The organism is Candidatus Pelagibacter sp. HIMB109, from assembly GCF_052048155.1.
Taxonomy (GTDB): domain Bacteria; phylum Pseudomonadota; class Alphaproteobacteria; order Pelagibacterales; family Pelagibacteraceae; genus HIMB114.
Window position 1 is genome coordinate 57,672 of record NZ_JBNAIK010000005.1, and the last position, 47,448, is coordinate 105,119.

Annotated in this window: 50 protein-coding genes (1 of these 50 cut by a window edge); 28 read left to right on the forward strand and 22 right to left on the reverse strand. The window is 27.0% G+C overall.

Annotation, left to right across the window (positions count from 1 at the left end; translation table 11 throughout):
• Positions 1-653, reverse strand: the 5' end (the start) of a protein-coding gene (locus tag ACTTAQ_RS04275; RefSeq protein ID WP_440695845.1) for a propionyl-CoA synthetase. 1,234 nt of this gene lie to the left of the window's left edge; the window shows 653 of its 1,887 coding nt (coding positions 1-653); the start codon lies at positions 651-653; the stop codon falls past the left edge of the window.
• An 81-nt stretch (positions 654-734) separates the two neighbouring features.
• Positions 735-1,688 carry an enolase C-terminal domain-like protein gene (locus ACTTAQ_RS04280; protein WP_440695847.1) on the reverse strand — a complete coding sequence of 318 codons (954 nt, stop codon included), beginning with the start codon at positions 1,686-1,688 and terminating at the stop codon, positions 735-737.
• A gap of 36 nt (positions 1,689-1,724) precedes the next feature.
• Here ACTTAQ_RS04280 and ACTTAQ_RS04285 point away from each other — a divergent pair, with 36 nt between their 5' ends.
• From ACTTAQ_RS04285 to ACTTAQ_RS04305, 5 genes are all read left to right on the forward strand, one after another.
• The gene (locus tag ACTTAQ_RS04285) at positions 1,725-2,045 is read left to right on the forward strand and encodes a 2Fe-2S iron-sulfur cluster-binding protein (RefSeq protein ID WP_440695849.1); all 321 of its coding nucleotides are present in this window, start codon (positions 1,725-1,727) and stop codon (positions 2,043-2,045) included.
• Positions 2,046-3,065: an NAD(P)/FAD-dependent oxidoreductase gene (locus tag ACTTAQ_RS04290; protein ID WP_440695851.1), complete on the forward strand. Its 1,020-nt coding sequence runs from the start codon at positions 2,046-2,048 to the stop codon at positions 3,063-3,065.
• On the forward strand, positions 3,062-3,430 hold the full coding sequence (locus ACTTAQ_RS04295) for a bactofilin family protein (RefSeq protein ID WP_440695853.1): 369 nt from the start codon (positions 3,062-3,064) through the stop codon (positions 3,428-3,430). Before ACTTAQ_RS04290 ends, ACTTAQ_RS04295 begins: the two co-directional genes overlap by 4 nt.
• 131 nt (positions 3,431-3,561) lie before the next feature.
• Positions 3,562-3,966: a LexA family protein gene (locus ACTTAQ_RS04300; protein WP_440695854.1), complete on the forward strand. Its 405-nt coding sequence runs from the start codon at positions 3,562-3,564 to the stop codon at positions 3,964-3,966.
• Complete coding sequence (locus ACTTAQ_RS04305; RefSeq protein WP_440695856.1) at positions 3,941-5,242, forward strand: Y-family DNA polymerase; 1,302 nt, start codon at positions 3,941-3,943, stop codon at positions 5,240-5,242. The genes ACTTAQ_RS04300 and ACTTAQ_RS04305 overlap by 26 nt, the downstream gene beginning before the upstream one ends.
• On the opposite strand, the gene ACTTAQ_RS04310 is transcribed toward ACTTAQ_RS04305, so the two are convergent.
• Together ACTTAQ_RS04310 and ACTTAQ_RS04315 are read right to left on the reverse strand one after the other, a co-directional pair.
• Entirely contained in the window at positions 5,219-6,088 is an 870-nt protein-coding gene (locus ACTTAQ_RS04310) for a glycosyltransferase family 2 protein (RefSeq protein ID WP_440695858.1), read from the reverse strand. The two genes, ACTTAQ_RS04305 and ACTTAQ_RS04310, sit on opposite strands and share 24 nt — an antisense overlap.
• Positions 6,085-7,404 (reverse strand): glycosyltransferase family 39 protein, encoded by a 1,320-nt coding sequence (locus tag ACTTAQ_RS04315; protein ID WP_440695860.1) that lies wholly within the window; start codon positions 7,402-7,404, stop codon positions 6,085-6,087. The genes ACTTAQ_RS04310 and ACTTAQ_RS04315 overlap by 4 nt, the downstream gene beginning before the upstream one ends.
• 75 nt (positions 7,405-7,479) lie before the next feature.
• Between ACTTAQ_RS04315 and dksA the strand changes: the two genes are divergently transcribed.
• On the forward strand, positions 7,480-7,896 hold the full coding sequence (gene dksA / locus ACTTAQ_RS04320; RefSeq protein ID WP_009360427.1) for an RNA polymerase-binding protein DksA: 417 nt from the start codon (positions 7,480-7,482) through the stop codon (positions 7,894-7,896).
• On the opposite strand, the gene ACTTAQ_RS04325 is transcribed toward dksA, so the two are convergent.
• Positions 7,893-8,519 carry a glutathione S-transferase family protein gene (locus ACTTAQ_RS04325; protein WP_440695862.1) on the reverse strand — a complete coding sequence of 209 codons (627 nt, stop codon included), beginning with the start codon at positions 8,517-8,519 and terminating at the stop codon, positions 7,893-7,895. The two genes, dksA and ACTTAQ_RS04325, sit on opposite strands and share 4 nt — an antisense overlap.
• Before the next feature lie 48 nt (positions 8,520-8,567).
• On the opposite strand from ACTTAQ_RS04325, the gene ACTTAQ_RS04330 reads away from it, so the two are divergent.
• The 4 genes from ACTTAQ_RS04330 (at position 8,568) to alaS (ending at position 14,499) form a co-directional block, all read left to right on the forward strand.
• The gene (locus ACTTAQ_RS04330) at positions 8,568-9,158 is read left to right on the forward strand and encodes a 2-hydroxychromene-2-carboxylate isomerase (RefSeq protein WP_440695864.1); all 591 of its coding nucleotides are present in this window, start codon (positions 8,568-8,570) and stop codon (positions 9,156-9,158) included.
• Complete coding sequence (locus ACTTAQ_RS04335; protein ID WP_440695866.1) at positions 9,155-10,489, forward strand: TolC family protein; 1,335 nt, start codon at positions 9,155-9,157, stop codon at positions 10,487-10,489. The genes ACTTAQ_RS04330 and ACTTAQ_RS04335 overlap by 4 nt, the downstream gene beginning before the upstream one ends.
• A gap of 108 nt (positions 10,490-10,597) precedes the next feature.
• The gene (recA, locus tag ACTTAQ_RS04340; RefSeq protein ID WP_440695868.1) at positions 10,598-11,728 is read left to right on the forward strand and encodes a recombinase RecA; all 1,131 of its coding nucleotides are present in this window, start codon (positions 10,598-10,600) and stop codon (positions 11,726-11,728) included.
• Positions 11,729-11,820: 92 nt separating this feature from the next.
• Positions 11,821-14,499, forward strand: a complete 2,679-nt coding sequence (gene alaS / locus ACTTAQ_RS04345) for an alanine--tRNA ligase (RefSeq protein ID WP_440695869.1) — start codon at positions 11,821-11,823, stop codon at positions 14,497-14,499.
• Here alaS and ACTTAQ_RS04350 read toward each other — a convergent pair.
• Positions 14,496-15,710: an NADP-dependent isocitrate dehydrogenase gene (locus ACTTAQ_RS04350; RefSeq protein ID WP_009360421.1), complete on the reverse strand. Its 1,215-nt coding sequence runs from the start codon at positions 15,708-15,710 to the stop codon at positions 14,496-14,498. The genes alaS and ACTTAQ_RS04350 overlap by 4 nt on opposite strands.
• A 52-nt stretch (positions 15,711-15,762) precedes the next feature.
• Here ACTTAQ_RS04350 and ACTTAQ_RS04355 point away from each other — a divergent pair, with 52 nt between their 5' ends.
• From ACTTAQ_RS04355 to ACTTAQ_RS04405, 11 genes are read left to right on the forward strand one after another with little or no spacing between them, the layout of a single operon-like run.
• Positions 15,763-16,437 carry a phosphatidylserine decarboxylase gene (locus ACTTAQ_RS04355; RefSeq protein WP_440695871.1) on the forward strand — a complete coding sequence of 225 codons (675 nt, stop codon included), beginning with the start codon at positions 15,763-15,765 and terminating at the stop codon, positions 16,435-16,437.
• On the forward strand, positions 16,438-17,178 hold the full coding sequence (gene pssA, locus ACTTAQ_RS04360; RefSeq protein WP_440695873.1) for a CDP-diacylglycerol--serine O-phosphatidyltransferase: 741 nt from the start codon (positions 16,438-16,440) through the stop codon (positions 17,176-17,178).
• Positions 17,168-18,091: a glycosyltransferase gene (locus ACTTAQ_RS04365; protein WP_440695875.1), complete on the forward strand. Its 924-nt coding sequence runs from the start codon at positions 17,168-17,170 to the stop codon at positions 18,089-18,091. The genes pssA and ACTTAQ_RS04365 overlap by 11 nt, the downstream gene beginning before the upstream one ends.
• Positions 18,084-18,701, forward strand: a complete 618-nt coding sequence (locus ACTTAQ_RS04370; RefSeq protein WP_440695877.1) for an SAM-dependent methyltransferase — start codon at positions 18,084-18,086, stop codon at positions 18,699-18,701. Before ACTTAQ_RS04365 ends, ACTTAQ_RS04370 begins: the two co-directional genes overlap by 8 nt.
• 48 nt (positions 18,702-18,749) lie before the next feature.
• Positions 18,750-20,210 (forward strand): IMP dehydrogenase, encoded by a 1,461-nt coding sequence (gene guaB / locus ACTTAQ_RS04375; protein WP_440695879.1) that lies wholly within the window; start codon positions 18,750-18,752, stop codon positions 20,208-20,210.
• Entirely contained in the window at positions 20,203-20,631 is a 429-nt protein-coding gene (locus ACTTAQ_RS04380; protein WP_440695881.1) for a tetratricopeptide repeat protein, read from the forward strand. Before guaB ends, ACTTAQ_RS04380 begins: the two co-directional genes overlap by 8 nt.
• A complete protein-coding gene (gene guaA, locus ACTTAQ_RS04385) occupies positions 20,628-22,193 on the forward strand; it encodes a glutamine-hydrolyzing GMP synthase (protein WP_440695883.1) in 1,566 nt (521 codons plus the stop codon). Before ACTTAQ_RS04380 ends, guaA begins: the two co-directional genes overlap by 4 nt.
• Positions 22,194-22,195: 2 nt before the next feature.
• Positions 22,196-22,966 carry a 3-methyl-2-oxobutanoate hydroxymethyltransferase gene (panB, locus tag ACTTAQ_RS04390; protein ID WP_440695885.1) on the forward strand — a complete coding sequence of 257 codons (771 nt, stop codon included), beginning with the start codon at positions 22,196-22,198 and terminating at the stop codon, positions 22,964-22,966.
• Between the two features lie 6 nt (positions 22,967-22,972).
• On the forward strand, positions 22,973-23,545 hold the full coding sequence (locus ACTTAQ_RS04395) for a hypothetical protein (RefSeq protein WP_440695887.1): 573 nt from the start codon (positions 22,973-22,975) through the stop codon (positions 23,543-23,545).
• Positions 23,542-24,801, forward strand: coding sequence for a PQQ-binding-like beta-propeller repeat protein (locus tag ACTTAQ_RS04400; protein WP_440695889.1), 1,260 nt, complete (start codon positions 23,542-23,544; stop codon positions 24,799-24,801). The genes ACTTAQ_RS04395 and ACTTAQ_RS04400 overlap by 4 nt, the downstream gene beginning before the upstream one ends.
• The gene (locus ACTTAQ_RS04405) at positions 24,798-25,613 is read left to right on the forward strand and encodes a GTPase (RefSeq protein ID WP_440695891.1); all 816 of its coding nucleotides are present in this window, start codon (positions 24,798-24,800) and stop codon (positions 25,611-25,613) included. The genes ACTTAQ_RS04400 and ACTTAQ_RS04405 overlap by 4 nt, the downstream gene beginning before the upstream one ends.
• A 1-nt stretch (position 25,614) precedes the next feature.
• Here the strand turns inward: ACTTAQ_RS04405 and purF are convergent, their stop codons facing one another.
• The 8 genes from purF to rpsF form a co-directional block, all read right to left on the reverse strand.
• Complete coding sequence (gene purF, locus ACTTAQ_RS04410; RefSeq protein ID WP_440695893.1) at positions 25,615-27,054, reverse strand: amidophosphoribosyltransferase; 1,440 nt, start codon at positions 27,052-27,054, stop codon at positions 25,615-25,617.
• Between the two features lie 51 nt (positions 27,055-27,105).
• A complete protein-coding gene (locus ACTTAQ_RS04415; RefSeq protein WP_440695895.1) occupies positions 27,106-27,657 on the reverse strand; it encodes a CvpA family protein in 552 nt (183 codons plus the stop codon).
• On the reverse strand, positions 27,657-30,122 hold the full coding sequence (locus tag ACTTAQ_RS04420; protein ID WP_440695897.1) for an efflux RND transporter permease subunit: 2,466 nt from the start codon (positions 30,120-30,122) through the stop codon (positions 27,657-27,659). The genes ACTTAQ_RS04415 and ACTTAQ_RS04420 overlap by 1 nt, the downstream gene beginning before the upstream one ends.
• Entirely contained in the window at positions 30,122-31,201 is a 1,080-nt protein-coding gene (gene alr / locus ACTTAQ_RS04425; protein ID WP_440695899.1) for an alanine racemase, read from the reverse strand. Before alr ends, ACTTAQ_RS04420 begins: the two co-directional genes overlap by 1 nt.
• 51 nt (positions 31,202-31,252) lie before the next feature.
• A complete protein-coding gene (locus tag ACTTAQ_RS04430; RefSeq protein WP_440695901.1) occupies positions 31,253-32,674 on the reverse strand; it encodes a replicative DNA helicase in 1,422 nt (473 codons plus the stop codon).
• Positions 32,675-32,745: 71 nt separating this feature from the next.
• Complete coding sequence (rplI, locus tag ACTTAQ_RS04435) at positions 32,746-33,195, reverse strand: 50S ribosomal protein L9 (protein WP_440695903.1); 450 nt, start codon at positions 33,193-33,195, stop codon at positions 32,746-32,748.
• A 2-nt stretch (positions 33,196-33,197) separates the two neighbouring features.
• Positions 33,198-33,464: a 30S ribosomal protein S18 gene (rpsR, locus tag ACTTAQ_RS04440; protein WP_440695905.1), complete on the reverse strand. Its 267-nt coding sequence runs from the start codon at positions 33,462-33,464 to the stop codon at positions 33,198-33,200.
• Positions 33,465-33,791: a 30S ribosomal protein S6 gene (gene rpsF, locus ACTTAQ_RS04445; protein WP_440695907.1), complete on the reverse strand. Its 327-nt coding sequence runs from the start codon at positions 33,789-33,791 to the stop codon at positions 33,465-33,467.
• 79 nt (positions 33,792-33,870) lie between these two features.
• On the opposite strand from rpsF, the gene fabD reads away from it, so the two are divergent.
• Genes fabD through gmk form a run of 4 tightly spaced genes read left to right on the forward strand, consistent with a single transcriptional unit; the run spans position 33,871 to position 36,434 of the window.
• A complete protein-coding gene (gene fabD / locus ACTTAQ_RS04450; protein WP_440695908.1) occupies positions 33,871-34,797 on the forward strand; it encodes an ACP S-malonyltransferase in 927 nt (308 codons plus the stop codon).
• The gene (fabG, locus tag ACTTAQ_RS04455; protein ID WP_440695910.1) at positions 34,790-35,524 is read left to right on the forward strand and encodes a 3-oxoacyl-[acyl-carrier-protein] reductase; all 735 of its coding nucleotides are present in this window, start codon (positions 34,790-34,792) and stop codon (positions 35,522-35,524) included. The genes fabD and fabG overlap by 8 nt, the downstream gene beginning before the upstream one ends.
• A 51-nt stretch (positions 35,525-35,575) precedes the next feature.
• The gene (locus ACTTAQ_RS04460; protein ID WP_440680221.1) at positions 35,576-35,812 is read left to right on the forward strand and encodes an acyl carrier protein; all 237 of its coding nucleotides are present in this window, start codon (positions 35,576-35,578) and stop codon (positions 35,810-35,812) included.
• Between the two features lie 7 nt (positions 35,813-35,819).
• Complete coding sequence (gene gmk / locus ACTTAQ_RS04465; protein WP_440695912.1) at positions 35,820-36,434, forward strand: guanylate kinase; 615 nt, start codon at positions 35,820-35,822, stop codon at positions 36,432-36,434.
• Here gmk and rsmA read toward each other — a convergent pair.
• Genes rsmA through ACTTAQ_RS04495 form a run of 6 tightly spaced genes read right to left on the reverse strand, consistent with a single transcriptional unit; the run spans position 36,429 to position 43,151 of the window.
• On the reverse strand, positions 36,429-37,196 hold the full coding sequence (gene rsmA / locus ACTTAQ_RS04470; RefSeq protein ID WP_440695914.1) for a 16S rRNA (adenine(1518)-N(6)/adenine(1519)-N(6))-dimethyltransferase RsmA: 768 nt from the start codon (positions 37,194-37,196) through the stop codon (positions 36,429-36,431). The two genes, gmk and rsmA, sit on opposite strands and share 6 nt — an antisense overlap.
• Complete coding sequence (locus tag ACTTAQ_RS04475; RefSeq protein WP_440695916.1) at positions 37,189-38,088, reverse strand: 4-hydroxythreonine-4-phosphate dehydrogenase PdxA; 900 nt, start codon at positions 38,086-38,088, stop codon at positions 37,189-37,191. The genes rsmA and ACTTAQ_RS04475 overlap by 8 nt, the downstream gene beginning before the upstream one ends.
• Positions 38,088-38,648, reverse strand: coding sequence for a hypothetical protein (locus tag ACTTAQ_RS04480; RefSeq protein ID WP_440695918.1), 561 nt, complete (start codon positions 38,646-38,648; stop codon positions 38,088-38,090). Before ACTTAQ_RS04480 ends, ACTTAQ_RS04475 begins: the two co-directional genes overlap by 1 nt.
• A 3-nt stretch (positions 38,649-38,651) precedes the next feature.
• The gene (locus ACTTAQ_RS04485) at positions 38,652-40,985 is read right to left on the reverse strand and encodes an LPS-assembly protein LptD (RefSeq protein ID WP_440695920.1); all 2,334 of its coding nucleotides are present in this window, start codon (positions 40,983-40,985) and stop codon (positions 38,652-38,654) included.
• A complete protein-coding gene (locus ACTTAQ_RS04490) occupies positions 40,978-42,075 on the reverse strand; it encodes an LptF/LptG family permease (RefSeq protein WP_440695922.1) in 1,098 nt (365 codons plus the stop codon). The genes ACTTAQ_RS04485 and ACTTAQ_RS04490 overlap by 8 nt, the downstream gene beginning before the upstream one ends.
• Entirely contained in the window at positions 42,072-43,151 is a 1,080-nt protein-coding gene (locus ACTTAQ_RS04495) for an LptF/LptG family permease (RefSeq protein ID WP_440695924.1), read from the reverse strand. Before ACTTAQ_RS04495 ends, ACTTAQ_RS04490 begins: the two co-directional genes overlap by 4 nt.
• A gap of 28 nt (positions 43,152-43,179) precedes the next feature.
• On the opposite strand from ACTTAQ_RS04495, the gene ACTTAQ_RS04500 reads away from it, so the two are divergent.
• Entirely contained in the window at positions 43,180-44,640 is a 1,461-nt protein-coding gene (locus tag ACTTAQ_RS04500) for a leucyl aminopeptidase (protein WP_440695926.1), read from the forward strand.
• Complete coding sequence (gene ndk / locus ACTTAQ_RS04505; RefSeq protein ID WP_440695928.1) at positions 44,633-45,037, forward strand: nucleoside-diphosphate kinase; 405 nt, start codon at positions 44,633-44,635, stop codon at positions 45,035-45,037. Before ACTTAQ_RS04500 ends, ndk begins: the two co-directional genes overlap by 8 nt.
• On the opposite strand, the gene purN is transcribed toward ndk, so the two are convergent.
• Positions 45,034-45,600 carry a phosphoribosylglycinamide formyltransferase gene (gene purN / locus ACTTAQ_RS04510; protein WP_440695930.1) on the reverse strand — a complete coding sequence of 189 codons (567 nt, stop codon included), beginning with the start codon at positions 45,598-45,600 and terminating at the stop codon, positions 45,034-45,036. The genes ndk and purN overlap by 4 nt on opposite strands.
• Entirely contained in the window at positions 45,581-46,615 is a 1,035-nt protein-coding gene (gene purM / locus ACTTAQ_RS04515; protein WP_440695932.1) for a phosphoribosylformylglycinamidine cyclo-ligase, read from the reverse strand. The genes purN and purM overlap by 20 nt, the downstream gene beginning before the upstream one ends.
• On the opposite strand from purM, the gene ACTTAQ_RS04520 reads away from it, so the two are divergent.
• On the forward strand, positions 46,610-47,448 hold an 839-nt coding region (locus ACTTAQ_RS04520), incomplete at its 3' end, for a hypothetical protein (protein WP_440695934.1). The two genes, purM and ACTTAQ_RS04520, sit on opposite strands and share 6 nt — an antisense overlap.

The window sequence follows — 47,448 nt, forward strand, 5'->3', positions numbered from 1 at the left end:
CTTATAAATTCATTCCAGTCAACATCATCTTTTCCAATTTCACATTTGCTCTGTTCTCTTTGAAAAATAACTGTTTTTTCAACTTTGTGTTTTGCAATTTTTTTTGCGCCGTCTAGTAAAGGTTTATATTCAACTGTTCTTCCAGGCTCCAAACCACATGAAGCAGACAAAATCATTTTTGCTTTTGAGTCATCAATTCGACTTGCTAATTCACTTGAAGCAAAACCACCAAAAACTACAGAGTGAACCGCGCCAATTCTTCCACACGCTAGCATGGCCATGACTGCTTCTGGTATCATTGGCATATAAATAATTATTCGGTCGCCTTTTTGTATCCCAGATCTTTGAAGTGCACCGGCAAGTTCTGCGGTTTTATCTCTAAGTTCTAAATATGAAAATTTCTTTTTAGTATTTGTCATTGCACTATCATAAATTAGCGCAGTACGTTCTCCATTACCTTCATCGACATGACGATCTAAAGCATTGTAACAAGTATTAATTTTTCCGCCTTTAAACCATCTATAGAAAGGAGGCTTTTCACAGTGCACTACCTTGTCATATTTTTTTATCCATTTGACATCATCAGCAGCTTGTGACCAAAATTCTTCAGGATTTGATAACGAGTGATTAAAAGTTTCTTGATATTTGCTCAATTTATTTCCCCCAATATATTGTAGTAAAACTATATTTTAAAATCAAATAAAAGAGATCATTTTTTTTACATTGCAACATGATCAATACCCATAATTAAATGATTTATTGTAAATCAAATTATCTTTTTTATAGATTAATCCATTTTTATAATCTTTGGTTAAGAACATAGCCCCATCTAGATCAAGCAAATTAGAATACTTGGCAAATCTTAAGGACGGAATAATAGATAAAGAACTGCTTACCATGCATCCTAGAAATATTTTCAATTTATTTTTTTTTGCAAATTTAATGGCTTTTAAAACATTAGTTTCACTGCCAAATTTATCTGGTTTGATATTAACCCAGCTATAATTTTTTTTAATTTTTTTAAATTGTTTATTGAAATGAAAACTTTCATCAGCACATAAATGTAAACCAGTTTTTATTAAATGATCTTTTCCTGATTTAACTGGCTGTTCTATAAAAAGAATATTATATTTTTTTATCCTAAGTTCATTTTTTTTTAAAAAAGATAATGACCATCCTTCATTTGCATCGATGATGATTTTGCTTTTTGGTGAGTATTTTTTTATAATATCTAAATAATTAAAAATATTTTTTTCATTTAATTTAATTTTTAATATTTTGACATTTTTATATTTTTTGACTTCATTTATAAATTTTTTTTCTTTAAATATAGGTATTGTAACTGCAGTTTTGTATCTAGTTTTTTTTAAATATTGTTTAAAAGATATTTTTTTTTCTTTTAAATTTAAATCAAAGTAAGCATTAGATATGGCGTTGCTGAGTGATAATATTTTTACTGATTTTAAATTATTTACATTTTTTTTTTGTTTTAATAAATTTTTAATTTTTATTACATTATCCCCATATCTTTTGTAAGGAACACATTCTCCACGGCCTATTAAACCATTTTTTTTAATATTAATTTCTATTGTATTAATGGACGACTTGCTTCCTCTAGAAATCCTAAATTGGTTCTTAAGATCAAATTTTTTATCTTTGTATTCAATTAAGCAGTTTTTGTACTTCATTGTTGTTTTCTATTTATCAATGAATATAAGGTTCTTATGCCAAAAGTCACATATATAGAGCACAATGGAAAAGAGCATCAAGTAGACGTTGAAAATGGCCTTTCAATCATGGAAGGCGCCGTTCAAAACGGAATTCCTGGTATTGATGCAGATTGTGGGGGAGCGTGCGCATGTGCTACTTGCCATGTTTATGTTAAAGAAGAATGGTTAGATAAATTATCTGAACAAAGTGAAAGTGAAAAAGACATGTTAGATTTTGCTTTTGAAACAAAAAGTAATAGCAGACTAAGCTGTCAATTAATGTTGGAAGATAAACATGACGGAATTATTGTTAATCTTCCAGAGAAACAAGGTTAGATGATTAAAACAGATGCAGTCATTGTTGGTGCAGGACCAGTTGGACTATTTGCAGTCTTTGAATTAGGTATCCTTGGATTGAATGCTCATGTTATTGATAATTTAGATAGAGCAGGCGGTCAATGTATTGAGCTTTATCCTGACAAGCCAATTTATGATATCCCAGCTATGCCAGAATGCACTGGTGAAAGCTTAACGAAAAATTTATTAAAACAAATTAAACCCTTTAAAACAAATTTTCATTTAAATCAGAGAGTTGAAAAGTTAGAAAAGAAAACTAATCATTGGTTGGTAACCACAAGTGATCAAGTTCAATTTGAAACCCCGAATATTATTATAGCAGCAGGCGTTGGTTCGTTTGAGCCAAGAAAACCTCCTATAAAAAATATAGAAAAATTTGAAAAAACCAATTTATTTTATGCAGTTAAAGATAAAACTAAGTTTAAAGATCAAACAGTATGCATTTTTGGCGGAGGAGACTCTGCATTAGATTGGACTGTTGAACTTTCTAAAATTGCAAAAAAAATTATTTTAATTCATAGAAGAGAAGAATTTAGAGCAGCTCAACATACTGTTAATCTTGCTAAAGATCTTGAGAAAAAAGAAAAAGTTGAAATTTTAACTTGTTATCAGCCAATAGATTTTCAAGGTAATGAAAAGATAGAAAAAGTTATAATCAAGCATGACAATGGAGACCAAAAAGAATTAAACATAGATAGTGTTTTAGCTTTTTTTGGTTTAAAGATGGAACTTGGTCCAATTGCAAATTGGGGCCTTGATCTTGAAGCTAAATCTTTAAAAGTTAATACCAAAAATTTTGAAACTAATGAAAAAGGGATATTTGCTATTGGCGATATATGCACTTATCCAGGTAAATTAAAACTTATTTTAAGTGGTTTTCATGAAGGGGCGTTATGTGCTCAAGAATGTTTTAAAAGAGCAAAGCCTGATGAAAAATATGTTTTTAGGTTTACAACCTCATCAAGCGATATACAAAAGAGGTTAGGAGTTAAAGAGTGATCAACTTTATTAAATCTTTATTTTACTCAAAAGATACAAAAGAAGTTAATATTATTTTCCCCAACAAAGCTAATATTTTTAACTGTAATGCTGATGTTGAATTTGACGGTACTTTATTTTTTAACGGAACTGTAAATGGAAATTTAACATGCAAGTTTCTTAAGGTTGGACCAAACTCTTTAGTTGCTGGAAACATTAATTCAGACTGGGTTTTTGTTTTAGGTGAAGTTAAAGGTGATATTATTGCCAATAGAGTTGCAATAGGCCCATCCGCAAAGGTTCATGGTAAAATTTCTTATAACTCTATAAGTATTGAACCTGGCGCAACTATTCTTGGAAACTACTTCAAAAGAAAAGCTTCATAATTTTTATCCACATTTAGTTATTACTTGGGTTTAAATGTTCCCTATTTGATTCCGGTCTGATTCAGCTCTGGACTCAAAATACAACCTATAATTTAGTTGAAATATTTGTAAAAAAAGAACAAAATAAGAACATGAAAATTCATGAAAAGTTACCAATTATTCTTCAAAAAGTGTGCGCTGGATTTCCTTCTCCTGCAACAGACTACTTGGAGGATGAAATAAATCTTAATGAAGAGTTAATTTCAAACAAAGCATCAACTTTCTTAATAAGAGTTTCAGGCTATTCAATGGTTGAAGATCATATTTATGACGGAGATGTGTTAATCGTCGATAAAAGCCTTAATGTTAAACACAACTCAGTTGCAGTTCTTAATTATCAAGGGCAACTTGTAGTTAAAAAAATTGTTAAAAAAAATAATAAATTTTTTCTAATTTCTAAATTAGGTAATCATAGCCATTTTATTGAAATCACCGAAGATAATGAAACTCAAGTTTGGGGAATAGTAACTTATGTCATACATAAAGTTAAAAAATAAAAATTCAAAAAAAATAGCATTAGTTGATTGTAATTCATTTTATGTTTCTTGTGAAAGACTCTTTAATCCAAAAATAAATAAACTTCCTGTTGTTGTTTTATCTAATAATGATGGTTGTGTTATATCAAGATCAGTAGAGGCAAAAAAAATAGGAATAAAGATGGGAGAGCCTTATTTTAAAGTTAAGCATTTAATTAAATCTCATAAAGTCCAGGTATTTTCCTCTAACTATGCATTGTACGGAGATATTTCAAGAAGAGTAATGTATGTTCTAAAAAAGTTTTGCCCAACAATTGAAATATATTCGATTGATGAAGCTTTTTTAGATTTAAGTTTAATAAAAGATGAAGATCTAGAAAATTTTATTAGTGAATTAAGATCCGTGATATTAAAATGGACAGGTATCCCTGTAAGTATTGGTGTTGCAAAAACAAAAACATTATCAAAAGTTGCAAATCATATTGCAAAAAAAGAAAAAATAGGAATTAAAAGTTTTATTTTGAATAACGAAAAAGAAATTGATGACTTATTAAAAAATTTTCCAATTGAAGATATTTGGGGAGTGGGTAGAAAAATATCTAAATTGTATAAAAGTAATAATATTAAAAGCGCTTATGATTTAAAAGATGCAAGTAATGGATGGATAAAAAAAAATACAAATGTTCTCGGTTTGAAAACAGTTATGGAGTTAAGAGGGGTAAATTGTGTAGAATTCGAATCTAATTCAAATCCAAGAAAAAATTGTTGTGTATCAAGATCGTTTGGAAAAAAAGTATTAGATTACGACACATTAAAAGAGTCTATCGTTGCACATTGTTTAAATGCTGCAGAAAAAATTAGAGTTGATAGACAAGTTGTAAAATCAGTAGTTGTTTTTATAAGAAACAGTCCTTTTGATAAGAATGAGAAATTTTTTTCTAGATCTAAAAAAGTAGATTTACCAATACCAACTGATGATAGTATTTTGTTAACAAAAGTTTGTATTCAGTCTTTAAATGAAATTTTTTTAAAAGGTCCTCGTTATCAAAAAGCTGGTGTAATTTTTTCAGGATTATCAAGAAAAGGAAAATATGATGAAGGTTTATTTTCATATGAAAAGAAAGAAAAGTCCCTAAGTTTGATGAAAGCAATTGATAAAACAAATTTTAAATTTGGAAGAAATATGATTACAGTAGCGGATACTGGATTTTGTAACAACTGGAGAATGAGAAGGGGGCATTCTTCAAAAATTGATACTTCTAGTTATGATTTCTTACCGACTATAAATATCAGATAGGCTTTTAATATTATTAAGACAATTATTTAATTTTTTAATATCATCATCTAAAGCCAAACAAATAATAAAGAATAAGAATACCCAACCACCTAAAGATAGTATTAAAAAATAGTATGAATAATAATAAGCTAGTAAACCAAACATAAGAATTACAATCACAACACGAATAAAAATGGTTTCTCTAAAAACTGTCGAAATTCTTAAAGAATGCAAAATAAGCCCTAAAATACTCATTTTTGAAGGACCAAAATACCTTATGCCCCTGATAGAATCTATAGTTTCATAAGATGGGAAAATTTTAGCCAGAGCTCCAGAAAAACTTAACCATACAGATCCACTGGACAAAATTTTAGAAACAGCACTTTTAGATAAACATGTGTAGTTACCAAACTTAATTAACTTTCCAGTGATAAGATTTGTGAAAATTTTGTGAACAGAGTAAAAAAATTTAAATAGCAATCCTTCACTTCTTTTAATTCGGATAGCAGTAATAACTTCAGGTTGAGTGTCTTCAACTTTGTTAAAAAATTCTTTAAGCTCTACTGGTCGATCTTCCCCATCGCCATCCATAGGAATGATGTAATCATATTCTAAATTTTCTTGGCAGTATTTAAGTCCTGTTGCAATCGCTTTTCGGTGGCCGCTGTTTTTTATAAGATTAATTATTTTTATAGAATTGATTTTTAAAAAATTTTTCTCATTATTATCTAGATTTTCTGTTGAAGCATCGTTTACAATTAAAATATCAACTGTTTCATTATGAATTTGTAAATCAATATTATTAATTAACTTAAAAACAGACCGCCAATCATTAAAAACAGGAATTAAAATAATATATTTTTTCATTTATTAAAGAGATTATTATTTAAAGATCCAAATTTTATATCATTATTTTTTAATAGAACGTTAAATCTTATTCTGTCGGCACCTGCAATTACTATACATTTTGGTCTGGGTGTAAGTTGGTAACAAAGATTACCGGCAATCCATTCATTACCTGAAATAGATATAATTTTTTTATAATCTTTAAAATAATTATAAATCGATAAAGTCTTTTTAAAAATTTTTAAATTTTCCTTTCCTTGAAAATCAGTTCTTTTATTAGTTTGAGAAATTGAAATATATCCATACAAAAATGGAGAAAGCAAAAATAGGAAAAGGAAAGTATAATTGAAAGCTTTGAGATTATTAAAATTTATATTGTTTTGAAAAAGATAAATTAATAAAGTTCCAAGAAATAAGTAAAAAGGTGTCATCCACATTGTTCTAATTTTTGCACCCATTATAGCAGATGTTAATAATATAAAAAAAATTGGTATTATCGTAATAGAAAGTAAATATAAAAAGTTTTGATCTTTGAAAAAAAAGTTGGTTTTAAAACTTTTTGTTAAAATAAAAAGCATAATGAAAAAAGGAACTAAAATTCCAATTTGCTTACCTACAAATGTTAATGGTAAAATAATATGATCAAGGTAGCTTTTGATTTCTCCCGTTCTTTTTAAACCATATGTAATTGTAATATAATTATTTTCAGTAAGCCAAATTAGATGGGGGGTTAGAATTAATAAAAAAATAATTCCTGGAATGATATAATTAATTTTAAAATTATTCTTTCTTACATAAAAAATATAAAAGATTTTTACTCCAATTAATAAATAGATAAAAAGATATTTAGATAAAAAACCAAGCGCAGCAACAATTCCAAGAATAATGTAATCTTTTGCAAGGTTATCTTTTAGGCATTTATAAGCATAGTAACCGGTCATTGCCCAGAACGGCAACATACATATATTCACGTTGAATTCTGGAGTAGTAAAGTTATAAAAATAAATCCCCTCTAACAGCAAAACAGATAACAGCGCGTGTTTTTCAGTATTAAGAATTTCTTTTGATAATTTAAACACAAAGTAGAAAGCGGTTATCACGAATAATTGACTCAAAAGGTAATAAGCCCAATCTTGTGGTCCAAAAATTTGATAAAATATTTCAACTGCTAAAGCACTTAAAGGAGGGTGTTTGTTAAAACCCCAATCTAAATTACTTCCCCAAGCTAGTGCCTCAATTGTATCTAGAGGTAAATTGTGATTTGTAATACTTGGTATTAGCGTCCAAACTGCCAAATGTGTGAGTAAAAAATAGTGAAATAGTCTATTAATTGCCATTATTTAGTTTTTATAATTATTCATATTAATTGACACTAAAAATATGAAACATATATTCCTTCGATTAAATTAAATATGCCAACAAAAATTTCAAAAACTTACGTACCTTCAGCTAAAGAAAAGTATATGTGCGCTAAACATAAAGCTTTTTTTAGAAAAGCTCTTGCTGAATGGAAAAACGATTTAATAGAACAGAATAATAGAATTATTTTTGGCAACGATGATGACAATGCAGCTTCTGCAGATGTAGTGGATCAAGCAACATCTTTTACAAGCAAATCAGTTGAAATGAGAACTGTAAATCGTCATAAAAAACTTATGAAAAAAATAGATTCTGCTCTTCAGAAAATTGAAGATGGTACTTACGGATATTGTGAAGAGACAGGAGAAGAGATTGGTTTAAAAAGATTAATTGCCAGACCGATTGCAACAATGACGGTTGAGGCACAGGAAAGACACGAAAAACAAGAAAAAATTTTCGCTGACGATTAAGGTTTTGGAATAGTTTCACCTCTATTCATAAAATCATATCCTTTAATAACTGCTTTTCTTTTCGAAATTAATTCAAACCAACGTGTAAGATTTTTAAATTTTTTTAATCCAATATCATGAATTTCATGTCTAGCTACCCAAGGGAAAGTTGCAATATCAGCTATCGTATATTTTGAACATGCCAAATACTTTGATTTAGATAATCTTCTGTCTAGGTCTTTATATATCTGAGTTGAAATTCTTAAATATCTTTCTTCTCCAAATTTACTTTTTCCATGATTATAATGATGAAACTGGTGATGCTGCCCAAACATTGGACCTACGTATGCCATCTGAGCCATTAGCCATTGTAATATTTTTAACCTATCTTTTTTGTCGTAAAATTTTTTATATTTTTCTCCAAGATAAATAAGTATGGCACCAGATTCAAAAATTGTTTTTTTTGTTTTCAAATCTCTTAAAACTGGAATTTTGTTAAATGGACTAATTTTTGAAAATTTAGGACTAAATTGATCGCCTTTTAATATATTAATTTTAGTTACTTTATATTTTAGGTTTAATTCTTCTAATAAAATAGACACCTTTTTTCCATTGGGTGTATCGGCACTTAAGAGTTCAAACATAATTTTATATCCAATTTTAGTCAAAGGTATATATAGCAGAAAAATAATATGAAAATAAAATATTACTATAGTGTTGCTTCACCATTTTCTTTCTTAGCAATTGATAGGTTTATTAATTTAGTTAATAAAAAAAATATTGAAGTTGAAGAAATGCCTTTTGATCTTGTAGGTCAAGTTTTTCCAAATACTGGTGGAGTTCCAGTCCCAAAAAGACACCCATCAAGATTAAAATATCGTCTGGTTGAAATTGAAAGAATTGGAAAAAAATATGGAGTTAGCATTAATTCTCAACCAAAATTTTTTCCACCTTCTGATCCTCATTTACCTGCAAAATTTACAATAGCAGCAATTCAACTTGGAAATAAATTAAGCTTTGGAAAAGAATGTTTAAAATATTTATGGGCTAATGAAAAAGATATATCTGACAAAAAAGTTTTAGAAGAAATTTGTAATAATTTACAATTAAATTTTAACAAGGTTGAAGCATTAGCTAATAGTGAGAAAGTAGAAAAAATATATTCTGAAAATTCAAATAATGCGATTAAAGAAGATGTATTTGGCGCCCCCACCTATATCTATGAAGATGAGTTATACTGGGGTCAAGACAGGTTAGACTATTTAGAAGATAAAATTAAATGAAAATCTTAAAGCAGTTTTTAGTTTTTAATATAGTTTTTTTTATAATAGGTGGAGTTGCATCATCAGAGGATTTGTTTCAATCTTTAATTTCAACTTATATAAATAATAAAGAACTTAATTCTCAACGTGAAAAAGCCAAAGCAGTAAATGAAGAATTAATACAATCTTATGCAATATTAAAGCCTTCGATTACTGGAACTTTTTCTCAATCTGATGATTTAAATGAAGGGCAAAAAAATCAATCAGGCTCTTCGATTGCAGATAGCAATCTTCAAACAAAAAAGAAGGCAATAAAAGTTGAACAAAAAATATTACAAGGCATACCTAATATTTTAGCATCAAAAACTGATGTGAAGATATCAAGTAATGAACTTAAATTTGTTGAGCAAAATGTTCTACTCAAAGCTGTAACCGCTTATACTTCTGTTCTGGCCTCTAAGAAAAGATTAGATATCACCAGAGATAATCTCGATCTTGCTGACAAACAAGTCGAGTTAGATAAAAGTAGGTATGAAAGAGGTGCAATTAAATTATCTGATCTTGCACAATCTGAATCTTCTTTAGCAGATGCAAAAGCCAAATTTATTAGATCGGAAAATAATCTGGCAGTAGCTGAAAAAGACTATGAAAATATCATCGGATATTTACCAAAAAATTTAGAAACGATAAAAAATCTTGATTTAAATTTACCAAAAAGCTTAGAAGAAACTTTGGAATTGGCTTCTTTAAATAACCCTGAACTATTAATTTCAAAGCTTAACTTTGAAAAATCTAATTATTTATTAAAAGGGGCAGCAGAAAAATTTGCACCTAAAGCATCTGTTTCATTTGAAGTATCCGAGAATGAAGATGTTAGCTCTACTATAAGTGAGAGAGATCAATCTCAATTTGAAGCAAAAGTAGAAATCCCATTATATTCTGGAGGTAAAAATTACTCATTTTACCAGCAGAAAAAAGCTCTTAAAGTTAGTGCAGAGCTAGATTATCAAGATAAGCAAAATGAAACTAAAAAAAATGCAACTAATGTTTGGTCTGAATATCAGTTAAAAAAAAGCGAGTTAAATTTAGCTAAAGCACAATTGCAAGCAGCTGAGATTGCCTATGAGGGAATTGTTCAGGAGTATGAAAGTGGCACCAGAGACACTTTGGATGTGCTAAACTCTAGATCACTTTTATTAATAGCTAGACTTAATTTTATTGATGTTGAAAGAGATGAAATAACTTCAAGATTTAAACTGTTGCAAGTAACTGGGAATTTAACTTCTCTACATTTAAAACTTGAAACAAAACAAATTAATCCAAAAGCCAACTGGATTAGGCATATTTTTTAATTAAATATAATAAAATCAATAACTTATTTAAATTATTGTAAATGAGAACAAAATATGTACATTTTTTATATTGAGTCGTTTAAAAAAAATTAAACAAAAGGATGCACAATGACTAAAAGTAATTTGAAAGTGGTTAACAGCCCAAAAGAATTAGATAAAGATAAACAAAAAGCTCTAGAAGCAGCCATTGGTCAAATAGATCAAAATTTTGGAAAAGGTTCAGTAATGAAACTTGGTCAAAAAGACCAAGCATTAGATATTGAAGCTATTTCAACGGGTTCTTTAAGTTTAGATATTGCTTTGGGAATTGGCGGATTGCCAAAAAGTAGAATAGTGGAAATTTATGGTCCAGAATCATCTGGAAAAACTACTTTGGCTTTACAAGTAATTGCTGAGGCACAAAAGACAGGCGGAGTTTGTGCGTTTGTGGATGCTGAACATGCATTAGACCCAACATATGCAAGAAAATTGGGTGTAGATACTTCTGAATTATTAATATCTCAACCTGATACAGGGGAACAGGCGTTAGAAATTGCAGATACATTAGTTAGATCTGGCGCAGTATCAGTTTTAGTTGTTGATTCAGTTGCGGCCTTAACACCAAGAGCAGAATTAGAAGGTGACATGGGCGACACACATGTAGGTTTACAAGCAAGATTAATGAGTCAGGCTTTAAGAAAACTTACAGGTAGCATCTCTAAATCTAATACTATGGTTATCTTTATTAACCAAATTAGAATGAAGATTGGTGTAATGTTTGGAAGTCCAGAAACAACTGCAGGCGGTAATGCTCTTAAATTTTATTCATCTGTAAGAATGGATATAAGAAGAATTGGCGCCATTAAAGAAAAGGATGAGATTATTGGTAACCAAACAAGAGTAAAAGTTGTCAAAAATAAAGTTGCACCACCATTCAAAGTAGTAGAGTTCGATATAATGTATGGTGAAGGAATTAGTAAAATGGGTGAATTAATTGACCTAGGTGCTAAAGCAAATATTATCGAAAAAAGTGGTGCATGGTACTCTTATAAAGGAGAAAAGATTGGCCAAGGAAAAGAAAATGCAAAGCAGTATTTAAAAAACAATGTGAATATTGCAGCTGAAATTGAAATGGCAATTCGTGCAAATGCTGGCTTAATAAGTGAAAAGCTTGAAGGTAACCCTATTACTAAAGAAAAAACTGAAGAGGTTAGTGAAGTTACTGATAAAGCAAAATCAGCCGATAAGAAAAAAGATTAAATAATTAACCATCTCTTTAAGGCGCTATCTATAAATGATAGCGCCTTTTCCATTACTAGACATATACAGTAAAAGTTGTAATTATCTTAGAAATGAAAAAAACTCTAAGAGATACAAGAGAAACTTTTAAAAATTTTTTTGAAAAAAATGGTCACAAAGTAATAAGTTCTAGCCCACTTATTCCGCAAAATGATCCGACTTTAATGTTTTCAAACTCAGGTATGGTTCAATTTAAGAATGTTTTTACAGGTGTTGAAAAAAGAGATTATAATCGTGCTACTACTTCACAAAAATGCGTAAGGGCTGGTGGGAAACATAATGATCTTGAAAATGTCGGATATACACCAAGACACCACACTTTTTTCGAAATGTTAGGTAATTTTTCCTTTGGTGATTATTTTAAAGAACAAGCAATTGCATATGCTTGGGAACTAATAACTAAAGACTTTGCTCTACCAAAAAATAAATTATGTGTAACCGTGTTTTCAGAAGATCAGGAAGCATATGACTTATGGAAAAAAATTGCAGGTTTCAGTGAAGACAAAATAATTAAAATTCCTACATCTGATAATTTTTGGTCAATGGGAGAGACTGGACCGTGCGGACCATGTTCAGAAATTTTTTATGATCATGGTGAACATTTATTTGGAGGTCCTCCAGGTTCAAAAGATGAAGATGGTGATCGTTTTATTGAAATTTGGAATTTAGTTTTTATGCAATATGAGCAAATTTCAAAAGATAAACGAGTTAATTTACCAAAACCTTCTGTTGATACAGGTATGGGTTTAGAGAGGATGGCTGCAGTATTACAAGGAACTCACGATAATTATCAAATTGATTTGTTTAAAAAATTAGTTGATTTAAGTGCCGATATTACAAAAACACAAATTAACAACGATACCATTCCAAGTCATAGAGTAATTTCTGATCATTTAAGAGCTTCATGTTTTTTAATTGCAGATGGATTGATGCCATCAAACGAAGGTCGTGGGTATGTGCTACGAAGAATAATGAGAAGAGCAATGAGGCATGCAAATACTTTAGGTTCAAAAGATCATGTTCTGTCAAAAATGATAGATCATTTAATAAAAGAAATGTCTTCAGAGTATAACGAGTTAGATAGAGCTAAAGATTTAATCAAAGAAACTATTATAAATGAAGAAGAAAAATTTCAATCAATGCTATCGAATGGAATGAAAATTATACATGATGAAAAAAATAAAATTAAAAACAATACATTAAGTGGAGAGGTTGCGTTTAAATTATATGATACCTATGGCTTCCCATTAGATTTAACTGAAGATTATTTCAAACCTTTAAAAATAAAAGTTGATACGGAAAAGTTTAATCAATTAATGGAAAAACGAAAACAAGAAGCTAGAAAATCTTGGAAAGGTTCTGGTTCAGATTCAATTGATAAGATATGGTTTGATCTAAAAGATAGGTATGGCTCAACAGAATTTGTAGGTTATAGTTCAGAAAAAACTGAAGCAAAAGTTAATTCAATAGTAAATCAAGATGGAGAAGAAATTTTAAAAGCTAAAGAGAAAGAAAAAATAAACATAATAACAAATCAAACTTGTTTTTATGCAGAGTCTGGTGGTCAAGTTGGTGACAAGGGAGTAATTAAAACTGAAACAGGAATTGTTGAAGTAGAAGATACGCAAAAATTCTTCGGCTCATTGTTTATTCATATTGGTTTTGTAAAAGAAGGGTACATTGAGAAAAATCAAGACTCTTATTTAGAAATAAATCTTGAAAGAAGAGAAAATATTAAATCAAATCATTCGGCAACACATTTACTTCATGCAGCTTTGAGGGAAGAATTGGGTAACCATGTTGCTCAAAGAGGTTCTTATGTTGGTCCTGATCGTTTAAGATTTGATTTTAGTCATTCAAAACAAATAAACTCTGAACAACAAAAAAAAATAAATTCTAGAGTAAATCATTTTATAAATAAAAATAATAAAGTGGTTACAAGGTTAATGTCTCCAGAAAAAGCAATTAAAGAAGGAGCAATGGCACTATTCGGTGAAAAATATGGTGAAGAAGTTCGTGTTGTATCTATGGGGGAAGATAATGACAAAATATTTTCGCTAGAACTTTGTGGTGGCACTCATGTTGAAAATACTGGAAAAATTGGACAATTTTCAATTATAAATGAAAGTTCTATAGCCTCAGGTGTTAGACGTATTGAAGCTTTAAGAGGCGATGAATTAAAAACTTACTTGGAAAACAAAAATCAATCTCAACAAGAGAATTTAAAGAAAAATAAGTTAAAATTTGAGGAGATTATTAGTCAAATTAAAAATTTAAAAGGCGATTATAAAAATTTTTCAAAATACCAAAATGAAAAACAAATTAATGAAGCTATAAATTATTTAAATAAACTTAGAGCCAAAAACATATTAGATGATAAAAATAAAAATATCGTTACCTCAAGTTCTAAAAATGGAATTGAGGTAATTAATCAAATATTAATTGGACTATCTTCAAAAGATATAAGAGGTTTAGTTGACCAGGGAACAAAAACAAAAGATAATACAATTATATTTATTATTTCTCTGGAAGATCAAAAAACTTCAATTGGCGTAGGTATTTCTCAAAATTTAATAGACAGATATGATGCTGCAAATTTTGCAAAAAAAATATCTATTTATCTTGGTGGAAAAGGTGGCGGTGGAAGAAGAGATTTTGCGCAAGCAGGTGGTGGATCTTCTACGTTAGAAAAAGCTAAAGAAGCCTTAAATAAAATATCTGAGGAAATTTAATTTAATTTTTTTTGAAGGTTTTTATCTAATGCTTCAAGAAATTGATTTGTAGTTAAAAACTTTGAATTTTTGTCTATTAAAATTGCAAGATCTTTTGTCATCTCACCGTTTTCTACAGTCTCAATACAAACTTCTTCAAGTGCATTTGCAAATTTAGTTAATTCTTCATTTCCATCTAATTTACCTCTATGCAACAAACCTCGTGTCCAAGCAAAAATAGATGCAATTGGGTTAGTAGATGTTTCTTTACCTTGTTGATGCTGTCTATAGTGACGTGTTACTGTACCGTGAGCTGCTTCTGATTCTACTGTTTTACCATCTGGAGTCATCAAAACACTAGTCATTAATCCTAAAGAACCATAACCTTGAGCAACAGTATCACATTGAACATCGCCATCATAATTTTTACACGCCCAAACAAATTTTCCTGACCACTTTAATGCACACGCAACCATGTCGTCTATCAATCTATGTTCGTAAGTTAAATTATTTTTCTCAAATTCTGATTTAAATTCTTTATCAAATACTTCTTGGAATATATCCCTGAACCTTCCATCGTAAGCTTTTAAAATTGTATTTTTTGTCGACATATAAACCGGCCATTTTCTTTGGAGACCGTAATTCATCGAAGCTCTTGCAAAATCTTTAATTGAGTCATCAAGGTTGTACATTGAAAGTGCGATTCCAGATGAAGGGAAGTTAAATACTTCATGTTCAATATTTTGAGAGCCATCTTCTGATTCCCACTTTACGGTTAATTTTCCCTTTCCAGGTACTTTAAAATCTGTTGCCCTGTATTGATCGCCAAACGCGTGTCTTCCTATTACAATTGGACTTGTCCAATGTGGAACTAATCTTGGAACGTTTTTACAAATAATTGGCTCTCTAAAAATTGTACCACCTAAAATATTTCTTATCGTACCATTTGGAGACTTCCACATTTTTTTTAATTTGAATTCTTCAACTCTATCTTCATCTGGAGTAATAGTTGCACATTTTACACCTACATTATACTTTTGTATTGCTTTAGCGCAGTCAACTGTAATTTGATCATCTGTTTTATCCCTACTTTCCATTCCCAGGTCATAATATTTTAAATCTATATCTAGATACGGTAGAATTAATTTTTCCTTAATAAATGACCATATTATTCTAGTCATTTCGTCTCCATCTAACTCTACTACAGGATTTTTAACTTTGATTTTTGCCATTTTTGTTAATAAAAAGTGGCTTATATACAAATTAAAAAATCAATCAATCATAATGTTCGATATTTTATTACCAAAATTACATAAAGAAGGACAAAAATTTTTAACAATAAGTTTAGTAATTACATTTATATTTTTATTGTTTTCAAAGTTTTTAGGTTTGATTGGAATTGTAATATCAATCTGGGTATTTTATTTTTTTCGAGATCCAGAAAGATTTCCAATTCAAGATAACAATTTTTTATTAGCTTCGGCTGATGGTATGATTTGTCAGATCGAAGAAGGTGTGAACGGTCCAGTAGAATTTTCTTTAGAGAATGAAAAATTTACAAAAGTTAGTATTTTTATGAATGTTTTTAATTGTCATGTAAATAGATTTCCAATTGATTGCAAGGTAGATGAAGTATTTTATAAACCTGGTCAGTACTTAAATGCCTCATTTGATGATGCCAGTCTAAAAAATGAAAGAAATTTAATTAAAATAACCTCCACTAGTAATGATAATATTATCCTTGCACAAGTTGCAGGTTTAGTTGCCAGAAGGATAGTTTCTTATTGCAATAGTAATGATGAATATAAGCAAGGACAAAGTTTTGGTATTATTAGATTTGGAAGCAGAGTTGATATGTTCTTTTCTGATCAATTTAGAATTTTAGTTAAAAAAGGGCAAACAGTAGTTGGTGGAGAAACACTGATAGCTGGCAGAAAGACATTAACCGTTAAAGCTTAAATGAAAAAAATAGATTTTAGAGTAGCTTTGCCTAATCTAATTACTATTTTAGGTTTATGCTTAGGCTTAAATTCTTTAAAGCATGCTTTCGAAGGTGATTTTGAAAAAGCACTAATTTTTGTAGTGCTAGCATCTATTCTTGATGCATTAGACGGTAGAATTGCAAGATTAATAAAAGGTACTTCTAAATTTGGAGCTGAAATGGACTCTCTTACTGATTTTGTTAATTTTGGTGTTTGTCCAGGAATTATTCTGTATTTATGGATTTTGAGCAGTTTTGGATTCTATGGTTGGTTAGTTTCTTTAATCTTCGTAGTTGCCTGCTGTTTAAGACTTGCAAGATTTAATTTAGATATTAGTGAAAAAATTGAAAAAAATAACTGGAAAGTAAACTTTTTTACTGGAGTTCCAGCTCCAGCTGCAGCTGGTTTAGCTTTATTGCCAATGATAATTAGTTTCTCAAATTTTAAGCAGACTCTTCAAATGGAACCAATAGTAATTTTGGTTATTGTAATACTAGTATCTTTTTTAATGATTAGCAAAATACCAACTTATGCGGTTAAACAAATTAAAATTTCAAGGAGTGTTTTTATTTTGATTGCAATGAGTACCGTATTATTTTTTGGTTTTTTATTTAAAAATACTTTTGAGACACTTACTGTAATTGGGTTTATTTATTTATTTTCTATACCCGTAAGTTTAATTCACTATTTAAACCTCAATAAAAGATATGAAAAATAAAACAGTAATAATTAGTCTGTCTGATGAAAAATATTTTCACTTATTGAATGAACTAATAGACTCCATAAAAAGTTTTAATCAGAGTAGCGAAGTAGATATATGTATCTTGGATGCAGGAATGAATGATGGTCAGTTAGAAATATTAAAATCAAAGGTTATAGAAATAAAAAAAGCAGAATGGGATATAGCGGTACCAGATAGTAAAATAAAAAATAGAGAGTGGCTGAAAAGTCAAATAAGTAGAGCGTTTTTGCCAAAATATTTTCCTGATTATGAGAACTATATTTGGATAGATTCTGATGCTTGGGTTAATGATTGGGTTGCTATAGATTTATTAATCAGAGGGTGTGAACAAAAAAGTTTAGCTATTACTCAGACAATTGCACCAGGTTATAAAGATGTAGGTAAGGTAAAATGGTTTTTAGGTAGTTTTGCTATAGTTAAAACACAAAATTTTAAACACGCCATACGATCTGGTTTCGATTATAAAATTGCAAGAAAAATAGCGTTTGCACCTCATTTAAATATTGGTGTTTTTTCTATGAAAGGAAATAGTAAAGGTTGGAATTTATGGCAAAAAAATTTAAAAAAAGCTTTATCAAAAGGTCGGATTTTTGGCTCAGAAGGTCTAGCCATAAATATAAGCGTTTATGTTGATGGATTAGATACAGAATTTTTACCAAATTCTTGTAATTGGATTGCAAGTCACCTTTTGCCTAAGTATGATGAAAAGTATTCAGTATTTGTAGAGCCCAATTTACCAAATAATAAAATAGGAATTTTGCATTTAGCGGGTGGAATTTATAATGAAAAAAATATTGATTTAAGAGATGATAAAAATATCAAAATTAATATTTTAACAATAAATAATAAAACTTTATTAAAGAGTTTAAGGTTTTCATCTATTGGTTAAATTTAAAAAAAAAAGCTTAAGCGGAAGTTCAAAAAGATGGATACAAAGACATCATAATGACGATCTGGTCAATAAAGCAAGAAAATTAGGTTATAGATCAAGGGCAATATTCAAGCTTGAAGAAATAAATAACAAACTTCAATTTTTAAATAAAAATAAAAATATACTAGATCTTGGAGCTGCACCCGGTAGTTGGTCACAATATTTATCAAAACAAGGTTTTAAAAATATAGTAGCCGTTGATGTTTTGGAAATGAATAATGTATCTAATGTTAAATTTATTTTAGGAGATTTTACAAATGAGGATATAAAAAAAAAAATTTTTAGAGAATTTAAAAAAATAGATATTATAATTTCTGATATAGCAACAAACACTACAGGCAATAAAAAATTAGATTCTTTTAAAACAAATTCTATTTGTTTAGATGTTCTTGATTTTGCTACCAATAACCTTGGAAATGATGGATATGTACTTGCTAAATATTTTAACGGAGAGCTTGACAAAGATATAATTGAATTTTCTCGTAACAATTTTAGTAAAAATAAAATTATTAAACCTAAATCTAGTAGAAAAGACTCCAAAGAGATGTATGTTTTTGCTCAAAAATAGAAAGAAGTAAGTGTTTGACAAAAAAATTCAAATATCATAATTACTTCTATGGAAATATCCAAAGCCTATACGTTTGATGATGTCCTCTTAATTCCACAAAAAAGTAGCGTCCAACCTAGTGGATGCAGCACAACAACAAGCTTATCAAATAATATAAAACTAGAAGTACCAATTCTATCAGCAGCAATGGATACCGTTTCAGAGTCGAAACTTGCCATTGCCATGGCCCAATTGGGAGGTGCATCATGCTTGCACAAAAACATGTCTATAGATCAACAAGTAGAAGAGGTATTGAAAGTTAAAAAATATGAGTCTGGAATGGTTGTTAACCCAATAACTATTGGACCAGATAATTCTATTTCAGAAGTAAGATCAATAATCAAGGAGAAACATATTTCTGGTATACCTGTGGTCAATAATCAAAATAAAATTCTTGGTATAATTACCAATCGAGATCTTAGATTTAGTAGAAATGACAAAGCTAAAGTTAAAGATCTTATGACAAAAAATGTAATTACGATTAAACAGGGGTATTCAAGTAATGAAGCTAAAAAATTATTACATAAACACAGAATTGAAAAATTAATTGTAACTAATAATCAAAATCAGTGTTTGGGTTTGATAACGGTAAAAGACATTGAGAAGTCTGAAAAATTTCCTTTAGCCTCAAAAGATAAAAAAAAATCACTAATAGTAGGTGCTGCTGTTGGCGTAGGTGAAGATGGATTCAAAAGGGCCAAATCTTTAATTTCTGCAAATTGTGATTTTTTAGTTGTTGATACTGCGCATGGTCATAGCAAAGCAGTATTAGATATTGTTAAAAAAATAAGAAATTTAAGTAAGAAAATCACTTTAATTGCCGGAAATATTGCAACCGAGGAAGCCGCTATTGACCTTGCTAAATTAAAAGTTGATGCGGTAAAGGTTGGAATTGGACCGGGCTCAATTTGTACAACAAGAGTAGTTGCTGGTATTGGGTTCCCGCAATTTTCCGCAATCTTAAATGTTAAAAAAGCTTTAAAAAAATTTAAAGATGTAAAAGTAATAGCAGATGGTGGAATAAGATATTCAGGTGATATTGCTAAAGCCATTGGAGCTGGGGCTGATGCCGTTATGATAGGATCATTGCTAGCGGGAACAGATGAAACTCCTGGAGAAATATTTTTTTATCAAGGCAGATCATATAAATCTTATAGAGGCATGGGTTCTATTGCTGCAATGTCGAGAGGTTCAGCAGATAGATATTTTCAACAAGATGTAAAAGATCAATTAAAACTTGTTCCAGAAGGGATAGAAGGTCGAGTACCTTACAGAGGCCCAGTAAAAAATATTATAGATCAACTTGTAGGTGGTCTAAAATCTTCAATGGGATACCTTGGAGCAAAAAATATTAGCGTATTTAAAAAAAATGCCAAGTTTGTTGAAATATCAAATTCAGGAATTAAAGAGGGGCATGTACATGATGTTCAAATCACTAAACAATCACCCAATTATCCCGTAAATGAATAAAAAAATTATTATTTTATTAATCTTAATTTTTTTCAATAATAATATCAGAGTTAACTCTTTGGAAGATTTAAAATTCTTCAATCAAGGAAAACAAAATTTTGAAAAAGAAAAATATGATAAAGCCAAAATTAATTTTGAAAAGCATATAGTTAGAGATCCTAAAAATTCTAAGAGTTATTTATATTTATCTAAGATTTATAAAGTTAAAAAACTTAACGATGAGTATGAAAAAAATTTAAACACAACCTTACTATTGGATCCCAAAAATGAAGAGGCACTATATATGTTGATATCTAAAAAATTAAAGGATGGTGATTTTGACTTAGCAAAAAAAAAATTTGAAATCTTCAAAAGCTCTTGTAAAAAATTATGTGAAAAAAAAGTAGAATTAAGTAATTTAATCAAAAAATATAAAAATTGATGAGCAAAAATAATGTTCAAAAAATAATCATAGTTGATTTTGGATCTCAAGTTACACAACTAATAGCAAGACAAATAAGAGAGCTCGGAGTTTATTGTGAACTAATTAATTATAAATTATTTAATAAAAAAAAACTTATAGATCGTAACGTAAAAGGAATTATTTTATCAGGTGGACCAAAATCAACACTTCATAAATCCGCACCATCTATAAATAAAAATTTTATAAACGTGGATATTCCAATTCTAGGAATATGTTATGGTCATCAGTTAATTTCAAATTTATTTGGTGGCAAAACAAAATATTCTAAAAAAAAGGAATTTGGAAGCGCAGCATTATTTGAGAAAAAAAAATCTAAACTAACTTCTGGTTTTTTTAGTAATAAAAAAAATATAGTTTGGATGAGTCATTCCGATTCAGTGCAAAGTAAACCCAAAAATTTTAACGTAATAGCAAGCAGTTTAAATTCAAAATTTGCAATTTTGGAGCATAGTAAAAAAAATATATATTCTACTCAATTTCATCCAGAAGTTTTTCATACAAAAAATGGAAAAATTATATTTTCAAATTTTTTATTTAAAATATGCAAAGTAAAAAAAGAGTGGACTGACAAATATAAAATTTCAAGAATGATGAAATCTATAAGATCATCTGTTAAAAAAAATGAAAAAATTTTATGCGCCTTATCTGGAGGTGTTGATAGTAGTGTACTTGCTCATCTGCTCTTTAAATCAGTAAAAAAAGATCTTATATGTGTTTATGTTGATACGGGATTAATGCGTCTTGGTGAAACAGAAGAGATAAATAAAATTTTTAAAAAAAAATTTAAGAAAATTTTTCATAAAATTGATGCTAAAAGAATTTTTTTAAATAAATTGAAAAATATTCACGATCCTGAAAAAAAAAGAAAAATTATTGGAAATACATTTATAAAAATTTTTGAAAATTTTACGAAACGCAAAAGAAATATCAAGTTTTTAGCACAAGGGACGTTATACCCAGATTTAATTGAGAGCAAAAGTTTTTCAGGCAGCCCAACATCAGTGATAAAATCGCATCATAACGTTGGTGGCTTACCCAAAAAAATGAAACTTAAATTAATTGAGCCCTTTAACGAAATGTTCAAGGACGAAGTAAGAAAGATTGGCAAAACCTTGAAAGTAAATAAATATTTACTTGATAGGCATCCATTTCCAGGGCCTGGTTTAGCTATAAGAATACCAGGGAAAATTGATCAAAAAAAAATTGATATACTAAAAGCCGCTGATAAAATTTTTATTGATGAACTAAAAAAGAGAAATTTATATAATGATATTTGGCAAGCATTTGCAGTTTTAATACCTATAAAAACAGTGGGTGTAATGGGAGATAGCAGAACTTATGATTTTGTATGTGCATTAAGAGCAGTAACTTCTGTAGATGGCATGACTTCTGATTATTTTAATTTTAAATATAAAGATATAACTGAAATATCAAACAGGATAATAAATGAGGTTCCAGGAATTAATAGAGTTGTTTATGACGTAACTTCTAAACCTCCGGGTACTATAGAATGGGAGTAGAAATGATAAGAAAAATTAAATTATCAAAACGACCTTTAGTTTGTTTAACAGCTTATAATAAATTTTCAGCGCAAATAATTGATAATTATTGTGATTTAATACTTGTAGGAGATTCACTGGGGATGGCATATTATGGCGATAGCTCTACTCGATCTGTAAAGTTAGAAGAAATTATCAGACATGCAAAATCAGTCAGAAAAGGGGTAAAAAAATCTGTTTTAATTGTTGATATGCCCTACGGAACATACAATACAAAATCAAATGCCAAAAAAAATGCTCTAAAAATTATTAAAGAAACTAATTGTGATGGAATAAAGTTAGAAGGTGGAAAAAGTAAAGCTAAAATAATAAGTTTTTTAGTAAAAAATAAAATTAATGTTATGGGTCATATAGGATTATTGCCACAAAATATTAAAAATAAAAAAAGTTTTAAAATTGTTGGACAAAATTTAAAAGAAGAAAGAAAAGTTCTTGAGGATCTAAATGCAGTGGAAAAATCAGGTGCCTTTGCAGTTGTTTTAGAAGGTGTAAAAGAAAAAGTAGCAAAAAAAATTATTAAAGTTTCAAAGACGCCCATCATTGGCATTGGAGCAGCTAAAGGATGTGATGGTCAAATATTAGTTTTAGAAGATATACTTGGATTTTTTGAAAAAGTTCCAAAATTTGTTAAAAAATATTTAAATATTAAAAATCAAATTGAAAAGGCTGTAAAAAAATATTCTTATGAAGTAAGAAAAAATAAATTTCCAACAGTAAAAAATGTTTATAAGTAAAAAATAATGGTAAATGAATTTGAAAATGAAATTAGGAATGAAGTTTTTAGTGATAAACTTAATAATTTTTTTAAAAAATATAAAAAAGTAGTTATATTAGTCAGTATACTTATAATATCTATTCCAGTATGTTTACAATCTTACTTATTTTTTCAAAATCAAAAAAAACAAACACTTTTGTCAGAATATTTAAAAGCAGAAGTAATGATAGACACAAATGAAGATCAAGAAAATGCAATTAAAATATTAAAAAAACTTGCTAAAGAAAATAATGATACCATTTCTGCATTATCATTAGGAAAACTTATTAATTACTATTTAGAAAAAGGAGATAGAAAGGCAGTTCTAGAATTTATAAGATCTGATAAATTAAATTCTAATAAAGAAATTTTTAAAGAAATTAAGATTATTAAAGAAGTTATATTAAATTTTGAAACTCTCAATGAAGATGAAATATTAAATTTATTAAAGGTAAATAATGACAATATATTTAAAATTATAAAAAATAAATTATTAATAGATTTTTATATAAAAAATAAGCAATTTAACAAAGCAGATCAAATAAAAAAACAACTATGAAAATAATTTCAATTTTTTTAGTTATGTTTGTTATTTCTTGTTCAAAAAAAACAGAAGATAAAGTAGATTTGAAATCTTTTATCGAACAAGGAAAAAAAATTCAATTATTTAAAACTAACCAAGCTTATAAAAAAAATATTAAACAAATTGATAAGGTAATAACTTCAAATAATAAAAAAATTAATTATTGGAATCAAAGTAATTATAGTCTTTCAAATTATATCCCATCAACACAAGTTGAAATATATCAAAAAAAACATCTGATTATCAATGGTGAATTTGATGAACTAATAAGCTTATCAAATAAAATTATAACAATTAATAAATATTCTAAACTGCAAATATTTGATAAAAATTTAAAAAAAATTTTATCGAAAAAAATTTATAACAAAAAAATTTATAAAAATTTCAATCTAGATTTTAAGTTAATTGGAAAAGGTAACAAGATATACGTTGCAGATAACCTAGGCAATATACACTGTTACAATGTTGAAAATTTAGATCTTGTTTGGAAACAGAAGTTAAGTGTACCATTTATGTCAAATATAAAAATTTATAAAAACGATTTATTTATAATAAATAGTAATAGTAAAATTTTTTCATTAAATATTTCTTCGGGAAAAATTAATTGGAGTTTTGAAACAGTTTCAAAGGATATTAAATCCAAAGGTTCTTATCAAATTTCTATTTATGATAATAAACTTTATTTTACTAATGATGTGGGTGAAATATATTGCGTAGATTTATTAAAAAACAATATTATATGGTCATTAACTTTTGAACCTATTAATTACTCTCAAAAACCAATTACATTCAAATCAAGCCCAATTATAATAAATAGAGATAATTTATTTGTATCTACAAATTTTGGTTTTTTGTATGCAATTAATCCAAAATCAGGTTTAGTTAAATGGTCTTTGCCAATAGAAAATACAAATAATTTTCTAGTAGATAAAAACTTAATTTTTTTAGCAAACCAAGATAGATTTGTTATTATCAATTTATTAAATGGAAACATAATTTATAATCAACAAATTCCATCTATTAAAAGTAAAAGCAAACTTCAATTTGAAAACTTATTATTAGGTAAAAAAAATATAATTCTTTTTTCTAAAGATGGTCAGATTATTTTAGTAAATAAAAGGAATTTGGGAAAAGTAAAAGTTTTTAAAAAATATATTGATTTTAAAAACTTTATCGTAATTTCAAATAATTTATATCTTATAACAAGTAAATCTTTGGTTAGATTTAGGTGACTAAAAATATAAATTTATCTATAATTGGCAAGCCTAATGTAGGTAAGTCCACTTTTTTTAATAAATTATTAGGATCAAATATTTCTAAAGTAAGTGATATTTCTGGGACGACTGTTTTTCCAATTTCTCATGTAAAAAACTTTAAAGATTTATCAATAAATTTGGTTGATCTGGGAGGATTAAAAAGAAAATCAAAATCTTACGAAAAACAACAAAAAATGATTACTTTCGAAACTATTAAGCAGCTCAAGATATCTGATTTAGTATTTTTTATTATGGATGGCAGTGATGAAATAACTAAAAATGACAAGCAATTATTTAAATTAATCCTCAATCAATTAAAAAATGTAATTGTTATTATAAATAAAATTGACTTGATTAAAAATGATATAAAAAAAAAAGAGAATTACTTTAAGTTTTTTTTTAGTCAAAATTATCCTAATATTTTATTAAAACCAATATTTATCTCTGCATTAAAAAACGTTAGAAGAGAATTTTTATTAAAAAAAATATTTGAAATTTATAATAGCTCAAATCTTTTGATAAGTAATCAGCAGGTAAATCAGGCCTTAAAAATTATTACTCAAAAGCATCAACCAGTATATTCAAAAAAAAGTAGACCAATAATCAAATTTCTTAAACATGTAAACTCAAAGCCTATGATATTTAAGGCTTTTGGAAATAAATTAACACATTTAGGAAAAGATTATAAAAATTTTTTTATAAAAAAATTGTTGGAAAATTTAAAAATTTATAATCAAGTTGTCGTAATAAAATATATAAATAATAAAAACCCTTATAATAAAAAATAATTTATAATCTTACGTTGCTTAACAGGGACAACTGATTATTTTTTTCTAATTGATTAAGCTGATCTAGTGGTTGAACAGGATATTCGCCAGTAAAACAATGATCTGTAAATTGAGGATTGTTATTATCTCTTTTATCATAGCCAAGCGCCCTGTATAGTCCATCAATACTCAGAAATTGCAGTGAGTCTACTCCTATTGATTTCCTAATTTCTTCTACTGAATTATTTGCAGCTATTAAATCCTCAATATTTGGAGTGTCAATCCCATAATAGTCTGGATATTTTATGGGTGGACTTGATATGCAAAGGTGAATTTCTTTAGCACCTGCACTGTAAAGCATGTCTACAATTTTTTTGGAAGTAGTTCCTCTTACAATTGAGTCATCAACTAATATTAATTTCTTATTTTTTATAATTTCCTTATTAGCATTGTGTTTTAACTTCACTCCTAATTGTCTTATTTGTTGTGTTGGTTCAATGAAAGTTCTACCAACATAATGATTTCGAATTATGCCCATATCATAAGGAATTTTTGATTGATTTGAATAACCAATTGCAGCCGGTATACCTGAGTCAGGTACAGCAGAAACAATATCTGCATCAATCTTTACTTCTTTTGCAAGCTCTTCTCCTAATTTTTTTCTATATTGATGAACGGCTTTGCCGCCAACTATACTGTCAGGTCTAGAAAAATATACATATTCGAATACACATGGCCTTGACTTGACTTTTGGGAAAGGTTTAATACTCTCAACACCATTTTTATCAATAATTATAATCTCTCCATTATCAATTTCTCTTATGAAATTTGCACCTATTATATCTAGAGCACAAGTTTCTGAAGAAAGTATATAAGAATCTTTTAATTTACCTAATACTAAAGGTCTAATTCCAAATGGATCTCGGATGCCAACTAATTTTTTATTTGTCATAATAGTTAATGCATATCCACCTTGAACTTGAAAAACTGCATCTATAATTTTATCAATTGTTTTTGATCTTTTTGATTTTGCTATTAATTGAACAAGAGTTTCAGTATCCGAGGTAGATTGAAATATTGCTCCCTCTTTAACCATTTTTTCTCTTATACTAATTGCATTTGTTAGATTTCCGTTATGAGCTATTCCTAGCCCTCCAGTATGCAAGTCAGCAAAAAAAGGTTGTATATTTCTAATTAGCGGTGCACCAGTAGTAGAGTATCTGTTATGACCAATTGCAGTATGACCTTTTAACTGATCTATTATTTTTGGATCTGTAAAATTATCTCCAACTAATCCACGTCTTTTAATTAAATAGAAATTTTTACCATCAAAAGAATTTATTCCACAGGCTTCTTGACCTCTATGTTGTAATGCATGTAAACCAAGTGCAACCAATGCTGATGCTTCTGGGTGATTGTAAACACCAAATACACCACACTCTTCTTTTAATCTATCTTCCACAAAACCTTAGTATAATAAAAAAATTGAAAAGTCATTTATACATTAAACAATTTATTTAATTTTATCTAATTTTTCTCTACTTTTATCTAAATATTCGTACCTATTTGGAAATGCTTCAATCATTAGTTCGTTTCCCCAAATAATGTAATCGAAAGTTAAACCTTTATTTAAATAATTTGGCCATTTATCATTTGGATGTAAAAAATTTATAATAGTAAAAAGAGATACAAAATAAATATATCCTTTTACTATTCCAAAAATAAAACCAAAAAATGTATCTATAGAACCTAATCCGGCCCATTTAATTGTTTTTTTCAAACCTTTATTTATTAATAAAACAGTAAATAAAGTGATAAAAAATATAGCACTACCCAAAATTACATCAGTCATCAGTTCAGATGAAATTATGTTGTCTAGATAAGGTCTAAGAACTGGTAGTAAAAATTTAACAGATAATAATGCGATAATCCATTTTGAGAAAGATATTAAACTAGCAACAAAACCATTTCTAATTCCTGAAATTAAATTAAATAGAATGTATATTATTAATATTACATCTAAAAGTGTTACTGCACCATCAAAAATTTCAAACAAGGAGTCCATTAATTTGTATAAAATTTATTTAGTAAATTAGGCAAAAGTGTTAAAACTAAAAATAATGCAGTCAACATTGCTAATCCAGTGAATAGACCAAAATAAATAGTTGGAATAAAATTCGACAAAACTAAAATTGAAAAACCAAATATAATTGTAAAAGATGTACTAATGATTGCTTTACCCACAGATTGATGACAATTACTAGTGATTTGCTTATCTTCAATATTGTTGTTTTCTTTTTCGAATTTAAATCGATAAATGTAATGAATGCTATTATCAACAGCAATTCCAATGGTAATTGCTGCAATTGTAATAGTCATCATATCTAAAGGTATATTTAAAATACCTATAAAACCTAATACAAAAGTAGCTGCAATAAAATTTGGAACTATGCCAATGATAGATAGCTTTATTGATCTGAATAACACTAGAAACATTACAAAAATTCCAGCCATAACTATTCCTAAAGTTTTAATTTGAGAGTCGAATAAGCTCTGTAATAAATTATTAAAAATAATCAAAACACCTGCTAATTTAAACTCATCACTATTTATCTTAAATTTTTTTTTAAGGTCATTTTCAATTCTATTTATTAATTCTTTTCTTCTAAGGTCTTTTTGAGAATCTTTAATTCGCATAGTAATTCTTGCTTCATTATCTTTAATTGAAATATAAGGCTTAATTATTTGTTCTTTAATATTTTCAGGAAGTTTTTCATACAACACGCCCATCTCTAAACTTCCAAGCTTTTTATTATTATTTAAGCTTTCAGCTATACTTAATATTGATGAGAAAGATAAAACTTTTCCCACCTCAGGTTGGCTGTCTAAATAGTTATGTATGTTTACTATCCTATCTATTTTGTCTCTGGTAAACCAATATTTCGAATTATCATTTTGTGATACTCCACTCCCAAGGAAATCATCCTCTTTATTTGTATTAGATCCCAAAAAACCATCATCATCATTGTTTATTTTTTTAGTTTTAAATTTTAATATTATCTCCAAAGGAGTTGTGCCTCCAAGCTTTTCATCAATATTTTTCATGCCTTTGTAAATTTCAGTATTTTTATCAAAATAATTTATAAAACTATTCTCAACTTTAAGTTTAGATATTCCTATGAATGAAATAATAATTAGAGATATCGAAGTTAAATAGATAAATTTGTTTTTATTTGAAAAACTTAGAAAAATTTTTGCAATTTTAGAATCTGATGATTTTAAATTTTCTGAGATAGGAGGATTGAAAACTTTTATTAAAACTGGAAGAAATAAAAAAGTAGTAATGAAAGATATGAGCAATCCAATTGTCATCATCCAGCCAAAATCTATAACAGGTTTTATTTCACTAAATATCAAGGATAAAAACGCACATATTGTAGTTAAGACAGCATAAAGGATGGGAAAGAATATTGAACTAGAAGTTTGTTTAATTCTAAAGTTAGTTCGATCTATCAGTTCTTCAAAATTAAAATTACTTATGTCAACTTGCATGTATCTTACTAAATAATGAATATTCATCGACATAGTTAAAATCAACATAAGTGCAATAAAGTTTGATGATATAACAGTTACTTTCCATCCAACCGTACTTAGAAAGCCAACCATTAATGTAATTGCAAGTAAACAGTTTAATAATGGAAATATTACCCAATTTATATTTTTAAAAACATACCAAAGGGTAAAAATAATAAATAAAAAAACTCCAAAACCAAAAATAATGATATCATTTTTTATAAATGAGATCATATCATCAGCAATCATTGGTATTCCACTCAATCTAATTTCTGCTTTAGATTTATAATTGCTTATAAGTTTTTTTATAGAGGCATTGTATTCACTCATATTGTTCGAATGTTGTTTTTGTAGTTTTTTTAATTTTTGATTAATCAACTTTAAATCTTGTTTATTTATTTTTTTTGATAGCAATAATTTAGACTTAGTATCTACAGCTTCCAAATAAGGTTTATTATCTTTAAGGAAGGCCACAATGCCAAATGTTTTGGAGTCTTCACTTATAATTAAATTTTTGTAAACAGGACTTGCAGTTAATTCTTTTATAGCCTTATCAGTGTCAATATTTTCATTTGAGATGTATTTTAAGTTTTTTATTCTGTCCATTAATGGCTCATTTGTAGATTGAAGCAAAGGAGCGTTGATTATCGATACAGTTTTACTAATCCATTTAAAATTATTTATTTCTGTAACTAATTTTTCTAATTCTTTAATTGTTTCTTTTTTGTTTGGGGCGTTAGGTGTGTAGGTAATAATAAAAAATTCTTCAGATTTATATCTTTTATTAAGTTCTCTTAAATAAATTAAATCAGGGTCATTATCTATCAATAGTGTATCTGCAGAGGCATCTAATTCAAAGTTTTTAGATTGATAGATTGAAAATATAAATAATGTAGAAAAAATTAAAAGAATATAGAAAGGATATTGTAAAATTTTATTATAAAATTTACCAAACATTAATTTTTATAATTTCTTAAATATCTTTTTGAAATACAAGTAATTATTCTATATGGAATTGTCCCTGTGAGGTTTGCAAAATTATCAATTGTGAATTTATCATTATATACTTCTACAAAATCTCCAATTTTAATTTTATTTTTAAATTTAGTTATATCTAAGATGATTAAATCCATTGACACTCTTCCAATCATAGGGATTTTTTTATTTTTAAAATGGACATAACCTTTATTTGACAATCTTATACCAATCCCATCTGCATATCCCATTGGAATAGTTGCTGTTACAGAGTCTCTTTTGGCTTTAAATGTTCTTGAGTATCCTGCAGTTTCGCCTTTTTTTAAATTATTTATTTGAATAATCGGAGCTTTCAAACTTACAACATGTTTTATCTTGCTATTCAAACTTTTACTTCCTCCATAAAGATTTATACCTGGACGAACTAAATCATAGTGGTATTTTTTACCTAAAAAAATTCCACCTGATGCAGCCAGGCTATATTTATAACCTGGAAGAGTCTTCCTTATTTTCTCAAACTTTTTTCTTTGCTTTTCATTAAAATTATTTTTTTTATCACCTGCACATGCTAGGTGACTCATAATTATAACTTCTTTAAATTTATTAATTTGATCTTTTAACTTTAATACTTCTGTAATTTGATTTTCTTGTATTCCTAAACGACACATACCTGTGTCGAAATGAATGACTAATTTATTTTTTCTTTTATTTTTTGTAAAAATTAACCATTTTTTTAGTTGTGAAATTGTATTTATTACTGGATTTAAATCGTGTTTATATAAAATTTTTTCTTCACCTCGATTAAGTCCATTTAAAATATTAATTATTATTGATTTAAATTTTTTTCTTATAAAAATACCTTCATTAATGTTCGCAACAAAAAATCTTTTACATCCTGCATTTTTTAAGGTTGTTACAATTTTATTATGTCCACCAAGTCCATAACTCGAAGCTTTAACAGTACCGCATATTTCTGATTTATTGCAAAATCTTTTAATAGTTAAATAATTTTGCTTAACCGCGTTTAAATTTATATCTAAAGTTGGAGTTGAGTATTTCATACTGGATGATGATTGGTATATATATTTAATTAGAAAAAAAGTAACTATTTTTTAATTACTTGCATCTTTAAATTTAGTAAATGCGCTTTCAAATTCAAGCTTGATTAGCCCCGTAGGTCCATGCCTTTGTTTACCAATAATAATTTCAGCTTGATTGTGTACTTGATTCATTTTTTCTTGCCATTCTACATGCTCTGCAGTCCCTAGCTTGGGTTCTTGCTTTTCAAGATAATATTGCTCTCTAAATACAAACATCACTACATCGGCATCTTGTTCAATTGACCCTGATTCTCTTAAATCAGCTAATTGAGGTTTTTTATCTTCCCTTTGTTCTACCTGTCTAGATAATTGGGATAATGCTAATACTGGAACATCAAGTTCTTTTGCCAAAGCTTTTAAACCCTGGGTAATTTCAGCTATTTCCAAAACTCTACCTTCATTTCTATACCCAGATGATTTCATTAATTGAATATAATCAATTACAATTAAGTCTAATCCCTGTTTTCTTTTTAGTCTTCTTGCACGGTTACTAAGTGCTGAAATTGTTATTGCTGGGGTATCATCAATATGCAGTGGTAAATTTTCTAAATTTTTTGATGCTTCAATAAATTTTTCAAAATCTTCTTGATTAATCTTTCCCCTTCTTATGTCATTTGATTTTATTCTAGATTGTTCAGATAAAATTCTAGTAGAGAGTTGTTCTGATGACATTTCTAGTGAAAAAAATGCTACTGAAGTTTTTTTATTTTGTTTTTGAATATTTTCAGCTGCATTAAATGCAATATTTGTTGCAAGGGCAGTTTTACCCATTGAAGGTCTACCTGCGATAATTATTAGATCTTGTTTGTGTAGCCCGCCTAATCTATCATCAAGATCTGTCAGTCCAGATGGAACGCCAACTATTCCTTGGTCATTTTTATAAGCCGCTGTTGCCATATCAATTGTTTCTTTAAGCGCATCTTTAAATGTTACAAAACTTCTTTGAAATTCTCCCCGTTCTGCAATTTCAAAAAGTTTTCTTTCTGTATTTTCTAAAATATTTGTTCCACTTATTTCTAATTCTTTATTTTTACTGTCTTCAAGTGTTTCCTCACTAATTTTAATTAGTTGTCTTCTGATATATAGGTCGGAGAGTAATTTTGAATAATGTTTGATTTGATTCTTAGTAGTAGAAACTTTAGTTAATTTTAAAAGATATTCTAAGCCACCAATTTCTGTCAACTCTTGATTATCATTAAAAAAATTTTTTATTGTTATTGGGTTAGCGAGTAATCCTTTGGATATTAAATTTGAAATAATCTTATAAATTTTTTGATGTATTGTGTCATGAAAATGACCTTCATTGATTTCATCAGTTATTTCATCAAAAAGTTCATTATTTTCTAAAATTGAACCAAGAACTGTTTGCTCCGCCTCAATATTTTTTGGTATATGATTTTTATTAATATTTAGGTTAATTAGCTCTGTGCTCATGAGCTATAATTATACTCATAGTAATATTTTTCATTTTAAAAATATTTTTTTTAATGTGGAAAAGTTAACAATTATTCTTTAGGAACAACTTCTAACAAAACTTCAGATTGAACTTCAGCATGAAGATTTACAAGAAACTTATATTCACCTTTTGATTTAATATTCGCAGGAAGCTCAATTTGCTCAGGTTTAATTTCAACCTTAGAAGAATTTATTATTTCACTACAAATTTCTTTAATTGTAACTGAACCATAAAGGTTTCCATTTTCCATTATTTCTTTTCGCACAGTAATTTTAACTGCCTTAAGTTTTTCTGAAATTTCAATTGCTTTATTTTTCTCAATTTCATTTTTTTTAATTATTTCAGCTTTTTTAGTTTCAAAATGAGCAATATTTTCTTTGGTAGGCAATAATGCTTTGCCTTTTTTTAATAAATAATTTCTACCAAAACCATCTTTTACATTTACTTTTTGTCCGATAGTTCCAAGTTTCTTTATATTTTCTAGTAAAATTACTTTCATGATTAATTTCCTACGTAAGGTAATAGAGCTAATGCTCGTGCTTTTTTAATCTCTCTAACTAGAATTTTTTGTTTACCATGTGATACATTTGTAATTCTTGTAGGTAATATTTTAGCAGAGTCTGAAATATATTTTTTCAATAATTTTATATTTTTGTAATTAAGTTCTTCAATATTTTTTTTTGCTAAGGGGCAACTTTTTTTTCCAATTTGTGATAATTTTGACGAAAGACCAAAGCTACTTTTTTTCTTGAATTGTTTTTTTTTCATTTATTTTTTTTCTTTTGCAAGTTCAGAATCTTCTTTAGGAAGATTCTTAATTTTCATAGATAAGTATTTTATTACTTTATCATTAAATTTTTCAAATTCTTCAATAGCTCTTATTGTTTTGTTATCACCTTCCAAATATAAATTTCTGTAATATCCTTTGTTATTTTTTTTTATTGGATAAGCCAAATTACGTAAGCCCCAATCTTCAATCTTACAAATTTTGCCTGAAGATTTTTTTACAATTTCCTCAATTCTGTTCTCTATGCTCTCCATATCTTTTTTATTAGCTTCTGGAGCAGCGATGTATGTATGTTCGTATATATTCACAATTATAATTATTTAATTTAAAAAAATGGTTTGATATAAGAGTATTAATTTTAATTCAATAGATATATTCTTATTAAAAATGACTAAATGTATAGTTTTTCCAGGCCAAGGATCCCAATATTTAGGCATGGGAAAGTATTTGAAAGAGAATTTTGATGTCTCTAAGAGAGTATTTGAGGAAGTTGACAGTGCGTTAAATCAAAATTTAAGCAAAATAATTTTTGGCGAAGATGTTAAAAAATTGAACTTAACAGAGAATACTCAACCTGCAATTATGGCAGTGAGTATTGCAACTTTTGAAGCTTTGAAAAAAGAAAAAGCTGTTAATATTAGTGATTTCAACTTATGCGCTGGACACTCTCTTGGTGAATATAGTGCATTGGTAGCCTCTGAATCAATCAAACTTTCCGACGCGGCTAAAATTTTAAAAAAAAGAGGTCAAGCAATGCAAAACGCTGTACCAGTTGGAGAAGGTAGCATGGCAGCAGTTTTGAATACAGATATAGATAGCCTAGAAAAATTTATTTTGGAAAAAAATTTTCAGACTGTAGAAATTTCAAATGATAATTGCCCAGGACAATGTGTTATAAGTGGATCCAAGTCAGAAGTTGATGAAATTGTAATTTTATTAAAAGAAGAATTAAAAAAAAAATCTATATCTTTGCCAGTCAGTGCTCCTTTTCATTGTAGTATGATGAAACCTGCTGCTGAAGAATTAAAAAATTACATGGTAGATTTCAAATTTAGTGATCCTAAAATTCCTTTAGTGTCAAATGTGAGTGCAAAAGCCGAACACTTGAGCGATGAAATAAAAAACTTGCTAATTAAATGTGTTTTTTCAAGAGTTAAATGGAGAGATACAGTTGGTTATTTTTCAAACAATAAAATATTAGAGGCTGTAGAATGTGGTCCCGGTAAAGCTTTGACAAATATGTTTAAAAGATTTGAATTTGAAATTAAATGTTTAAAACTCGATAATGTGGAGGATATAAGAAATTATGAATAGTTTAAAAAATAAAAAAGTAATTATTACTGGTGGGTCGAGAGGTATAGGATTATCGGTGTTGGAAGCACTTTATAAACTTGATGCAGAAATTTTAACCATTGGTTCTAATTCTAACAATTTAGAAAATTTAAAAAAAAAATTCCCTAATATTAAAATTGAACAATTAAATTTAAAAAATCAAAATGACGTAGTACAGCAGTTTCCAAGGCTCATAGACTCACTTGGCGGTATTGATATTCTAATTAATAATGCAGGAATTACTAAAGATAATTTAACTTTAAGAATGAAAGAAGAAGAATGGAATGATGTAATAGATGTTAACTTAAATTCAGTTTTTTTTGCATGTCAAACTGCAATAAAAGCTATGATTAAAAATAAATCAGGCAGTATAGTTAATATAACTTCTGTTGTTGGGCATACTGGTAATGCCGGTCAAGCTAATTACACAGCTTCAAAGGCAGGTGTTGTTGCAATGACCAAATCATTGGCAAAGGAATATGCCAAAAAAAATATTAGAGTAAATTGTGTATCCCCAGGTTTTATTGCTACAGATATGACTAAAGATTTAAAAGAAGAATACAAAAATGAGTTATTAAAAAATATTCCAATTAATAGACTAGGGACAGGAGAAGATATCGCAAATGCTGTAATTTTTCTTTGCTCTGATGATTCTTCATATATAACAGGTGAGACAATACATGTGAATGGTGGGATGTATATGGCTTGATTAAGTTAAATTAATCATTTAAAGAAATATTTTAAACAAAAAGGAGAATTTATGAGCGATGTTAGGGAAAAAGTAAAAAAAATTATTGTTGATCACCTGGGTGTTGATGCAGCTAAAGTAACAGACGAGGCAAGCTTTATTGATGATCTTGGCGCTGATAGCTTGGATACTGTAGAGTTAGTTATGGCATTCGAAGAAGAATTTGGTTCAGAAATATCTGATAGTGAGGCAGAAAAAATACTAACTGTTGGTGATGCTGTTAAATTTATAGAAAGTAACGCTAAATAATTTTTTTTTGTCATACAGTAGTGGATTATCAATAATTATTTCGTCCCCATCTGGGGCAGGAAAAACTACTATAACCAGGGCAATTTTAAAAAAAATAAAAAAATCTCATTTATCTATTTCTTGTACTACTAGAAAACCTAGAAGTAACGAGCGAGATGGAGTTGACTATTTTTTTGTATCAAAAGAAAAATTTATAAACTTAAAAAAACGTAAAAAATTTTTAGAATATGCAAAGGTTTATGAAAATTATTACGGCACTTTAAAAAGTGAAGTAAAAAACAACTTAAAAAAAAAGAGTTTAGTTTTATTTGATGTAGATTGGCAAGGGGCAAGATCAATTAAAAATAAAATTAATAAAAATTGTTACTCTTTTTTTATACTACCTCCAAATAAGCTTGCTTTAAGACAGCGGCTATTAAAGAGACATAAAGAAGACAAGCATATTGCATTAAAAAGATTTTCATTAGCTAAAAAAGATATAGAACATTGGGGTGAGTACGACTTTATTTTTATAAATGACAATCTTAACAAATGTGTAAAATCAATATTAAAAAAAATTAGATCATTGATCGAAGAAAAAAAACGCATGGACCAAACTTTAAAAATAATAAAAAAATTATAAAATTGAAGTAAAAAAATAATAAGTATCTCTACTTAAGTTTTCCGGTCTTTTTTTAAAATAATTATATAATTTCCATTTATTAATTTGATCTTGTGTAAATATTTTATTTATTTTTTTAGTATTAATTTTTCTTCTTTCATTAAAAAAAATTTGTGTAATTTTTTCTAATTTATGAAAGTTTTCGTCTTTAATTTTATTTTTTTTTAATGCAGTAAATTTTAAAACAACTGTATCAACATTAGGTATTGGATAAAAATTTTTCTTTCCAATTTCTAATTTTTTTTCTATTTTAAAAAAAGCACTACTTAAAATTGATATTCTACCGTATTTTTTTGTATTAATATCTGCAATAATTCTTTCAGCTAATTCTTTTTGAAACATTAAGATCATATTTTCAATACAATTGTATTTATTTTGAATCTTTAACCACTTAATTAAAAGTTGAGCTGATATATTAAACGGTAGATTTGAAATAATAGAAAATTTTTTTTTATTAAATAGTTTATATTCGTCAATTTTTAATGCGTCTTTATTAATAATATGCTGTGCATGTTCAAAATTTTGGTGCTTTACAACTAGATCATTATCAATTTCTAAAGCAAAGAAGTTTTTAGGTTTTTTTTGTATTATTTTTTTTGTTAATGCTAAATTACCTGGACCTATTTCTAGGATATTTTTATTTTTAATATTTTCCAGCTCTATAATTTGATCAGTTAAAGTATCATTGATTAAAAAATTTTGCCCAAATTTTTTTTTAAACATTAAATTTTTCACAAAATTTTATACATTCAATAAAGCTTTGGCTATTTATTTGAGATTTATTTTTATTATTATTTAACTGTTTTGCAGGACCATGATCTGGAGATAATCTAAGGAGGTTTTTACCAATAGTAATATTTATACCTTTAAATTTATTCATCATTTTGAAAGGTATCAATACCTGATCATGATACATACCTAAATAGACCTTATTTTTAAAATCATTAAAAGCAGTATCAGATGATATTGGCCCTATAATATTTACCTTTTTTTTTGAAAAATATTTAACAATAGGCCTTAAGTGAGTTTCATCTTTAGTGCGATTTTGCAAATCTTTGCTCGCATGGGGATTTAAGCCCAAAACTATAATTTGAATTTTTTTTTTTATTTTTTTTTTGTAAAAGTTTTCAATATTTTTTATAGATTGTATTAATTTATTTTTTGTAATTATTTTATCAACATTTTTTATTTCCACATGTGTAGTAAGAGGAGAAACAGAAAATTTATCGCTATATAGCAGCATTGTCTCATTTTTTTTATTGTCAAAATAATATGAAAAAAACTCCGTATATCCAAAAAATTTATTATTCAAAAATTTTTTTTTATCTAAAGGCATGTTAATTATCGCTTGAATTTTTTTTTCTTTAAATAATCTTATTGAAGCTAAAGTTATTTCTTTTAAATATTCAAAATAATTTTTTTTATTCAAATTAATATTAAAAAATATGAACTTGTCTATATTTTTCGAAAAAGAATAAATTTTACAGAAAAGTTTTTTGTCACCTATAAAAAAAATTTTATTCAGTTTGCAATTTTTTAATTTTTTTAATGATTTGACAATAATTTTTTCGTTAATGCTATTATTATCAGTCAATAATATGCTTATATTTTTCATTATAAATATTTTACTAAATATTTTACTTTAATTTGATTAAAAAAAGTTTTTGAATAAATATTTAACTTTTTATTTTTTTCTATTGAAATTATCTTTTCTCTATCTTTTTCTTTTAAGTTCTTACTTTTTATTATTTGATTAATCTCATCAAAATTTACATATAGTTGTTGAGAGTATTTTAAATTTATTAATTTATTCCATTTATCTTGAAGGATTATTTTATTTTTAATATTATCTCTAATATCATCAGTTAGTAATTTATTTTTTTTTTGTAAACTTAGATTTAATTTTTTATTTATTAATTTATCGTTTACATTTAATTTATAGTTTTTCAGCTCTATTTCTTTAATTTTTTCATTTATCATTTGTTGTAAAATTATTGGTTGCTGCTTATTATCTATTTTTACATTATTTAAAAATTCTAGTGTTTTTATTTCTAATAAAAGATCATAATTTGTAATAATTCTATTATTTATTGTTACAAGTGGGCGGAACTCTTGCGCACTGGCCTGAGACATAGATATTAAAATAAAAGAAAGAATGATTTTTATTATTTTCATCTTTTAATTTATTAAGTCAGTTAAGTCTGGACCAAAATTATCCGAAAAAGGTTTTATAGTGATTCCAAAAACTAGTGTTTTTGAAGAGGTTATATCCTTGTCAAAATAGAAATCACGAGAAAGTGTTAATGATGACAATATACAGTCATTTTCAAAATTAATTCCAAATTTTAAATACTCAGAGTTATTTGTTTTTAAATTTCTTTTTGACTCAAAATTAAAATAATAATTATCTCCAATAAGTTTTTTTATATTTATCGAGCCACTCTTTTCAGAACCCACATGGTTGTTTTTTTCTTCAAACTTTAATGCAGTATAAAATTTATTATAACTACCAGATAATATTGTATTATTGCTTACCATCTCTGAAAAATCATTTTCAATATTAAAATTATGATTTATTGTTAAATTATTATTTTTAAAATTACTAAGAAAACTAATTTTATCCTCATTCCTTATATTCAAATCTACCTCATCACCATTTAAACTATATTTAAAGTATCCAACTATATCTGAGGAAGAATTATTTAAAGACGATTTATTAGGCATTAATTTTTCTCTATCTTTTCTTAAAACTTGCCCTAAGCCCAAACTTGTTGTTATCTTTGTAAAATTTGAATTTTTTTTATTCTTATTGAATGTATAGTCAAAACCATGACCTATACTAGCTCCAACCTCGGGGGTATCAAGGTTATTAGTTCTATTCATGGAAAAAACATCAGAAAAATTTAATAGCTTTTCACTGTCATAAGCATTTAGCATTTTTCCACTTGTGTATTTTAAAAAAATTCTTGGAGTTAGAATCTGATAAGAATTCTTTGAGAATTTTACAAATGGCAGTGTGTTATCTAAAGCAAAAGTAAAGTAATTATCAATATTAGTATTATCTTTTTGATTTGAAACATCATCATTATAAATATTATTATTGTAGAGTGAAAGTTTTGCTACAGAGCTAATTCCATTATTTTTAAAAACTATTCCCTTGCTATCAAATGATATATTATTTCTAATTTTAAATTGCTTTTGATTTTTTGAGAATTTTTTTCCTTGAAATAAAGTATTAAAATTAGAATTAAAATTAGCAAATTTTTTATTTAATGAAAAAACTCCATCTGGAAGATAATAGGTATACTTACTATTGTCTGATATATCCAAGTTTTCAAAAACACCAATTTTGGTACTAAATCTTTTATTAGAGTCACTTCCTGAAATCTGAAAACTATTTTCCAATGATCTAATATCATTTTTAAATAATTTAGTATTTATTTTATTTACTCTTAAAAAATTTTGCTGTGATACTCTCTGTAATTTAAATTCTATTTGATTTTCATTAAATAAAGTACTTGGAATATTTCCACTGTAATTTGCAAATAAATAGTTCCTAGATCCTTTTGTACGGCCTGTTTTATTAAGATTTTTGTAACCTTTTGAATAGCCATTTTCTATTATGAGACTGCCATTTTTAAAAGCTTGTCTATAAGACGACCTAAGAAAATCATATTCATCAGAATAGTACGTTGGTGTTAGTGTAAGGTCTTTATCATCATTAATTGCCCAAAAATAAGGAATTTGGATTGTTCTCCCAATATTTGTTAAAGTTTTTGCCACAGGTGGCAAAAATCCACTCTGTCTCTTTACTGATGGATCAGGATGAGAAATATATGGAGAGTAAAAAACTGGTATTTTTTTTAATTTTAAAACTGCATTTTTATGAGTAACTCTTTTTTTATTTTTATCGTGAATGATCTTTTTACTGTTCAAAGACCATGATGGGCAAAACTCATTTTTATTATTTTTTACATTTGAACATGTTGTAAATTTTGCAGCATTCAAATTTGTTATATTATTTTTTTTGTTTATTATGATTTTTTTTGAAGATAAAAAAGATCCATCCGATATATTGGCTTCAATTTCGTTCCCATACCCTATTTGAGTATTTTCATTGTACTTAAAACTATTGAAAAAAAATTTATTATCTTCTTTATCTATTAAAACTACGTTACCTATAGCTTCTATAACTTTGTTATTTGCGTTATATGTAAAAGTATTAGCAGTTAAAATATTTTCACCATCAATATATTTGGAATTATTTTTTGTTATAATTAAATTTTTATTTCTATAGTATAAAATTTGGTCTGCATAAATTTTCTTTCCAGACGAGTGTATTGCATTAGCATTTCCATCTGCTTTAATTAAATTTTTGGCATCATCATATTCAATTTTTTTTGCTTTTATTTCAAATAATTCATTACCTTGTACTTTTTTTATAGGAATGAATATTGAAAAAATAAAAAGTATTAAAAATATTTTACGAATAATTGAAAAAAAATTAATCATAGCTTCTTATTAAACTATAAATAGAATAAATCATTAGCAATATAACCGGCATCCAAACAGATAAAATGAGAGGTATTTTTCCACTTTCCCCCAAAGCAATTGATAAATCATTGAAAAAGTAAACAACAATACCAATTAAAATACCTAAAAATATATAAATAAAATTATTAAAACTATAATTTACCTTTATTGTAAAAATAGTAGAAATAATAATCATTGAAAATAATAAAAAAGGTAATGATAATTGTTTATTGAGTTTAATAATTAACTCTTGACCATAATAACCCCTGTCTCTTATTTCTTCTAACTGGCTATTAATGTTCCAGATTGAATAAATGTCTGAATTACTAAAATAACTTTTTAATTTCCCCAAATTAATTGCACTAGTATAAATATAATTTTTTAAACTCCTGACAGATGTTTCTGAGGTAATATTTACATTATGTAAATGCCATTCATTATTTTTTATAGTAGCTTGTTCACCTGCGATCCTTTCTTTAAATATTTCATTATTAAATATATATATTGTAATGTTTTTAAGTTTAGAGAAATTTTCTTCAGTGTTTCTATCAGCTCTAATTATTAATTTTTCCACACCTTTGTTTTCTTTTATCCATATACCGGTGTTGCTCATAATTAGTAAATTATCATTATCTGAATATTTTTGCTTAACACTTTCATAATATTTAGATAATTGTGATGTAACAGGTGTAAATACAGTAATAATTATAATACCTAAAAAAAAAGAAAATATAGCTGGCACCAGTGTTATAAAGTTTAATGAAAATCCTGATAAGCTCATTGGACTTATTTCATTGTTTTTCAAAAATTTAACGTAAAAAAAAATACCTGAAAAAAGAAAAATAAAAGGAGAAAAATTAAAAATCAGTGTTGGAGATTTGATTAATGTTAAAATAAAAATCTTTAAAAAAAAATTATTATCAATTTCCTTTTCTTTGAAAAAGATTAATTCTTCAACAAATGTAGTAAGTATAATTAAAGAAGAAAAAATACACGTAAATATTAATAACGAAAAAGCAAATTCTTGAATAAGGTATTTTATTAAAATTTTTGGCGTATATCTTTTCATAACTTATTTTCATTTTTAATTTGCTGAAAAAAGAATAAATTAATAATAGCTATCAGCATTAATAAAATAGAGAGATATGCATAACTTGAATTTATATTTTTTCCGCTCATCCCTAGAGCTATTTGATTTAAAATCAGCAAGGAAATTGATCCAAAAAAAATAAAAAATTTTAATTTTTTCGAATTAATTTTTTCATTATTTGAAAAAATTAAAAAACTTATTAAACTTGTTAAAGCAATTATTAGAAAAGGTTTTATTATTCTTGTATTGATTTCTTCTCTAATTTCTTTTTTTCTATTTTCAGGAATTTGTTTATTGTCTAAATTTGTTATTAACCAATTAAAATTTCGCTCATTAAATTTTGGATAGCTTGTATTTTGAAGTTGATATTTTGAAAAATCAAAAGTTGTTTTTTTAAATTTTATAAAATTAACTGAGTTTTTAGTTTTTTCTTGCGTAGTACCATTGTATAAATTTAAGTATGATGTATTTCCATCTGAAAGAACTTCCCCGCTGGCTGCGGTAATCGTTCTTGATTTTTCATATATAAAAATTCCTCTTAGATTGCCTTTTTTATCATTTTTTTCTACAAATATTGTTAGTCCTCCCAAAGGAGAATTAAAGTTTTTTTCTTTTACCAAGGCATTAATCAGAGTGAATTTTGAATTACCCAAAAGTAGTCTACCTTGATAAGAACTCCAAGGAGCAATAAAATTTGATAAAATGATATTTATAATTAGTGCTAGTAATCCAATATATATACAAATTGAGTATATCTTTAATTTGCTTATTCCAGAAAGCCAATAAATTTGCATTTCATTCTGGCTATCTAATTTAGCAAATAAAAAAAATAATGAGATAATAAAATTCAACAAATATGTATTGTCTAAAATTTTCGGATAACTAAAAATTAGATATTTTACATAAATAGAAACAGGATTTCCAAATTCTGTTATGAGACTTAATAATCTTGCAGCTTGAGAAAACCATACTAGCAAAGAGAATGATAACGAGACAAGGATAAAAATTTTAAAAAACTCAATAAAAAAATATTGGAATATCTTGTTTTTAACCATTTAATGTGTATTAACCGTTGTAATTTATATGTTTAGTATTTCAACAAAATATAGTCAAAACTTTGATTTTAGGGCTATTTTAGTTAACAAAAATTCAAATTTAAAAAATCTTAAAACAGTTTTTGATTTAAAAACTGCTGATGATTTAAAAATAAAAGCATCTAAAAATAAAAGAGGCTATACATTTGTATCTCATCTAAAAAAATCAAAATTTGCAAATCTGTTTTTCTTTAATCTAGAAGAAAGGAAAAATGATTTTGAATATCAAGAGTTAGGAGGGTTAATAATTGAAGAGGCAATAAAGTTAAAAAAAAATGAAATTGAATTATCTCTCGATAGTCTTCCGAAATTATTTATTAAGAACTCTATTATCAAAAATATCTTACTTGGTATGTTATTGAGAAATTATGCTTTTAAAAATTACAAAACAGATCAATTGAATCAAAAAAAAATAATAAAAATAGTTTTAGTACATCCAAATAAATCTTTTTTGAAAAAATCAATTGTGGATGCGATGAATGTTTTTTTAGGTGTTAGTTTAACAAGAGATTTAGTAACTACTCCTTCTAATATACTGAATCCAGGTAAATTTTCAAATGAGGTAAAAAAACTAGGTAAATTCGGTTTAAAAATTGAAATATTGAATGAAGATAGATTAAAAAAAATTGGTATGAATGCTTTGTTGGGCGTTGGTCAAGGCAGTGCGAACAAAAGTTATGTAGCAATAATGAGATGGAATGGTGGTAAAAAAAATTCAAAACCTCTAGCTTTTATTGGCAAGGGTGTTTGTTTTGATACAGGTGGAATTTCTCTTAAACCAGCAAGATTTATGGAAGAAATGAAGTATGATATGGCTGGAGCAGGAACAGTAACTGGTTTGATGAAAACCTTAGCTTGCAGAAAGGCTAAAGTGAATGCAATTGGAATTATTGGCCTAGTCGAAAACATGCCCGATGGTAATGCACAAAGACCAGGTGATGTAGTCAAGTCATTTAGTGGTAAAACTATTGAAATTTTTAATACCGATGCAGAAGGTAGACTTGTTCTTGCTGATTTATTAACCTATGTTGAAAAAAGATTTAAACCTAAATTCATGATTAATTTGGCTACATTAACTGGGGCTATAATTATCTCTTTAGGTAATGAGTATGCAGGTTTATTTTCAAATAATGATCAACTTGCAGATAGAATAAACAAAGTTGGCTACAAAGATAATGAGAAGGCATGGAGACTACCATTGAATAAAAATTTTGACGCATTAATTGACTCTCAAATTGCTGATGTCCAAAATATAAATTACTCTGGTGGAGCTGGATCAATCACTGCGGCTCAATTTTTGCAACGATTTGTGTTAAATAAAACGCCATGGGCACACTTAGATATTGCTGGTATGGCTTGGACAAAAAAAACGACAAAAACTATTCCATTAGGAGCAACAGGTTATGGAGTAAAACTTTTAAATAGATTAGTGGAGGAGTATTATGAGTGAACAGACATTGTCATTAATTAAACCAGATGCTGTAGAAAGAAACTTGATCGGAAAAATAATACAAATTTTTGAAGAAAATAATCTAATAATTGAAAAGATGAAAAAAATTCACGTTGATATGGATTTTGCAAAAACATTTTATTCTGTCCATTCTGACAAACCTTTCTTTAATGATTTGTGCAGTTACATAAGTTCTGGTCCATTAGTTGCAATGGTTTTAAAGGGAGATAATGCAGTTCAAAAAAATAGAGATTTAATGGGTGCAACAAATCCAAAAGATGCAAAACCCGGTACGATTAGAAATTTATATGCAATTTCAATAGATAAAAACTCAGTTCACGGATCAGATTCTATTGAAAATGCTAAAATTGAAATAGATCTATTTTTTAAAGATTAAATTATTTTTTCAAGAGCCTCAGCATAAGCTATGTGCTCTAATTTTAAAATTTTCTTTGCCAAAGTTTTTGGATTATCTGATTTAAGAATTTTAATTTTTTTTTGAATTATTATTTTACCAGAGTCTAGCTTTTCATTTACATGATGGACTGTACATCCAGAAAATTTATATTTTGCCTTAATAGCTCTTTCGTGAGTATTTAGACCTTTTAGTTTTGGTAGGAGAGAGGGGTGAATATTCAATATTGGTATACCTGCTTTTTTTATAAAATTTGAAGATAGTATTCTCATAAATCCAGCCAAGCATATTATTTTAATCTTATTTATTTTAATTAGTCTCAATGCTTTATTTTCAAAAGTAGATAGCTTTTTTTCAATGAAGTAATTTTTAATCTTATTTTTTTTTGCAAAATCCAACCCTTTTGCATTTAATTTATTAGATAATACAAGGCTAACTTGGTATTTGCTTTTTTTAAGCTTAGAACTTTTGATTAAAGCTTTTAGATTCGAACCTCTTCCAGAAATAAATACAGCTACTTTTAATTTAGAACTTAATGTTACCATTAAAAATAATTTTTTTATTATTTGAATTCATAATTTTACCAATTGGGTAGGGTTTATATTTAGTTTTAAAAAAACTCTGTACTTTTTTTAGATTTTTTTCATTTATTATAAGGCAAAATCCTACCCCGCAATTGAATGTTTTTAACATTTCATTATCAGAGATATTGCTTTGTTTTAAAAATTTAAAGATTTTTAAGGTTTTAATTTTATCTAAATCTATCACAGCAGCCTTTCCTTTTGGTAATACTCTTGGTAAATTTTCAGTGATACCACCACCTGTAATATTACAGCATCCATTTAATAAATTTTTTGAGTGGAGTTTCAAAACTTCATTCGTATAAATTTTTGTAGGTTCTAATAATTTTTTTAGGATATTTTTATTTTTAATTTTTTTTAATTTCAATACATGTCTAACAAGCGAAAAACCATTTGAATGTAATCCTGAAGATGGAATAGCTAAAATTAAATTATCTTTTTGTATTTTTTTTCCGTACAAAATTTTAGATTTGTCCACTATTCCAACTGAAAAACCTGCCATATCAAACTTATTTTTTGAATATATACCTGGCATTTCAGCTGTTTCTCCTCCAGCTAAATAACATTTTGAAATTTCACAGCCTTTAGCAATTCCTTTTAATAACTTTTTGTATTTATTTTTTTCAACTTTTCCTATTGCAATGTAATCTAAAAAAAATAACGGTCTTGCACCTTGAACGATCAGATCATTAACGCACATCGCTACCAGATCTATTCCAATTGTATCAAATTTATTTAATTTATTTGCCAACTCTAATTTGGTACCAACGCCGTCAGTAGCTGAAACTAAAACAGGATTTTTAATTTTGTGAGGCTTTAAATCAAATAAGGAGCCAAAGCCTCCAATATTTTTAAAACCAGATAATCTTGACCCTTTAATTTTTGTTTTATTAGATAGGTTTGATATATATTTTACCAATTTATTAGTATTTGATGTATCAACTCCACTTTGCTTGTATGTTAAGGTCTTTTTATGCATTTATTTAAAATATTTTTAACATTGATGTTTGTAATATTATTCTCTGTTAAGGCAAACTCTAGTATTTATATTGTTGATAATTATTCTTTTAAAACATCACTAAAAAAAATAAAAAATAATAGAAATAAAGTTATTGAGGATATAAAGAAAAAATCATTAAATGACTTTTTAAAATCAATTACAATTCAGTCAGATTATAAGAATATTAAAAAAATTAATAATTATCAAAATTATTTTAAATATTTTATTGTCAAAGATGAATTGAAAACAGATAAAGTCTATGAAGTTATATGCAAAATTGAATTTGATAAATTTAAAATTGATGATTTATTAAAATCACAAAATATTAAATATATAAATTTTAAAAGTGATCCTGTTCTAACTATAGTTGTTGAAAAGAAAAATAATGAAATAAATTATTGGTTAAATGACAGTTTTGAAAAAAACTGGAGTAAAAAATCAAATAATCTTATTAATGCGTTTCCTCCAAATAGGGATTTGACTGATATTAATTTTTTAAAAGAAATAGATTCAAAATCTTATCAAATTACCAGAGTTGATCGATTAACAGCGAATTATGGTGTTAGAGATTTTATATTTATAGTTTTAGACCACGATTTAGATAAAGAAAAAGAAAATTTTTTTGTCAAATACCAATTTAATGAATTAAAATTTTCGAAAAAATTTAAACTTAAAGAATTTAACCAAACAAACATTGATGAATTATTTGATAAATTGATTATAGAATTAAATAATTCATGGAAAGAAATTCAAATCTTATCACCATTCAAAAATAATAATTTTGTATTTCATTATACTTTAAAAAAATTATC

Coding starts and splice junctions, on each gene's coding strand:
- ACTTAQ_RS04460 (WP_440680221.1), top strand. CDS start 35,576: ATGAGCGATGTTAGGGAAAAAGTAAAAAAAATTATTGTTGATCACCTG.
- ACTTAQ_RS04500 (WP_440695926.1), top strand. CDS start 43,180: ATGTTTAGTATTTCAACAAAATATAGTCAAAACTTTGATTTTAGGGCT.
- dksA (WP_009360427.1), top strand. CDS start 7,480: ATGCCAACAAAAATTTCAAAAACTTACGTACCTTCAGCTAAAGAAAAG.
- ACTTAQ_RS04305 (WP_440695856.1), top strand. CDS start 3,941: ATGTCATACATAAAGTTAAAAAATAAAAATTCAAAAAAAATAGCATTA.
- ACTTAQ_RS04415 (WP_440695895.1), bottom strand. CDS start 27,657: ATGGACTCCTTGTTTGAAATTTTTGATGGTGCAGTAACACTTTTAGAT.
- panB (WP_440695885.1), top strand. CDS start 22,196: ATGATAAGAAAAATTAAATTATCAAAACGACCTTTAGTTTGTTTAACA.
- ACTTAQ_RS04380 (WP_440695881.1), top strand. CDS start 20,203: ATGAATAAAAAAATTATTATTTTATTAATCTTAATTTTTTTCAATAAT.
- ACTTAQ_RS04420 (WP_440695897.1), bottom strand. CDS start 30,122: ATGTTTGGTAAATTTTATAATAAAATTTTACAATATCCTTTCTATATT.
- ACTTAQ_RS04290 (WP_440695851.1), top strand. CDS start 2,046: ATGATTAAAACAGATGCAGTCATTGTTGGTGCAGGACCAGTTGGACTA.
- ACTTAQ_RS04335 (WP_440695866.1), top strand. CDS start 9,155: ATGAAAATCTTAAAGCAGTTTTTAGTTTTTAATATAGTTTTTTTTATA.
- ACTTAQ_RS04280 (WP_440695847.1), bottom strand. CDS start 1,688: ATGAAGTACAAAAACTGCTTAATTGAATACAAAGATAAAAAATTTGAT.
- ACTTAQ_RS04475 (WP_440695916.1), bottom strand. CDS start 38,088: ATGAAAAATATAAGCATATTATTGACTGATAATAATAGCATTAACGAA.
- ACTTAQ_RS04430 (WP_440695901.1), bottom strand. CDS start 32,674: ATGAGCACAGAGCTAATTAACCTAAATATTAATAAAAATCATATACCA.
- pssA (WP_440695873.1), top strand. CDS start 16,438: ATGAAAAAAATAGATTTTAGAGTAGCTTTGCCTAATCTAATTACTATT.
- alr (WP_440695899.1), bottom strand. CDS start 31,201: ATGAAATACTCAACTCCAACTTTAGATATAAATTTAAACGCGGTTAAG.
- purN (WP_440695930.1), bottom strand. CDS start 45,600: ATGGTAACATTAAGTTCTAAATTAAAAGTAGCTGTATTTATTTCTGGA.
- ACTTAQ_RS04490 (WP_440695922.1), bottom strand. CDS start 42,075: ATGAAAAGATATACGCCAAAAATTTTAATAAAATACCTTATTCAAGAA.
- recA (WP_440695868.1), top strand. CDS start 10,598: ATGACTAAAAGTAATTTGAAAGTGGTTAACAGCCCAAAAGAATTAGAT.
- fabG (WP_440695910.1), top strand. CDS start 34,790: ATGAATAGTTTAAAAAATAAAAAAGTAATTATTACTGGTGGGTCGAGA.
- ACTTAQ_RS04325 (WP_440695862.1), bottom strand. CDS start 8,519: ATGTTTGAACTCTTAAGTGCCGATACACCCAATGGAAAAAAGGTGTCT.
- purM (WP_440695932.1), bottom strand. CDS start 46,615: ATGCATAAAAAGACCTTAACATACAAGCAAAGTGGAGTTGATACATCA.
- ACTTAQ_RS04350 (WP_009360421.1), bottom strand. CDS start 15,710: ATGGCAAAAATCAAAGTTAAAAATCCTGTAGTAGAGTTAGATGGAGAC.
- rsmA (WP_440695914.1), bottom strand. CDS start 37,196: ATGTTTAAAAAAAAATTTGGGCAAAATTTTTTAATCAATGATACTTTA.
- rpsR (WP_440695905.1), bottom strand. CDS start 33,464: ATGAAAAAAAAACAATTCAAGAAAAAAAGTAGCTTTGGTCTTTCGTCA.
- ACTTAQ_RS04330 (WP_440695864.1), top strand. CDS start 8,568: ATGAAAATAAAATATTACTATAGTGTTGCTTCACCATTTTCTTTCTTA.
- ACTTAQ_RS04495 (WP_440695924.1), bottom strand. CDS start 43,151: ATGGTTAAAAACAAGATATTCCAATATTTTTTTATTGAGTTTTTTAAA.
- alaS (WP_440695869.1), top strand. CDS start 11,821: ATGAAAAAAACTCTAAGAGATACAAGAGAAACTTTTAAAAATTTTTTT.
- ndk (WP_440695928.1), top strand. CDS start 44,633: ATGAGTGAACAGACATTGTCATTAATTAAACCAGATGCTGTAGAAAGA.
- ACTTAQ_RS04355 (WP_440695871.1), top strand. CDS start 15,763: ATGTTCGATATTTTATTACCAAAATTACATAAAGAAGGACAAAAATTT.
- ACTTAQ_RS04365 (WP_440695875.1), top strand. CDS start 17,168: ATGAAAAATAAAACAGTAATAATTAGTCTGTCTGATGAAAAATATTTT.
- ACTTAQ_RS04310 (WP_440695858.1), bottom strand. CDS start 6,088: ATGAAAAAATATATTATTTTAATTCCTGTTTTTAATGATTGGCGGTCT.
- ACTTAQ_RS04285 (WP_440695849.1), top strand. CDS start 1,725: ATGCCAAAAGTCACATATATAGAGCACAATGGAAAAGAGCATCAAGTA.
- guaB (WP_440695879.1), top strand. CDS start 18,750: ATGGAAATATCCAAAGCCTATACGTTTGATGATGTCCTCTTAATTCCA.
- ACTTAQ_RS04485 (WP_440695920.1), bottom strand. CDS start 40,985: ATGATTAATTTTTTTTCAATTATTCGTAAAATATTTTTAATACTTTTT.
- ACTTAQ_RS04315 (WP_440695860.1), bottom strand. CDS start 7,404: ATGGCAATTAATAGACTATTTCACTATTTTTTACTCACACATTTGGCA.
- ACTTAQ_RS04480 (WP_440695918.1), bottom strand. CDS start 38,648: ATGAAAATAATAAAAATCATTCTTTCTTTTATTTTAATATCTATGTCT.
- ACTTAQ_RS04300 (WP_440695854.1), top strand. CDS start 3,562: ATGAAAATTCATGAAAAGTTACCAATTATTCTTCAAAAAGTGTGCGCT.
- fabD (WP_440695908.1), top strand. CDS start 33,871: ATGACTAAATGTATAGTTTTTCCAGGCCAAGGATCCCAATATTTAGGC.
- ACTTAQ_RS04395 (WP_440695887.1), top strand. CDS start 22,973: ATGGTAAATGAATTTGAAAATGAAATTAGGAATGAAGTTTTTAGTGAT.
- ACTTAQ_RS04400 (WP_440695889.1), top strand. CDS start 23,542: ATGAAAATAATTTCAATTTTTTTAGTTATGTTTGTTATTTCTTGTTCA.
- rplI (WP_440695903.1), bottom strand. CDS start 33,195: ATGAAAGTAATTTTACTAGAAAATATAAAGAAACTTGGAACTATCGGA.